Source organism: Bradyrhizobium sp. WSM2793, from assembly GCF_000379585.1.
GTDB lineage: Bacteria > Pseudomonadota > Alphaproteobacteria > Rhizobiales > Xanthobacteraceae > Bradyrhizobium.
Genome location: NZ_KB902780.1, coordinates 110,079 through 167,044 on the forward strand (window position 1 = coordinate 110,079; position 56,966 = coordinate 167,044).

The 56,966-nt window shown below is 65.1% G+C and carries 46 protein-coding genes (2 of these 46 cut by a window edge); 25 read left to right on the forward strand and 21 right to left on the reverse strand.

The window, feature by feature from the left end; all coding sequences use genetic code 11:
- Positions 1-701: the 5' end (the start) of a mannitol dehydrogenase family protein gene (locus A3AS_RS0115435; protein ID WP_018318476.1), read on the reverse strand. The gene continues 784 nt to the left of window position 1, outside the view; only the first 701 of its 1,485 coding nucleotides appear in the window; its start codon is at positions 699-701; its stop codon lies off the left edge, out of view.
- Positions 702-845: 144 nt separating this feature from the next.
- On the opposite strand from A3AS_RS0115435, the gene A3AS_RS0115440 reads away from it, so the two are divergent.
- From A3AS_RS0115440 to uxuA, 6 genes are all read left to right on the forward strand, one after another.
- A complete protein-coding gene (locus A3AS_RS0115440; RefSeq protein WP_018318477.1) occupies positions 846-1,658 on the forward strand; it encodes a FadR/GntR family transcriptional regulator in 813 nt (270 codons plus the stop codon).
- Between the two features lie 70 nt (positions 1,659-1,728).
- Complete coding sequence (locus A3AS_RS0115445) at positions 1,729-2,706, forward strand: sialic acid TRAP transporter substrate-binding protein SiaP (protein WP_026202026.1); 978 nt, start codon at positions 1,729-1,731, stop codon at positions 2,704-2,706.
- A gap of 116 nt (positions 2,707-2,822) precedes the next feature.
- The gene (locus A3AS_RS0115450; protein WP_018318479.1) at positions 2,823-3,401 is read left to right on the forward strand and encodes a TRAP transporter small permease; all 579 of its coding nucleotides are present in this window, start codon (positions 2,823-2,825) and stop codon (positions 3,399-3,401) included.
- 4 nt (positions 3,402-3,405) lie between these two features.
- Entirely contained in the window at positions 3,406-4,812 is a 1,407-nt protein-coding gene (locus A3AS_RS0115455) for a TRAP transporter large permease (protein WP_018318480.1), read from the forward strand.
- Positions 4,809-5,858, forward strand: a complete 1,050-nt coding sequence (locus A3AS_RS0115460; protein ID WP_018318481.1) for an L-idonate 5-dehydrogenase — start codon at positions 4,809-4,811, stop codon at positions 5,856-5,858. Before A3AS_RS0115455 ends, A3AS_RS0115460 begins: the two co-directional genes overlap by 4 nt.
- 72 nt (positions 5,859-5,930) lie before the next feature.
- A complete protein-coding gene (uxuA, locus tag A3AS_RS0115465) occupies positions 5,931-7,121 on the forward strand; it encodes a mannonate dehydratase (RefSeq protein WP_018318482.1) in 1,191 nt (396 codons plus the stop codon).
- A gap of 33 nt (positions 7,122-7,154) precedes the next feature.
- Here the strand turns inward: uxuA and A3AS_RS0115470 are convergent, their stop codons facing one another.
- The gene (locus A3AS_RS0115470; RefSeq protein ID WP_018318483.1) at positions 7,155-7,844 is read right to left on the reverse strand and encodes an aspartate/glutamate racemase family protein; all 690 of its coding nucleotides are present in this window, start codon (positions 7,842-7,844) and stop codon (positions 7,155-7,157) included.
- 1,142 nt (positions 7,845-8,986) lie between these two features.
- On the opposite strand from A3AS_RS0115470, the gene A3AS_RS0115475 reads away from it, so the two are divergent.
- The 4 genes from A3AS_RS0115475 to A3AS_RS0115490 are packed head-to-tail and all read left to right on the forward strand — an operon-like array spanning position 8,987 to position 13,489.
- Positions 8,987-10,648 (forward strand): thiamine pyrophosphate-binding protein, encoded by a 1,662-nt coding sequence (locus A3AS_RS0115475; RefSeq protein WP_018318484.1) that lies wholly within the window; start codon positions 8,987-8,989, stop codon positions 10,646-10,648.
- 3 nt (positions 10,649-10,651) lie between these two features.
- Entirely contained in the window at positions 10,652-11,917 is a 1,266-nt protein-coding gene (locus tag A3AS_RS0115480) for an FAD-binding oxidoreductase (RefSeq protein WP_018318485.1), read from the forward strand.
- 9 nt (positions 11,918-11,926) lie between these two features.
- Positions 11,927-12,670: an aspartate/glutamate racemase family protein gene (locus A3AS_RS0115485; RefSeq protein ID WP_018318486.1), complete on the forward strand. Its 744-nt coding sequence runs from the start codon at positions 11,927-11,929 to the stop codon at positions 12,668-12,670.
- Positions 12,671-12,709: 39 nt separating this feature from the next.
- Positions 12,710-13,489, forward strand: a complete 780-nt coding sequence (locus A3AS_RS0115490; RefSeq protein ID WP_018318487.1) for an SDR family NAD(P)-dependent oxidoreductase — start codon at positions 12,710-12,712, stop codon at positions 13,487-13,489.
- Positions 13,490-13,493: 4 nt separating this feature from the next.
- On the opposite strand, the gene A3AS_RS0115495 is transcribed toward A3AS_RS0115490, so the two are convergent.
- Genes A3AS_RS0115495 through A3AS_RS0115505 form a run of 3 tightly spaced genes read right to left on the reverse strand, consistent with a single transcriptional unit; the run spans position 13,494 to position 17,261 of the window.
- Entirely contained in the window at positions 13,494-14,288 is a 795-nt protein-coding gene (locus A3AS_RS0115495) for an IclR family transcriptional regulator (protein WP_018318488.1), read from the reverse strand.
- 17 nt (positions 14,289-14,305) lie between these two features.
- Positions 14,306-16,039, reverse strand: a complete 1,734-nt coding sequence (locus tag A3AS_RS0115500; RefSeq protein ID WP_018318489.1) for an FAD-dependent oxidoreductase — start codon at positions 16,037-16,039, stop codon at positions 14,306-14,308.
- A 7-nt stretch (positions 16,040-16,046) separates the two neighbouring features.
- The gene (locus A3AS_RS0115505) at positions 16,047-17,261 is read right to left on the reverse strand and encodes an ABC transporter substrate-binding protein (RefSeq protein ID WP_018318490.1); all 1,215 of its coding nucleotides are present in this window, start codon (positions 17,259-17,261) and stop codon (positions 16,047-16,049) included.
- A 390-nt stretch (positions 17,262-17,651) separates the two neighbouring features.
- On the opposite strand from A3AS_RS0115505, the gene A3AS_RS0115510 reads away from it, so the two are divergent.
- From A3AS_RS0115510 to A3AS_RS0115520, 3 genes are all read left to right on the forward strand, one after another.
- The gene (locus tag A3AS_RS0115510; protein ID WP_018318491.1) at positions 17,652-18,953 is read left to right on the forward strand and encodes an MFS transporter; all 1,302 of its coding nucleotides are present in this window, start codon (positions 17,652-17,654) and stop codon (positions 18,951-18,953) included.
- 110 nt (positions 18,954-19,063) lie between these two features.
- On the forward strand, positions 19,064-19,855 hold the full coding sequence (locus A3AS_RS0115515) for a fumarylacetoacetate hydrolase family protein (RefSeq protein ID WP_018318492.1): 792 nt from the start codon (positions 19,064-19,066) through the stop codon (positions 19,853-19,855).
- Between the two features lie 147 nt (positions 19,856-20,002).
- Positions 20,003-20,386: a hypothetical protein gene (locus tag A3AS_RS0115520; protein ID WP_049814890.1), complete on the forward strand. Its 384-nt coding sequence runs from the start codon at positions 20,003-20,005 to the stop codon at positions 20,384-20,386.
- Positions 20,387-20,433: 47 nt separating this feature from the next.
- Here A3AS_RS0115520 and A3AS_RS0115525 read toward each other — a convergent pair whose 3' ends face one another.
- On the reverse strand, positions 20,434-21,285 hold the full coding sequence (locus tag A3AS_RS0115525) for a CoA ester lyase (protein ID WP_026202028.1): 852 nt from the start codon (positions 21,283-21,285) through the stop codon (positions 20,434-20,436).
- Entirely contained in the window at positions 21,285-21,788 is a 504-nt protein-coding gene (locus A3AS_RS0115530; RefSeq protein ID WP_371260673.1) for a MaoC family dehydratase, read from the reverse strand. Before A3AS_RS0115530 ends, A3AS_RS0115525 begins: the two co-directional genes overlap by 1 nt.
- A gap of 181 nt (positions 21,789-21,969) precedes the next feature.
- On the opposite strand from A3AS_RS0115530, the gene A3AS_RS0115535 reads away from it, so the two are divergent.
- Positions 21,970-23,136, forward strand: coding sequence for an acyl-CoA dehydrogenase family protein (locus tag A3AS_RS0115535; RefSeq protein ID WP_026202029.1), 1,167 nt, complete (start codon positions 21,970-21,972; stop codon positions 23,134-23,136).
- A gap of 33 nt (positions 23,137-23,169) precedes the next feature.
- Here A3AS_RS0115535 and A3AS_RS0115540 read toward each other — a convergent pair whose 3' ends face one another.
- The 3 genes from A3AS_RS0115540 to A3AS_RS0115550 all read right to left on the reverse strand — a co-directional run bounded on the left by A3AS_RS0115540 (position 23,170) and on the right by A3AS_RS0115550 (position 26,217).
- Complete coding sequence (locus A3AS_RS0115540) at positions 23,170-24,744, reverse strand: AMP-binding protein (protein ID WP_018318497.1); 1,575 nt, start codon at positions 24,742-24,744, stop codon at positions 23,170-23,172.
- A 33-nt stretch (positions 24,745-24,777) separates the two neighbouring features.
- Positions 24,778-25,413 (reverse strand): uracil phosphoribosyltransferase, encoded by a 636-nt coding sequence (gene upp / locus A3AS_RS0115545; RefSeq protein WP_018318498.1) that lies wholly within the window; start codon positions 25,411-25,413, stop codon positions 24,778-24,780.
- 69 nt (positions 25,414-25,482) lie between these two features.
- Positions 25,483-26,217 (reverse strand): crotonase/enoyl-CoA hydratase family protein, encoded by a 735-nt coding sequence (locus A3AS_RS0115550; RefSeq protein WP_245283203.1) that lies wholly within the window; start codon positions 26,215-26,217, stop codon positions 25,483-25,485.
- A 92-nt stretch (positions 26,218-26,309) separates the two neighbouring features.
- Here A3AS_RS0115550 and A3AS_RS0115555 point away from each other — a divergent pair, with 92 nt between their 5' ends.
- A complete protein-coding gene (locus tag A3AS_RS0115555) occupies positions 26,310-26,891 on the forward strand; it encodes a TetR/AcrR family transcriptional regulator (protein ID WP_018318500.1) in 582 nt (193 codons plus the stop codon).
- Here the strand turns inward: A3AS_RS0115555 and A3AS_RS49790 are convergent.
- The 3 genes from A3AS_RS49790 to A3AS_RS0115570 are packed head-to-tail and all read right to left on the reverse strand — an operon-like array spanning position 26,888 to position 27,708.
- Entirely contained in the window at positions 26,888-27,016 is a 129-nt protein-coding gene (locus A3AS_RS49790) for a hypothetical protein (protein WP_256375091.1), read from the reverse strand. The genes A3AS_RS0115555 and A3AS_RS49790 overlap by 4 nt on opposite strands.
- Positions 27,017-27,021: 5 nt before the next feature.
- Positions 27,022-27,213 carry a hypothetical protein gene (locus tag A3AS_RS0115565; protein WP_018318502.1) on the reverse strand — a complete coding sequence of 64 codons (192 nt, stop codon included), beginning with the start codon at positions 27,211-27,213 and terminating at the stop codon, positions 27,022-27,024.
- Positions 27,214-27,240: 27 nt separating this feature from the next.
- The gene (locus A3AS_RS0115570; protein WP_018318503.1) at positions 27,241-27,708 is read right to left on the reverse strand and encodes a hypothetical protein; all 468 of its coding nucleotides are present in this window, start codon (positions 27,706-27,708) and stop codon (positions 27,241-27,243) included.
- A 328-nt stretch (positions 27,709-28,036) separates the two neighbouring features.
- Between A3AS_RS0115570 and A3AS_RS43470 the strand changes: the two genes are divergently transcribed.
- The 7 genes from A3AS_RS43470 to A3AS_RS0115610 all read left to right on the forward strand — a co-directional run bounded on the left by A3AS_RS43470 (position 28,037) and on the right by A3AS_RS0115610 (position 36,357).
- On the forward strand, positions 28,037-28,195 hold the full coding sequence (locus A3AS_RS43470) for a hypothetical protein (protein ID WP_157644280.1): 159 nt from the start codon (positions 28,037-28,039) through the stop codon (positions 28,193-28,195).
- 11 nt (positions 28,196-28,206) lie between these two features.
- Positions 28,207-28,296 (forward strand): K(+)-transporting ATPase subunit F, encoded by a 90-nt coding sequence (locus tag A3AS_RS43475; RefSeq protein WP_049814895.1) that lies wholly within the window; start codon positions 28,207-28,209, stop codon positions 28,294-28,296.
- Positions 28,297-28,408: 112 nt separating this feature from the next.
- Positions 28,409-30,112 carry a potassium-transporting ATPase subunit KdpA gene (gene kdpA, locus A3AS_RS0115590; protein ID WP_018318507.1) on the forward strand — a complete coding sequence of 568 codons (1,704 nt, stop codon included), beginning with the start codon at positions 28,409-28,411 and terminating at the stop codon, positions 30,110-30,112.
- 18 nt (positions 30,113-30,130) lie between these two features.
- The gene (gene kdpB, locus A3AS_RS0115595; protein ID WP_026202031.1) at positions 30,131-32,245 is read left to right on the forward strand and encodes a potassium-transporting ATPase subunit KdpB; all 2,115 of its coding nucleotides are present in this window, start codon (positions 30,131-30,133) and stop codon (positions 32,243-32,245) included.
- 56 nt (positions 32,246-32,301) lie between these two features.
- A complete protein-coding gene (locus A3AS_RS0115600; RefSeq protein ID WP_018318509.1) occupies positions 32,302-32,907 on the forward strand; it encodes a K(+)-transporting ATPase subunit C in 606 nt (201 codons plus the stop codon).
- A 40-nt stretch (positions 32,908-32,947) separates the two neighbouring features.
- Positions 32,948-35,671, forward strand: coding sequence for a sensor histidine kinase KdpD (locus A3AS_RS0115605; protein ID WP_018318510.1), 2,724 nt, complete (start codon positions 32,948-32,950; stop codon positions 35,669-35,671).
- A complete protein-coding gene (locus A3AS_RS0115610; protein WP_018318511.1) occupies positions 35,668-36,357 on the forward strand; it encodes a response regulator in 690 nt (229 codons plus the stop codon). Before A3AS_RS0115605 ends, A3AS_RS0115610 begins: the two co-directional genes overlap by 4 nt.
- A gap of 136 nt (positions 36,358-36,493) precedes the next feature.
- Here the strand turns inward: A3AS_RS0115610 and A3AS_RS0115615 are convergent, their stop codons facing one another.
- The gene (locus A3AS_RS0115615) at positions 36,494-37,378 is read right to left on the reverse strand and encodes a Ku protein (protein ID WP_018318512.1); all 885 of its coding nucleotides are present in this window, start codon (positions 37,376-37,378) and stop codon (positions 36,494-36,496) included.
- A gap of 118 nt (positions 37,379-37,496) precedes the next feature.
- Between A3AS_RS0115615 and ligD the strand changes: the two genes are divergently transcribed.
- On the forward strand, positions 37,497-40,184 hold the full coding sequence (gene ligD, locus A3AS_RS0115620) for a DNA ligase D (protein ID WP_018318513.1): 2,688 nt from the start codon (positions 37,497-37,499) through the stop codon (positions 40,182-40,184).
- Between the two features lie 140 nt (positions 40,185-40,324).
- Here ligD and A3AS_RS45060 read toward each other — a convergent pair whose 3' ends face one another.
- On the reverse strand, positions 40,325-40,489 hold the full coding sequence (locus A3AS_RS45060; protein ID WP_018318514.1) for a DUF3309 family protein: 165 nt from the start codon (positions 40,487-40,489) through the stop codon (positions 40,325-40,327).
- Positions 40,490-40,669: 180 nt separating this feature from the next.
- Between A3AS_RS45060 and A3AS_RS0115630 the strand changes: the two genes are divergently transcribed.
- Complete coding sequence (locus A3AS_RS0115630) at positions 40,670-40,987, forward strand: polyhydroxyalkanoic acid system family protein (protein WP_018318515.1); 318 nt, start codon at positions 40,670-40,672, stop codon at positions 40,985-40,987.
- Between the two features lie 2 nt (positions 40,988-40,989).
- On the opposite strand, the gene treY is transcribed toward A3AS_RS0115630, so the two are convergent.
- From treY to A3AS_RS0115660, 6 genes are read right to left on the reverse strand one after another with little or no spacing between them, the layout of a single operon-like run.
- Entirely contained in the window at positions 40,990-43,776 is a 2,787-nt protein-coding gene (gene treY, locus A3AS_RS0115635; protein ID WP_018318516.1) for a malto-oligosyltrehalose synthase, read from the reverse strand.
- Between the two features lies 1 nt (position 43,777).
- Entirely contained in the window at positions 43,778-45,529 is a 1,752-nt protein-coding gene (gene treZ / locus A3AS_RS0115640; RefSeq protein ID WP_018318517.1) for a malto-oligosyltrehalose trehalohydrolase, read from the reverse strand.
- Positions 45,526-47,604, reverse strand: coding sequence for a glycogen debranching protein GlgX (gene glgX, locus A3AS_RS0115645; protein ID WP_018318518.1), 2,079 nt, complete (start codon positions 47,602-47,604; stop codon positions 45,526-45,528). The genes treZ and glgX overlap by 4 nt, the downstream gene beginning before the upstream one ends.
- 3 nt (positions 47,605-47,607) lie before the next feature.
- Positions 47,608-49,755, reverse strand: coding sequence for a 1,4-alpha-glucan branching protein GlgB (gene glgB, locus A3AS_RS0115650; RefSeq protein WP_018318519.1), 2,148 nt, complete (start codon positions 49,753-49,755; stop codon positions 47,608-47,610).
- Positions 49,748-53,041, reverse strand: a complete 3,294-nt coding sequence (gene treS, locus A3AS_RS0115655; RefSeq protein ID WP_018318520.1) for a maltose alpha-D-glucosyltransferase — start codon at positions 53,039-53,041, stop codon at positions 49,748-49,750. Before treS ends, glgB begins: the two co-directional genes overlap by 8 nt.
- Positions 53,042-53,052: 11 nt before the next feature.
- Positions 53,053-54,999, reverse strand: coding sequence for a maltotransferase domain-containing protein (locus tag A3AS_RS0115660; protein ID WP_018318521.1), 1,947 nt, complete (start codon positions 54,997-54,999; stop codon positions 53,053-53,055).
- Positions 55,000-55,203: 204 nt separating this feature from the next.
- Between A3AS_RS0115660 and malQ the strand changes: the two genes are divergently transcribed.
- Positions 55,204-56,966, forward strand: the 5' portion of a protein-coding gene (gene malQ, locus A3AS_RS0115665) for a 4-alpha-glucanotransferase (RefSeq protein WP_018318522.1). 199 nt of this gene lie beyond the right edge of the window; 1,763 of the gene's 1,962 nt are visible here — the first part of the coding sequence; its start codon is at positions 55,204-55,206; its stop codon lies off the right edge, out of view.

Genomic DNA, 56,966 nt, shown 5'->3' on the forward strand with positions numbered 1-56,966 from the left:
ACGATACGGTCGACCATCGTCGAGGGGAAAGCGGCATTATCCACGATCCACTTGCCGAGTTCCCTGGAGCGGAGCGCAGCGAACTGCGTCACGATCCGCTGCACGGTGTGGCCGTTGGCGGCGAGATTGTCGCAGCACAGCACGGTGAACGGCGGGGCCCCCAGCGCGCGCCGCCGCGCCAGCGCAGCGACGATGAAGCCGGGCGCCGAGCGCGGCGCGTCGAAATTGTTGAGATCATGCACGATGTCAGGATGCCGCTCGTCGAGATCGCCGGTCTGCGGCGTGTGGCAATAGCCCTTCTCGGTGACCGTCAGCGAGACGATACGAATGGCGGGATCGACCATCCGCTCGACCAACGCCGCCGGGCTTTCGCGTGCGACGACGCTGTCGAGCAGCGCGCCGATGACGCGGTGCTCGGTGCCTTCGGCGGCGCGCACGGCAACGGTGTAGAGATGATCCTGCGGGGCGAGGGCGTCGCGCGTATCCGGGCTGCGCAGGCTGGCGCCGACGATGCCCCAGGACGCGGCTCCTGCGGCAAGACAATCGTCGATGACGACGGCCTGATGCGCGCGATGAAACGCGCCGAGGCCGAGATGCACGATTCCGGGCGTGATGCGCGACCGGTCGTAGGCCGGGCGGCGGACAGCTGGCGGCAGCCGGTCGAGATTGGCGCGGCCAAGGCGCATTGAACCTGGGCGCATGGACGTCTCCCCTTTGCTTTGCCGCTGCTTGACATGGCGCCCGTATCAGGTCAATGCTCCGGTCAATTGGTAAGACCAATTTTCCAAAATTGGCGGGCCGCGGGCATTTCGGGTGCCCCGCGCGACCCTTTCGGGAGGACCAGCGTGCCGCTGGAAGCTGTGGAGGCGAGACGGCTTTATCGCCAGGTCGCCGATCAATTGCGAAGCCTGATCGACAGCGGCGAGTACGCGGTCGGCAGCCGCTTGCCGACCGAGCGCGAGCTCGCCGAGCAGCTTAGGGTGTCCCGGCCGACCGTGCGCGAAGCCTTGATTGCGCTCGAGGTCGAGGGCCGCCTGCGCATCCGCGTCGGCTCCGGCATCTATGTGATCGAGCCCGCCGCAATCGCCGCGCCCGCAGCCGCGTCCGTCATCGAGGGGCCGTTCGAGCTGCTGCGCGCCCGCGAATTCCTCGAAAGCGCCATCGCCGAACAGGCTGCGCGCGTCGCGACCAGGGACGACATCGCCCGCATCGACGCCTCGCTCATCGCGATGGAGAACGTCGAGCATCCCGGCGAAGCCTCGATGGTGCATGACCGCGCGTTTCACGTCGCGATCGCCGGAAGCCTCGGCAATGCCGTTCTGGTGCGCGTGGTCGGCGAGCTGTTCGACCAGCGCCTCAATCCCTATTTCGCGCAGCTCGCGCATTATTTCGAAAGCCCGGGCACCTGGCGCACCGCGCTCGACGAGCATCGCGCCGTGCGCGAGGCGATCGCGGCGCATGATCCGCAAGCCGCGCGCGATGCGATGCGCGCGCATCTGGCGCGGTCGCAGGAGCGCTTCGCGCAGAATTTCGGCGCCGAGAAAGCGGCGGGATCATCTTCGGGGCGGAGCCGCGCCGTGCGATCCCCGGCGAAGCCGGCGGTGCCAAAGCGACCACCGAAGAAGCAGGCCAAGAGCGGCAGCGCGCGGCGGCGATGAGATTGTACAGCCCGCATCCGTGCCGGGGCGGGCGAACAAGAAGCAGACTTGAACGATGGAGGAAAAGTCGATGTTGAAGAAAATGACGATTGCAGCAGTGATGTCCGCCGCCGCGCTATTGGCTGCCACCCAGGCCAGTGTGGCGCAGACCAAGCTCAAATGGGCCCATGTCTACGAGACCTCGGAGCCGTTCCACACCGCCTCGGTCTGGGCCGCGCAGGAGATCGGCAAGCGCACCAACGGGCGTTATGCGATCGACGTCTATCCGGCCTCGCAGCTCGGCAAGGAAGCCGACATCAACCAGGGCCTCTCGCTCGGCTCGGTCGACATCATCATCTCCGGCTCGAGCTTCGCGGCCAAGAGCTTCCCGCCGATCGGCGTGACCTATTATCCCTACACCTTCCGCGATGCCGATCATCTGCTCGCCTACACCAAGAGCGACATCTTCAAGGAGCTCGCCAAGGGCTATGAGGACAAGAGCGGCCACCACATCGTCGCGGTGACCTATTACGGCGTGCGCCAGACCTCGTCGAACAAGCCGATCAAGACCTGCGCCGACATGAAGGGCCTGAAGATGCGCGTGCCGGACGTGCCGGCCTATCTCGCGATGCCGCGCGCCTGCGGCGCCAACACTGCGCCGATCGCCTTCGCCGAGGTCTACCTCGCGCTCCAGAACGGCACCGTCGAGGCGCAGGAAAACCCGCTGACCACGATCGAGGCCAAGAAGTTCTACGAGGTGCAGAAGCACATCGTGCTGACCGGCCATATCGTCGATCACCTCAACACGGTGGTTGCGGGCGCGCTGTGGAAGAAGCTCTCCGACGAGGACAAGAAGATCTTCACCGACGTCGCCCAGGAAGCCGCCGCCAAGGCCACCGCGGAGATCAAGCAGAACGAGGCCAAGCTGGTCGCCTTCTTCAAGGAGAAGGGCCTGAGCGTGACCGAGGTCGACAAGAACGAGTTCCGCGACACCGTGCTGAAGAACGTCGCGTTCGAGACCTTCGGCTATCGCAAAGCCGACTGGGAAAAGATCCAGGCGGTCAAGTAATCGATGCCAAGTCGTTCCGGAGTGACGCGTAAGCGTCGAATCCGGAACCTCGAGATTCCGGGTTCGGCTCTTCGAGCCGCCCCGGAATGACGATCGAGAGATTTGAGGAGTAACCCATGTCCACCGCCGAAATACACCGGCAGATCACCGCGGACGAGATCGCCCATACCTTCGAGGAGGAGGCGACGCCGAAGGTCGACCTCGGCATCTACGCGTTCGAGGACTGGGTGGCGCTCGCGATCTTCTGGGTGATGGCACTCGCCGTCTTCCTCCAGTTCTTCACCCGCTACGTGCTCAACGACAGCTACGCCTGGACCGAGGAGATTGCGACCTATTGCCTGATCGGCGTCGTCTTCATCGGCGCCTCGATGTGCGTGCGGCTGTCTCGGCACATCCAGGTCGATCTCGTCTATCGCTATCTGCCGCACCTCGTGGCGCGCGCCCTGTCGACGGTGATCGACCTGATCCGGATCGCCTTCTTCGGCTACGCCATCAAGTTGGTCTGGGTCTACATCCAGATCATCGGCGACGAGCAGATGACGACGATCAATTTTCCCAAGAACTACGTCTATTACGCCGTGCTGCTCGGCTTCGTGCTGATGTTCCTGCGCTCGGTGCAGGCGGCGCTGCAACACTGGCGGCAGGGCTACTCGGTCCTCGAACGACCCGGCGCCTACGACGGATCGGAGATTTGACATCATGCTGCTGCTGCTCGGAGGCTTTCTCATCCTGATGCTGCTCGGCGTTCCCGTGGCGATCGCCATGGCCGCGTCGTCGCTGCTCTACATCCTGGTCAGCGGCGTGACGCCCGACGTCACGCTGGCGCAGCGCATGATCGCCGGCGTCGAGAGCTTTCCGCTGCTCGCGGTGCCGTTCTTCATCCTGGCCGGCAACCTCATGAACATCGCCGGCGTCACCGGCCGCATCTACAAATTCGCCGTCGCCCTGGTCGGCTGGATGCGCGGCGGCCTCGGCCACGTCAACATCATCGGCTCGGTGATCTTCTCCGGCATGTCCGGCACCGCGATCGCGGACGCCGCCGGTCTCGGCACCATCGAGATCAAGGCGATGAAGGATCACGGCTATTCCACCGAGTTCTCGGTCGGCGTCACCGCGGCCTCGGCGACGCTCGGCCCGATCATCCCGCCGTCGCTGCCCTTCGTGATCTACGGCATGATGGCCAACGTCTCGATCGGCGCGCTGTTCTTGGGCGGCGTCATCCCGGGCGTCGTGCTGACGCTGTTCATGATGGCGACGGTCACCTATTTCGCGCACAAGAACAAATGGGGCAGCGACACGCCGTTCTCCTGGCCGCAGCTCGGCTCGGCCGGCCTCGAAATCCTCATCGTGCTGTCTTTCCCGATGGCAATCTGGCTGATGGTGCTGGCCGGCCTCTCGGTCAATGTCGCCGTGGTGATCGGCCTCGGCACGTTGCTGGCAATCGACTGGTACTTCGACTTCTCGGCGGTGATGGCGCTGATGGCGCCGGTGATCCTGATCGGCGGCATGACGCTCGGCTGGTTCACGCCGACGGAGGCCGCGGTCGCGGCCGTAATCTGGTCGCTGTTCCTCGGCCTCGTCCGCTACCGCACCATGACGCTGCAGACGGTGGCGAAGGCGACGTTCGACACCATCGAGACCACGGCCTCGGTGCTGTTCATCGTCACGGCAGCCTCGATCTTCGCCTGGCTGCTGACGGTGTCGCAGGCGGCGCAGACCTTGTCGGACTGGATGCTCAGCGTCACCCACAACAAATGGGTGTTTTTGGCGCTCGCCAACGTCTTGATCCTGTTCGTCGGCTGCTTCATCGACACCACGGCGGCGATCACCATCCTGGTGCCGATCCTGCTGCCGATCGTGCTCAAGCTCGGCATCGACCCGATCCATTTCGGCCTGATCATGACGCTGAACCTGATGATCGGCCTGCTGCATCCGCCGCTCGGCATGGTGCTGTTCGTGCTCGCGCGCGTGGCCAAGCTCTCGGTCGAGCGCACCACGGTCGCGATCCTGCCCTGGCTGGTGCCGCTCATGCTCGCGCTGATCGCGATCACCTACATTCCCGAACTGACCCTCTGGCTGCCAAAATACATGGGACTCTCCAAATGACCTCCGTTGCTCTCGCCGCTACCCTGTTCGGTCCCGAAGATCTGCGCATGGTCGAGCATCCGCTCGACAAGCTGGCAGACGGCATGGTGCGCATCCGCTTCGGCGCCGGCGGCATCTGCGGTTCGGACATGCACTATTTCCGCCATGCCCGGACCGGCGATTTCGTGGTGAAGTCGCCGCTGGTGCTCGGCCACGAGATCTCGGGCGAGGTCGTGGAGATCTCCGGCGCGGCTGCGAACCTGAAGGTCGGCGACCGCGTCGCCGTCAATCCCTCGCGCTGGTGCGGCCATTGCGTCGCCTGCCGCGAGGGCCGGCCGAACCTGTGTGAGAACATCTACTTCATGGGCTCGGCCTCGAAGACGCCGCACATGCAGGGCGGCTTTGCCAATTACTTCGACGCGATCCCCGCGCAGTGCGTGAAGATTCCCGACCACGTGTCCTACCAGGCCGCGGCGCTGGCCGAGCCGCTTTCGGTCTGCCTGCACGCGGTCGCGCGTGCCGGCAATATCGAGGGCAAGCGCGGCATCATCTTTGGTGCCGGCCCGATCGGGCTTCTGACCATGCTCGCCGCCCACCGCGCCGGCATGGCCGATATCACGGTGGCCGACATCGCGCCGGCCCCGCTGGCCTTCGCGACCAAGCTCGGTGCTTCGCATGTCGAGAACGTGTCGGCCGGGGAAGAGGGCCTGAAGGCGCAGGCCGCGTCGCGTCCCTACGACGTCGCGTTCGAGGTCTCGGGAACGGCCGCGGGCCTTGCGAGCGCCATCGGCATCGTCAGGCGCGGCCGCATCGTGGTGCAGATCGGCAATCTGCCGGGCGGCCAGATTCCGACGCCGTCGAATGCGGTGATGGCGAAGGAGATCGACCTGCGCGGCTCGTTCCGCTTCGGCTTCGAATTCTCAACCGCGGTGGAACTGATCTCCAATGGCAGCGTCGACGTGCTGTCGCTGGTCACCGCCGAGCGTCCGCTGTCGACCGCGCCGGATGCGCTCAGGCTGGCGCTCGACCGCTCGCAGAGCGTCAAGGTCGTGCTGACCGCGAATTGACCCTTGTTTTGACGCGTTTTCTTCACGCGAACCGATACCCACTTCGCTCGAAAACGCTTTAGGAGATTGCGCATGATGCTCGAAGGCTGGCGCTGGTACGGGCCCGACGATCCTGTCTCGCTCGACGATGTCAGGCAGGCCGGGGCGAGCGATATCGTCTCGGCGCTCCATCAGGTGCCGATTGGCGAAGCCTGGACACGCAAGGCGGTGGAGGAGCGCAAGAACTTCATCGAGCGCGGCCAGCCCGGCCGCTCGCAGCTGACCTGGTCGGTGGTGGAATCGATTCCGATCCCAGACGACGTCAAGCGGCTCGGCGGCAAGGCGACCAAGTCGATCGAGGCCTGGATCGCGAGCCTCGAAGCCGTCGCGGCTTCCGGCATCAAGATCATCTGCTACAATTTCATGCCGGTGGTCGATTGGTGCCGCACCGATCTGGAATGGGAGCTGCCGAACGGCGCCCGCGCCATGCGCTTCGACCAGGACCGCTTTGCCGCCTTCGAGCTGCATATCCTCAAGCGCCCTGCGGCCGTGCAGGATTATTCGCCCGAGCAGCAGGCGCGTGCGAAAGCGCTGTTCGAGCAGATGAGCCAGGCCGATATTGACTATCTCGTCATGGTGATCGCCAGCGCGCTGCCCGGCTCGACCACCGAGCCGATGACCATCCCGCAATTCCGCGATCGGCTGGAGACCTATCGCGACATCACGCCAAAGATCCTGCGGCAGCATCTCGCCGAATTCCTCGGGCGCGTGACGCCGGTGGCCGAGCAACTCGGGGTGTCCTTGACCCTGCATCCGGACGACCCGCCGCGGCCGCTGTTCGGCCTGCCGCGTATTGCCTCCAGCGCTGATGACTACCAGGCGCTGTTCGACGCCGTGCCGTCCAGGGCCAACGGCATCTGCCTGTGCACCGGCTCGCTCGGCGTGCGCGCCGAAAACAATCTGCCTGAAATGGCCGAACGCTTCGGCCCGCGTATTGCGTTCGCCCATCTCCGCGCCACCAAGCGCGAGGCCGACGGGCTGTCGTTCTACGAGTCCGATCATCTCGACGGCGACGTCGACATGGTCGCGGTGCTCAAGGCGCTGCTCAAGGAGAACGCGCGACGCGCGCCGGACAAGCAGATCGTATTCCGTCCCGATCACGGCCACCGCATGCTCGACGACCTCGCCGCGACCAAGCGCACCAATCCCGGCTACACCGCAATCGGCCGCCTGCGCGGTCTCGCCGAGCTCCGCGGCGCGATCCGCGCGATCGAGCATCGGTGATAGAGGCGGGGCTCGGCGACGGCCGACATCGCATCACCCGATGGCGAAATCCGCCGCCGTCTCTGCGTGAATGGCCGTGGTGTCGAACGTCTCGACCGATGTGTCGTCAGGGCCGACCAGCATCGTGATCTCGGTGCAGCCGAGGATGATGCACTCGGCGCCGGCGGCGACCAGCGCTGCCATCACCTCCTGATAGCGGCGGCGCGAGGGGTCGGCGACGATACCGAGGCACAGCTCGTCGTAGATGATGCGGTTCACGTCGGCGCGCGCCTCAGGGTGAGGGACCAGCACGTCGAGATCATGCGCGCGCAGCCGGTCGATGTAGAAGTCCTCCTCCATCGTGAACTTGGTGCCGAGCAGCCCGACCCGCCGATAACCTTTCGCCCGGATCCGCTGCGCCGTCGCGTCGCCAAGGTGGATGAACGGAACGGTCACGCTGGAGATGATGTCGGGCGCCAGCTTGTGCATCGTGTTCGTGCACAGCACGATCGCCCGCGCGCCGGCGCCTTCAAGACGCCGGGCGACCTCCGCCAAGCTGGCCGCTGCCTCGCGCCAGCGGCCGGCGTATTGCATCTGCTTGATTTCCTCGAAATCGTAGGAATACAGCAGGAGCGGCGCCGAATGCAGCTTGCCCATGCGGTCGCGGACCCGCTCATTGATGAGCTTGTAGTAGAGTGCCGTGCTCTCCCAGCTCATGCCCCCGATCAGGCCGATGGTTTGCATTCCGGTGTCCTCGACGATTTGGTTTCGTCCGGATCGTAAACGAAGACGTCGAAGCGCGGTAGCCATCGCTTGATTGCGGCTTGATGCAGCGTCAGGCCTAATTATTTCAGCGCTCGTAGCCCGGATGGAGCGTTAGCGTAATCCGGGGCCTTCGCCCGGCATCTCACACCGTCCCGGATTACGCTGGCGCTCCATCCGGGCTACGCCATCGTCCTGTGTCGCCCTCTGTCAATTGCCGCGCACAAAATATTCCACTTTACCGAAATTCGGTTTCGGCGTATGTGTCGGTCATCCTGATCCGGCGAAAGGGGCGGTCGTACGTCGTCACGAGCCGCGGATCGGGGAGCGGTGGACGCAGGCAGCGTCGTGCACGAGAGGCGGGAGCAGGGCGGGAGAACCCCGTGAGGTCCAGGCTTCGTGCGGACGAACGGCGCTTGAAGCGTACGGCCAAATCGCGTGGTCCTGGCTGTCGTTGCTACAGCCAAGCCTTGCGGAGGTGCGCCGAGCCCGACCGGGCGAAGCGCGCCGCCAATCCGCGGGGTGACGGAGGCAAGCAGGAACTCGTCTCCGGGGAGAGCGCGCCATAGGCCGTCAAACATCGCGCAGGGAAGGCCGGATGATCGGCTGCCCTGTGTCTCCCTCGTGCATTGCGTGTGCAATGTCTTCGCACGGGGGTCTTGCGGGTGCCAGCCGGCACCCGGCCTTCCCTGCGCCCTTTTTCTTCGGAGAGGGCGTGAAGCGGACAGCAAAACTCGGGCGGAAGCGCCGCGAGAAGGTGGAGGCATGTCTGCGAGTCACAACCGATATCGTAGGGTGGGCAAAGCGCAGCGTGCCCACGCTCTTGTTGCTTATGGAGGGAGATCGTGGGCACGGTGCAAGTGCGCCTTTACCCACCCTACGGCACTGGATTGCTTCGTCGCACCAGCGCAAAATTGCTACGCAATTCTGTCGCGGGCTCCTCGCAATGACGTGCCAACCGCAATCCCTGCACCAAGCCCGACGAACAGGCGTCGTGCAAACGGCACCGACGGGCATGACGTCTGCGCAGGCTGCGAGAAGCCTTTCGATCTTGCGCGCCCTCTCGGCCTGTCCTACGCAGTCTCCGAATAATAGCGCATCGCCAGAGCCTTGAGGGAGCCGTCATGACCATCCGCAACACCCGCACCGGGGGCCAGATCCTGATCGACCAGCTGGTCGCGCAAGGGGTCGAGCGCGTCACCTGTGTGCCGGGCGAGAGCTATCTCGCCGCGCTCGATGCGCTGCATGACAGCCCGATCGACGTCATGATCTGCCGTGCCGAAGGCGGCGCGGCGATGATGGCGGAGGCCTATGGCAAGCTCACGGGCCGGCCCGGCATCTGCTTCGTCACGCGCGGCCCCGGCGCCACCAATGCCAGCCACGGCGTCCACATTGCGATGCAGGATTCGACGCCGATGATCCTGTTCGTCGGCCAGGTCGACACCGGCATGCGCGAGCGCGAGGCGTTCCAGGAGCTGGACTACAAGGCGGTGTTCGGCACCATGGCGAAATGGGCTGTCGAGATCGATCGTCCCGATCGCATTCCGGAGCTGGTGGCGCGCGCCTTCCGCGTCGCCATGCAGGGCCGCCCCGGTCCCGTCGTCATCTCGCTTCCCGAGAACATGCTGACCGAGACCGCCGCCGTTGCCGATGCCATGCGCATCGAGCCTGCCGTGAGCTGGCCCGCGCCAGCGGATATCGAGAAGCTCGGCGCGATGCTCGCGAGCGCCAAGGCGCCGCTCGTCATCCTCGGCGGCTCGCGCTGGACGGATGAGGCGACCAAGAGCATCGCCCGCTTTGCCGAGCGCTTCGACCTGCCGGTCGCGACCTCGTTCCGCCGGGCCTCGCTGATCGATGCCGACCATTCGCATTATGCCGGCGATCTCGGCATCGGGCCGAGCCCGGGCCTGAAGGCGCGCATCGACAACGCCGATGTCGTGCTCCTCGTCGGCGGCCGCATGTCGGAGATGCCGTCCTCGTCCTACACGCTGCTCGATATTCCGACCCCGCAGCAGAAGCTGATCCATGTGCATCCCGGCTCCGAAGAGCTCGGCCGGGTCTATCAGCCGGCGCTCGCGATCCAGGCGACGCCCGCCGCGTTCGCCGCCGCGGTCGAGACGCTCAAGCCATCAGGCGCGGTGGCCTGGAAGGGCGAGGCCGCCAAGGCGCACGCCGATTATATCGCCTGGACCGAGAAGGCCCGCGAGCTGCCGGGCACGTTCCAGTACGGCCAGGTCATGACCTGGCTGCGCGACCGGCTGCCGAAGGACGCCATCGTCTGCAACGGCGCCGGCAATTATGCCGGCTGGATCCACCGCCATCACCGCTTCCACAGCTTTGCCGCGCAGCTGGCGCCGACCTCGGGCTCGATGGGCTACGGCGTCCCGGCGGCAGTTCTCGCCAAGCGGCAATATCCGGGTCGCACTGTCGTCGCCTTCGCCGGCGACGGATGCTTTCTGATGAACGGTCAGGAATTCGCGACCGCCGTGCAGTATGACGCGCCGCTGGTCGTGATCGTCGTCGACAATTCGCAATACGGCACCATCCGCATGCATCAGGAACGTGACTATCCCGGCCGCGTCGTCGGCACCCAGCTCAAGAACCCTGATTTCGCGATGTACGCGAAGGCATTCGGCGGCCATGGCGAGCGCGTTGAGCGCACCGAAGAGTTCGCGCCGGCGTTCGAGCGTGCGCTGGCCTCCGGCAAGCCGTCGATCCTCCACTGCATCATCGACCCGCGCGCGATCTCAGTCGGCAAGGACTTTGCGCCCGCGGTGAAGGCGTAAGCGATGACGACCGGTCGCCACGTTGCGATCGTCGGAGCCGGCGCGGTCGGTGTCATCAGCGCCATCGAGGCCTTGCGCGAGGGCCATCGCGTCACGCTGATCGATCCGGGCGAGCCCGGCGGCGAACAGGCGGCGAGCTATGGCAATGCCGGCTGGCTGTCGTCGCATTCGGTGATCCCGCCGGCGGAGCCGGGCATCTGGAAGAACGTGCCGGGCTATCTAATGGACCCGCTCGGGCCGCTCGCGATCCGCTGGTCGTATTTGCCGAAGGCGCTGCCCTGGCTGATCAAATATCTGCTCTCGGGCTGGACCGAGGCGCGGGTCGAGACAACGGCCTTTGCGCTGCGCGACCTGTTGAAGGACGCGCCGCTGCTGCACCGGAAGCTGGCGGAGGAGGCCGGCGTGCCCGAGCTGATCGAGCGCAATGGCGTGATGCATGTGTTTCCGTCGCGCGGCAATTTCGACAATGATCTCGGCTGGCGCCTGCGCAAGAAGGTCGGCGTCGAATGGCTGGAGCTCAACGCCGACGAGATGCGCCAGCGCGAGCCCGATCTGCATCCGCGCTACACCTTTGGCGTGGTGGTGGAGGAGGCCGGGCGCTGCCGCGATCCCGGTGCTTATGTCGCGGCGCTTGCCAACCACGCGCTGGCGAGCGGCGCCAAGCATGTGCGCGCCAAGGCGACTGGCTTGAGGCTGAACGGCGACAAGCTGGTCGCTGTCCTCACCGAGACCGGCGAGATCGCCTGCGATGCTGCCGTCGTTGCGGCCGGCGCCCGATCAAAACAGCTCACCGCATCGGTCGGCGATCCCTTGCCGCTCGAGACCGAGCGCGGCTACCATGTCATGATAGAGAACCCGGAGTCAGGTCCGCGCAGCTCGATGATGGCATCCGACGCCAAGATGGTGGTGAACTGGACCGACAAGGGCCTGCGCGCCGCCGGCACGGTCGAGATCGCCGGCCTTCAGGCCGCGCCGAACTGGAAGCGCGCCGAAATCCTGCGCAACCACCTTGTCAGCATGTTTCCAAAACTGCCGAAAGACATTCCGGCCTCGCGCATCAAAACCTGGTTCGGCCATCGGCCGAGCATGCCGGATGGACGTCCCTGCATCGGCTATGCGCGCGCCTCGCGTGACATCGTCTATGCCTTCGGCCACGGCCACGTCGGGCTGGTCGGCTCGGCCCGTACCGGACGGCTCGTCGCGCAGTTGCTCAGCGGCAAGCCGCCCGAGATTCCGCTGGCGCCGTTTGCGCCCGAACGTTTCCTCTGAGGTCGCAGCATGACCCATTCAACCAATTCGTTCTCCCGCATCGCCCGTGGCGGCAAGGCCATCTATGGCGCGCCGCTCGGCATCTTGATGCTGGAAGCGCGCTTTCCCCGCATTCCCGGCGACATGGGCAACGGCACGACCTGGCCATTCCCCGTGCTCTATCGCGTGGTGAGCGGGGCTTCGCCGGAGAAGGTGGTGCTGAAGGGCGCGGCCGGCCTGCTGCCCGACTTCATCGATGCCGCCAAGGATCTGGTGCGGCTCGGCGCTGAAGCCATCACCACCAATTGCGGCTTCCTCTCGCTGTTCCAGAAGGAGATCGCGGCCGCGGTCGGCGTTCCCGTTGCGACCTCGTCGCTGATGCAGGTGCCGTGGGTGCAGGCGACTTTGCCGCCGGGCAAGCGCGTCGGCCTCGTCACGGTGTCGGGCTCGACCTTGACGCCGGCTCATCTCGAGGGCGCCGGCGTGCCGCTCGACACGCCGCTGGTCGGCACCGAGAACGGCAAGGAATTCTTCCGCGTCCTGATCAAGGCCGAGAAGGACGATATGGACATCGCGCAGGCCGAGCGCGACGTGGTCGAGGCCGGCAAGGAGCTTTTCGCCAAAAATCCCGATGTCGGCGCGATCGTGCTCGAATGCACCAACATGCCGCCTTATGCGGCAGCGTTGCAGGCCGAGGTCGGGTTGCCGGTCTACGACATCTATTCCATGATCACCTGGTTTCACGCCGGACTGCGCCCGCGCGTCTTTGCGTGAACGCGTCCGTGAGATCGTCACAAGTCCTGGAGCGAGCCCATGAAGTTATCCGGCAAGGTCGCCGCCATCACCGGCGCCGCACGCGGCATCGGCAAGGCCTGCGCGAAGAGATTTTTGGATGACGGCGTCAAGGTCGTGATCTCGGACGTCGATGCCGAGGGCCTCGCCGCGACGGCGGCCGAGCTCGGACGTCCGGAGGCCTTGCGCACCGTCGTTGGCAATGTCGCCAGGCGCGCCGACGTCGACCAGCTCGTCGCCACCGCCGTGAAGGAATTCGGCCGGCTCGACATCATGGTCAACAATGCCGGCGTCGCCCGCAACCGGGACATCCTGGAGATATCCGAGGAGGAATTCGACGAGATCATCGGCATCAATTTGAAGGGCGCGTTCTTCGGCGTCCAGGCGGCGGCGAAGCAAATGATCGCGCAAGGCGGCGGCGGGGTCATCATCAACATGTCCTCGGTGAACGCGCTGCTGGCGATCCCGGCGCTGGCGACCTACGCTATGTCCAAGGGCGGCATGAAGCAGCTGACCTCGGTCGCCGCCGTCGCGCTCGCCCCGCACAACATCCGCGTCGTCGCGGTCGGACCGGGCACGATTTTGACCGACATGGTGGCGTCGTCGATCTACACCTCGGAGGACGCGCGCAAAACCGTGATGTCACGCACGCCGGCCGGCCGCGGCGGCGAGCCGAGCGAGGTGGCGTCCGTCGTCGCGTTCCTGGCGAGCGACGATGCGTCCTACATTACCGGGCAGACGATCTATCCGGATGGGGGGCGATTGATCCTGAACTACACGGTGCCGGTGAAGGAGAAGTAGGCCCTCACTCCGCCGCAACCGTCATCCCGTAGCCGAGCCGCTTCGAGATGCCGCCGGCACAATCCCGCAACGCATGCGCGATCGGGCTGTCCCAGCGCGCATCGAACGTGCCTTCGGGTCCCATCGCCGTGATGACCAGCGCGACATGGCCGGAATGATCGAACACGGGGGCCGAGAAGGCGTTGACGCCGGGCAGGGGATCGCCGAGCGCGCGGGCGAGGCCGTGCTTGCGGACCTCCGTCAGCATCTCGGCGACCTTGGCGCCCTTCACGGTGCGCTTCGGATTGTAACCGACGCCGTGACGATCGAGCCCGCTCTCCAGCGCGGCGTTGATGGTCTTCTCCGGCAGGAACGCCGCAAAGGCGCGGCCCGTGGCCGTCTCCAGCAGCGCCATCACCGAGCCCGCGCGCATCACGATGTGGACCGGCTGGGCCGGCTCTTCGAGCTGGACGACGGTCGGGCCGTACGTGCCCCAGACTGCCAGTGAGACCGCATGTCCGATCTGACTCGCGAGCGCGGCGATCTTCGGCCTTGCGATGCGCACGCCGGAGAGGCGGCGCAGGCTGATCAGGCCGAGCTCCAGCGCCAGCGCGCCGATCTCGTAGCGGCCGGTGGTCTCGTCCTGCTCGATCAGCCCGATGCGGGAGAAGCTGGCGAGATAAGGATGCGCCTTGGCCGGCGACATGCCGGCCTCGCGCGCGAGATCGCGCAGCATCATCGGCTCGCCGCACCTTGCGAGCGCGCGGAGCAGCTCTCCGCCGACTTCGATGGACTGGATGCCGCGGCTTTCCCTCTTCATGCGCCTCCTGGCGTGGCTTACGCCGCGTCGCGCTTGGCGGCGCTGTCGGCGAGATGACGGCCGGCAATGTAGCCGAAGGTCAGCGCCGGCCCAAGCGTGATGCCGGCCCCGGGGTAATTGCCGCCCATGATGCTCGCCATGTCGTTGCCGGCGGCATAGAGCCCGGGAATGACCCGGCCCTCGGCATCGAGCGCCCGGGCGTTCGCGTCGGTGACGATGCCGGCATAGGTGCCGAGGTCGCCGATCACCATCTTGATGGCGTAGAAAGGCCCCTTCTCGACCGGCGCGACGCAGGGGTTGGGACCGTGCATCGCGTCGCCCTGGTAGCGGTTATAGGCCTTCGAGCCCTTGCCGAACGCGGCGTCATGGCCTTGCGGCGCGGTGGCATTGAGCTGCTTGACGGTCTCGGCGAATGCCTTGGCATCGATGCCGGCCTTCGCCGCCAGCGCCTCCAACGTGTCGCCGCGCATGAGATAGCCGGTATTCAAGTGATGACCCAGCGGCATCGGGAACGGCGGCACGCAGCCGAGGCCGTATTTGCGCAGCGTTGGATGATCGCAGACCAGGAAGGCGGCGATCTCCTCGCCGGGCTTGGCGGCCTTGATCATGGCCTGGACGAAGTCGTGATAGGAATTGCCCTCATTGGCAAAGCGCTTGCCGTCGCGCATCACCGCGATCACGCCGGGCTTGGCGCGGTCGATGAAGTGCGGCATCACGCCCTTGGAACCGTCCTTGCGCGTGGTCAGCGACACCGGCACCCAGGCCGCCGCGTTCGGCAGCCGGTCCTCGATATGTCCACCGGCGCGCTCCGCAAGACGCAGTCCGTCGCCGGTGTTGCCGGTCGGCCCCGGCGAGAAATGCTCGTTGCCGGTCGGGGCGTGCGGAAACATCTTCTTGCGCCGCTCCACATCATGCGGGAAGCCGCCGCAGGCCAGCACCACGCCTTGCCTTGCGCGGACGCGCACCTCGCGCCCCTCGCGCGACACGATCGCGCCCGTCACGGCGCCGTTCTCGACCGTCAGCTCGCGCACGGGCGAGGACAGCCACATCGGAATGTTCAGATCCTGGGCGGATTTCGCCAGCCGCCCTGCGAGCGCATTGCCGTTGGTCAGCGTCATGCCGCGGCCGTAGCGCAGCACGTCCATCAGGTGACGCGACAAGCGCTTGGCGACGTAGACCGCGGAAGTCAGCGACTTGGTCACGCGCATGAAGTGGATGATCTCCTTGCCGCTTCCCAGCATCATGCCGAACACGGTGAGCTCGGGCAGCGGCATGCCCAGCGACTTGATGAGGTCGCCGAGCTCGCGGCCGTCGAACGGGCGCGTCACCATGGAGCGACCGCCTTGTGCGCCGCCGGGTGCTTCGGCGTGGTAGTCGGGAAACACCAGCGGCATGTCGAAGCGCAGCGCGGTCTTGGTGGTGAAGAAATCGACGGCCTCGGGACCGGCCGAGAGAAATGCATCGACGCGTGCCGCGTCGTAATTGTTGCCGGCCTCGTGCCGCAAATAGGTGCGGGCCTGCTCCGGCGTCTCGGCGATGCCGTAGGCCTTTGCCAGCGACGTGCCGGGAATCCAGAGCCAGCCGCCGGAGCGGGCGGTGGTGCCGCCAAAGCGCGGCTCCTTCTCGACGATCAGCACGTCGAGGCCGCGATGGCGCGCGGTGATCGCGGCCGACATGCCGGAGCAGCCTGATCCGGCCACGAGCACATCGCACTCGTAAGTCTCAATTGCGCCATGCTCGCTGCCGGTCATCTGGGCCTCACTTCTTCAGGAGCGGACATTTGGACTCGGAGACCGGGCGGAAGGCGTCCTCGCCCTTCACGGTCTTGACGATGTCCAGGTAATCCCACGGCTCCTTCGACTGCTCGGGCTTCTTCACCTTGGCGAGATACATGTCGCGGATGACGCGGCCGTCCTCGCGCAACTTGCCGCCATGGACGAATGTATCCTCGATCGGCAGCTCGCGCATCTTGGCCATCACCTTGGCGGAATCGTCGGTGCCCGCCGCCTTGATGGCCTTCAGATAATGCAGCACCGAGCCGTAGACGCCGGTCTGGATCATGGTCGGCATCACCTTGGTGCGCTCGTAGAACTTCTTCGACCAGGCGCGCGTTGCCTCGTCCATGGCCCAGTACGAGGCCGTGGTCATGTAGGTGCCCTGCGCGGCCTTGAGGCCGATCGCGTGCACGTCGGTGTCGAACATCAGGAGGCCGACGAGCTTCTGGCCACCCTGGACGAGGCCGAACTCGCCGGACTGCTTGATCGCGTTGTCGGTGTCCTGGCCGGCATTGGCGAAGGCGACGACGTCGGATTTCGAGCTTTGCGCCTGGAGCGCGAAGGAGGAGAAGTCCGCGGTGTTGGTCGGATGCTTGACGCCGCCCAGGACCTTTCCGCCCATCTCGTTGACGAAGCGCGTGGCGTCCTTCTCGAGCTGCTGGCCGAAGGCGTAGTCCGCGGTGATGAAGTACCAGGACTTACCACCCTCCTTGATCACGGCGGAGGCCGTCACCTTCGACAGCGCGTAGGTATCGTAGGTGAAGTGCACGGTGTTCGGGCTGCACAGCTCGTCGGTCAGCGAGCTTGCGCCGGGGCCGGAGAGCAGCGCGACCTTGCCCCGCTCGCGCACCATGTTGTGGACGGCGATCGCGATGCCGGAATTGGGGATGTCGACGACGGCGTCGACCTTGCCGTTGTCGAACCAGCCGCGCACGATCTGCACGCCGACGTCGGTCTTCATCTGGTGATCGGCGCTGATGATCTCGATCGGCTTGCCGAGCACGGTCGGCCCGAATTCCTCCACCGCCATCTTCGCGGCCTCGACCGAGCCCGGCCCTGAGTTGTCGCGGCCCCAGCTCGACAGATCCGTCAGCACGCCGATCCGCACCGCGTCGTCGGAGACTTGCGCGGTGGCGACTGTGGTCATGGCTGCCGAAGTCATGGCCGCGAGCATGGCGCAGGCCAGAAGCCCTCTCATCGTTGTTTCCTCTCTCTTATTGGCCGCATGGCGCGGCTGGCTGTTCTTGAGATAAATTAGATATATGCAAATAAGTTTGTCAATGATGAATTCGACGTCGAGATGAGTTCCTCTCGGCGGGGCGGACGACAGGGGGCACCGCTGCTTCAGCGCCCGTGATTGCGAGCGCAGCGACTTGTCCGCCGAAGCCTTGGCGAAGGCGGAAGCAATCCAGACTCTCTCCCGGAGGCAGCCTGGATTGCTTCGTCGCAATAGCTCCTCGCAATGACGGATGTTGCGAAAGCTGCGAACAAAATCCCGCGTTGTTATCCTGTGAGAGCCATCACCCCTGCAGGTTGCAACACTCGGCACGATTGGCCATGATGCTCGCGGGAATCTCTGGGGCAGGGCATGACGGCAGCAACGGGAGTCTCCGCGGCGGCGGAGAAATCGACGACGGCGCATGTGGTGTGGGCGAGCGCGCTCGGCACCGCCATCGAATGGTACGACTTCCTGATCTACGGCACGGCGGCGGCGCTGGTCTTCAACAAGCTGTTCTTCCCGAGCTTCGATCCCTTCGTCGGCACGCTGGCGGCGTTCTCGACCTATGCGGTCGGTTTCGTGGCGCGGCCCATCGGCGGCGCCATCATCGGCCACTACGGCGACCGGCTCGGCCGCAAGACCATGCTGGTCGCGACCATGATCGCGATGGGGCTCGGCACCTTCCTGATCGGCTGCCTGCCGACCTACAGCCAGATCGGCGTGTGGGCGCCGATCCTGCTCATCGTGCTGCGCTTCGTCCAAGGCATCGGCCTGGGCGGCGAATGGAGCGGCGCGGTCGTCATGGTGATCGAGCATGCCGGCAATCGCCGCGGCTTCTATGGCAGCCTGGTGCAGATCGGCTTTCCCGTCGGCGTTGCCGCATCGACCGGCATTTTCGGCCTGATGACCAAGCTGCCCGAAGCCGATTTCCTGAGCTGGGGCTGGCGCGTGCCGTTCCTGATCAGCATCCTGCTCGTCGGTGTCGGCTTCATCGTGCGGCTCAAGCTCGCGGAGACGCCGCACTTCAAGGAGGTGGTCGAGCGCAAGGAGGTGCTGGCGCAGCCGGTGCTGGAAGTGCTCCGCCGCGACTGGCGCAGCTTTCTGGTGGCGATCGGCATCACGGTGTCGGAGGTCGGGCTTGCTTATCTCCTCACCGTCTTCACCGTGGTCTATGCCACGACGAAGCTCGGGCTGCCGCGCCAGGTGATCCTGGATGCCGTGGTCTATGCCGCCCTCGTCGAGTTCGCGACGCTGCCGCTCGCCGGCTGGCTGTCCGACATCTTCGGCCGCAAGGCTCTATACCTTGCCGGCGGCGTGTTCTCGGTGGCGCTGGCGTTTCCGTTGTTCTGGTTCCTCGATACGAAGGAGCCGGCGCTGATCACGCTGGCGCTCGTCGTCACGATGACGCTGACCCATGCACTGCTGTTCGGGCCGAAGGCCGCGTTCATGCCGGAGTTGTTCCGCACCCAGGTGCGCTACAGCGGAGCCTCGCTGGGGGCCAATGTCGCGGCGGCGCTGAGCGGCGGCTTCTCGCCGCTGATTGCGACTGCGCTGCTGGCGTGGGCCGGCTCGTACTGGGCCGTGTCCGTCTACATCATCGCCCTCTCGATCATCACGATCGTCGCGACGCTGATGGCGCCGGAGACGGCGCGGAGTTCGCTGAAATCCTGATGTCGATCGTCTCGCGACTCAAGATGCAGCAGCCGGGCCATTGGCCTGCGGACCGTTTGGTTCTAAGAACGCCCCTGAGGAAACGAGTCCCCAAGCCAGGGAACAGAACCATGACGAAGACGTCTCGACGTGACTTGCTCACTGCCGCAGCCGCGATGACCGCGGCGGGGATAGCCGAAGCGGCGCCGGCCGCAGCGCAGGCCGGACCGAAGCCGGTCTTTCCGGTGCCGATGGTGACGATCCCGATCGTCGGCGAGAGCCAGGTGTTTCAGGTCCGCCGCATCTACTGCATCGGGCGCAATTACGCCGCGCACGCGATCGAGCGCGGTTCGGATCCGAACCGCGAGCCGCCGTTCTTCTTCCAGAAGCCGACCGACGCGATCCAGAACGTCGCGGTCGGCGAGGTCGCCGATCATCCCTATCCGTCACTGACCAAGAACTATCATCACGAGGTCGAGCTTGTCGCCGCCCTGAAATCAGGCGGCACCAATATCCCGGTCGATAAGGCGCTCGACCACGTCTATGGCTACGCGCTCGGCCTCGACATGACCCGGCGCGACCTCCAGAACGGCATGGCCTCGGAGAAGAAGCCCTGGGAGATCGGCAAGAGTTTCGACCACGCCGCAGTGATCGGCCCGATTCATCCGGCCAGCAAGACCGGCCATTTCGAGAAGGGCGCCATCTCGCTGGCGATCAACGGCACGGTGAAGCAGAACTCGGATCTCAGCAAGATGATCTGGAACGTGGCCGAGCAGATCGCAAAGCTGTCGGAAGCCTTCGAATTGAAAGCCGGCGATATCATCTATTCCGGCACGCCGGAGAATGTCGGTCCCGTCGTGAAGGGCGACGTGCTGCTGTGCAAGCTCGAGGGCTTACCTGATATGTCGATCAAGATCGTGTAGCTCCACGCCGCCGTCGCAACCGCCGGTTGGCGGCGGCAGCCCTGCGCCAGGGGAGTTCCACCCGACGATTGCCATTTGTTGGCCGGCAAGCGAACCTCCTGTGGCCATATTTGGGAACGAGTGATTTCCCGCGAGGGAGGCGCTCCGATGACCAAGGCTCTGATCACTGCTGTCGCAATGCTGGCGTGTGTGCCCGTGAGCGCGGTTGCGCAGGAGCGCGCCGGCGATGCAGCACTCGGTGCCGTCTCCGGCGCGGTCGTGCTGGGGCCAGTCGGTGCGGTTGCCGGAGCCTTGATCGGCTACACTGCCGGACCTTCGATCGCCCGTTCCTGGGGTATGAGAGGTTCGCACTCGGCAGGACATCGGCCGCCGCCGCGCCGCGCGGCCGCGACCAGGAGCCCGACGCGCACCCGCGAGGCGATGGCAGCCAACGGTCAGATGCGAGCTGCTGGCAATCCGGCTCCGCCGGTTCAGGCCGCTCCCGCCGCTCCGGCGCAAGCCTCGGCGCCGCCGGTTCAGGGGTTCGACTAAGGCCGCAGCTTCAAGCCGACGTCTTCGGCCGCAGCCCCCGGCCTGCCCTAGGGCTGGCCGAGGATCTTCTTGGCGGCGCGAAGGTGCGGCTTGTCGATCATCTGGCCGTCGAGCCGCAGCGTGCCGGAATTGGGATTGCTGGCAAACGCCGCGATCACTTTCTCCGCCCAGGTGCGTTCGGCTTCGGTCGGCGCGAAGGCGGCGTTGACGACGTCGACATGCTTGGGATGGATCAGCGCCTTGGCGGAAAACCCGTCGCGGCGCGCCGCGCGTGTTTCGGCTTCCAGGCCCGCGAGGTTATCGATGTCGGTATAGACGGTATCGATCGGCGCGACCTCGGCCGCGGCCGCCGCCATCAGGCAGAGATCGCGCGCGAGACGATAGGGGCTGTGGAACACGCCGCCGGACGCCTTTTCGGTGGCTCCGAGCGAAGCCGAGAGATCTTCCGCGCCCCACATCAGGCCGGCGAGGCGAGGGGAGCAGCCCTTGTAGCTGCCGAGGCCAAAGATCGAACCTGCGGTTTCGGTCGCCACGCAAACGATGCGGGTTGAGCCAACCTCCGTGCCGGCCGCGGCTTCCAAGGCTTCGAGCCAGGTTGCGACCTGCCTTACGTCATCACCGCCCTGCGATTTCGGCAGCACGATGCCGTCGGGCTTGCCCGGCATCACCGCGGCGAGATCGGCGAGCGTCATGCCGGTGTCGAGCGCGTTGACGCGAACATAGAGCTGGTGCGGGCCGGGGCGGCCCTTCAGCATCGTCAGCGTCAACCCGCGCGCCTCCGCCTTCTTCTCGGTGACGACGGAATCCTCGAGGTCGATGATCAGCGCGTCGGCCTTGCCTTCGCTCGCCTTCTCGAATTTGCGCGGGGAATCGCCCGGCACGAACAGCATCGAACGCATCAGACCGGCCTCTTGTGCATCATCGCCATGCGGCGGCATTTGCCGACGATCTCGTCGTTCTGGTTCAAGGCATGGTGCTCGAACTCGACGATGCCGGCCTTGGGCCGCGATTTGGATTCCCGCACCGAGAGCACCTTTGTCGTAGCCCGCAACGTGTCGCCATGGAAGACCGGTTTTGGAAAGGTCACGTCGGTCATGCCGAGATTGGCAACGGTGGTCCCCATGGTCGTATCATAGACCGTCATGCCGATCATGATGCCGAGGGTGTAAAGGCTGTTGAAAATGCGCTGGCCGAACTCGGTCTTTTCGGCGAAATGCGCGTCGATATGCAGCGGCTGCGGATTGAGGGTCAGCAGGCTGAACATGGTGTTGTCCATCTCCGTGACGGTCCGGGTCAGCGGATGCCTGAACTCCTGGCCTACGGAAAAGTCTTCGAAATAAAGTCCGGCCATCGCGGTTTCCTCCCTGCGAAATAACGGCGCGCCCATAGCTTCACGTCGCATGACCCTATGCATGGTAGACACAGTTGATAGACAAATTCACGTATCTGTACGCGGTTTTTCGAGCTAAGAACCCGGGCAAGGGCACGTCAGGGCGCGACGCAAGCGGCCACGGCCTTTGAGCGGGGAACGCGAAGAGACGGGAGATGGCGCGGTCGCGGCTCCCAAGACGGAGATCAAGATCATGGATTTCGCGCTCACCGATCAGCAGGAAGCCATTCGGGATGCCATCGCCAAGATCTGCGAAGGCTTTCCGGATGCCTACTGGCTGAAGAAGGACCACGACGGCGGCTTCCCGCACGATTTTCATAAAGCACTCGCCGACGCCGGCTGGCTCGGCATCTGCGTGCCGGAGGAATATGGCGGCTCGGGGCTCGGCATCACCGAAGCTGCGATCATGATGCGCACCATCGCCGAATCCGGCGCCGGGATGTCCGGCGCATCCGCCGTGCACATCAACGTGTTCGGACTCAATCCCGTCGTCGTGTTCGGCACCGAGGAGCAGCGCAAGCGCATGCTGCCGCCGATGGTCGAGGGTCGCGAGAAGGCGTGCTTTGCCGTCACCGAGCCCAACACCGGCCTCAACACCACGCAGCTGAAGACCCGCGCGGTCGCCAAGAACGACCGCTACATCGTCAACGGCCAGAAGGTGTGGATCTCAACCGCGCAGGTCGCGCACAAGATCCTGCTGCTGGCCCGCACCACGCCGCTCGAAGAGGTGCGCTCGCCGACCCACGGCCTCAGCCTGTTCTACACCGATTTCGACCGCAACAAGATCAAGGTCCACGAGATCGAGAAGATGGGCCGCAAGATCGTCGATTCCAACGAGCTGTTCTTCGAAGATTTCGAGATCCCGATGGAGGACCGCGTCGGCGAGGAAGGCAAAGGCTTCCAGTACATCCTCGAAGGCATGAACCCCGAGCGCATCCTGATCGCGGCGGAGGCGGTCGGCCTCGGCAAGCTGGCGCTGGCGCGGGCCACGGAATATGCCAAGACGCGCGTAGTGTTCAACCGTCCGATCGGCAAGAACCAGGGCATTCAGCATCCGCTCGCGGTGAACTGGGTCGAGCTCGAGGCGGCCTGGCTGATGGTGATGTCGGCGGCGTGGCAATACGACAAGGGAATGCCGTGCGGCGCTGCGGCCAATGCCGCAAAATACCTTGCGGGCGAAGCGGGCTTCTCGGCCTGCGAGCAGGCCGTTATGACCCACGGCGGCTTCGGCTACGCCAAGGAATTCCACGTCGAGCGCTACTTGCGAGAAGTGCTGATCCCGCGCATCGCGCCGGTCAGCCCGCAGCTCGCGCTCAGCTTCATCGCGGAGAAGGTGCTGGGGCTCGCGAAGTCGTACTGAACGAGCCTTGTGACGCAAACCAAATGGGCTCGCCTATTCGGCGGCGATCCGCTCCATCGCCATGGCGCGAAGCCTGGCGCGCTGGATCTTCACGCCGTTGGCGCTGTCGGTGACCGGGAAGGCCTCCACCACATAGATCCGGGCCGGGACCTTGTAGCCGGCGAGCCGTTCGCGCAGGCGCGCGACCAGCGTCTCCTGCATTGGCGGCTCCTTCGCCGGGATCACGAAGGCGACGCAGCGCGCCTGACCCTTGAGATCGACTGCAACCACCTGGGCGTCGGCAACGCCGTTGCATGATTTGAGCTCGTCCTCGATCTCGCCGGGCGCGACGAGGAAGCCGCCGAGCCGCATGGCATCGCCCGCGCGGGTCTCGTAGACGAAGGAGCCGTCGCCCCGCAGCCGGCCGATGTCGCCGGTGCGGAAGAACCCGTCCGCGGTGAGCGCATCGCGCGTCGCATCCGGATTGTTGAAATAGCCGAGGAAACTTGACGGCGCGTTGATCTCGATCTCGCCGGAAATGCCGCTAGCCGCAAGCTCGCCGGTCTCGGTGTCGCGCACGCGCACCTTTGCGTCAGACGACATCGGCCAGCCGCCGCCCTCGATGCGGTCGGCGAAGGCATCGACGGGGCGGGCGATCGAGAATAGGGCCTGAACCTCGCTCGACCCGTAGAGGCCGAACAGCGGCAGGCCGCGCGCCTCGGCCTCCGCGGCAAGCTCGCGCCAGCCAGGCTGGAACGCGGCGAAGCCGCAGACTTCCAGATGCGGAAATGGCCGGGGTGCATCGGTGAGGGCGAGGATGCGCCGGAACATCTCGTCCGATCCGAACGAGTGCGTGATCCTGTGCTCGCCGAGGATCTTCAGCGCCTGCGCCGCCTCGAAGGCATCGAGCACGTGGACGGTCGCACCCGCCGCGACAAAGCCGAGCAGGCTCGTCATGCCAAAGGTGCCACAGAACGGCAGCATGGCCAGCAGCGAATGACGCTGCGGATCGAGCCGAAGCGCCTTGGCCACGGAGATGGCATGGCCCGCCAGCGTCCGCTGCGAATGCGCCACGAGCTTCGGCCCCTTGGTGGTGCCTGACGTGGTGTAGAGCAGGACCGGCTGATCCACGTCGTCCTGCGCGGGTGGCGCCGGCGGATAGCGTCTGTCGAAAGCATCGAACCGCACGCAGGGCCAGTGCGCCGGGATCGCATCCGCACCGATCACCGCGAGCCGTTGCAGCGCCGGCACCTCGTCCTTGGCGATGTCGGCGAGGATCGCGGCAAAATCCACCGAGCGGAATGCGGCCTCGACCACCATCAGCCTGGCACCGGATAGCTTGAGCAGATGCGCGACCTCCGCGCTCCGGTAGCGTGTATTGACGGCCGCGACGATCGCGCCACATCTTGCGGCGGCGAACAGCAGCGCGACCCATTCGATCCGGTTGACCAGCCAGACTGCGACCACGTCGCCCTTGCCGATGCCTTGTGCCGCAAGCCAGGCCGCGGTCTGCTCGATCCTTTCGGAGAACTCAGCGCGCGAGACCCGCGTGCCGTCGCATACGAAGGCGGGATCGGCGGCGGCCTCGGTCCGGATCAGCGATTGCAGCGAAGACGCGTTGGCACTCATGGCAAGGGGAGTAACCCGATCGCGCCAACCTGTCTACTTGGTGCCGAACATCCGGTCGCCGGCATCGCCCAGGCCCGGCACGATGTAGCCGTGGTCGTTGAGCCGCTCGTCTATCGCGGCGGTCCAGATCGGCACGTCCGGGTGTTCGCTCTGGAACTGGGCGATGCCCTCGGGCGCGGCCAGAAGGCACACGAAGCGGATGTCGCGGGCGCCGCGGGCCTTGAGCAGAGAGGCACCGGCGCAGGCCGAGTTGCCGGTCGCCAGCATCGGATCCATCAGGATCACGGCGCGGTCGGACAGGTCCTGCGGCGCCTTGAAGTAATATTCCACGGCCTGCAACGTCTCGGGGTCGCGGTAGAGCCCGATATGGGCGATGCGCGCCGAGGGCATCAGCGCCAGCATGCCGTCGAGGAAGCCGACGCCGGCGCGCAGGATCGGCGCCAGCGTGAGCTTCTTGCCGGCAATCTTGGGCGCCTGCATCGGTGCGATCGGTGTTTCAATATCGACCAGCTCCAGCGGCAAATCACGCGTCACCTCGTAGCCGAGCAGCATCCCGATCTCGTTCAGGATCTCGCGAAAGCTCTTGGTCGAGCGATCCTTCTCCCGCATCAGCGAGAGCTTGTGCTGGACCAGGGGGTGGGCGACGACGTTGACGGTGCTGGTGCTCATGAAACCGCTCTACACGTTTCCCTGGAATTGCGCCAGATCGGCCGGGTCTTTTCCGTCGGACAGGCGGCGTCAACCGGGCATCGCCACCGCGCTGCGCGCCCGGCTGCTCGCCTCATAGGCAGCCATGGTCAGTTCACGGTCGATCGCCATCCGCATCGCATCCATCGCGGGCTGACGCAGGCGCTGCTTCGCGGTCGCATGCGACGGCTCGTGGATCGCGCGCAACGCCGTGACGGCCTCCTCAAGGGCTTTGTCGACGGCTTCGGGCGCAACCACCCGATCGAGGAAGCCGGCGGTCAACGCCTCCTCGGGCTCGTACATCTCGCCGAGCGTGACGGTGCGGCTGAGCCAGGCCGGATGCAGGCGGCTGCGCGCGAGCTCGATGGCAAAGCTCGGCGGCGCGATGCCGATCGCGACCTCGTTCAATCCCATGCGATGCGGTCCGCGCGCGCCCAGCCTGACGTCGCAGGCGAGCAGCAGGAACGTCCCCATCGGAAAGGCGTGACCTTCCATCACGCCGACGATCGGATGCGGAAACGACATCAGCCGCAGCGCAAGCTCGGCGCCGGCGCGGACCATCTCGAGGCTCTTGGCGGCATCGCCCGAGGCGAACACCTTGAGATCGAAGCCGGCCGAGAAGATGCCGGGCCTTGCCGAGCGCAGCACCACGATCTCGGCTTCCTTTTCGGCCCGGTCGAAGGCTGCGCCGATCTCGCCCAGCATCGTGGTCGACATCACATTGACCTTGCCGTCGTCGAGCCCGATCCGCGCGACGCCGTCGCTCACCTCAAGACTCACTCCCATTGGCATTTGCCTCTCCTGTCATGAACCAGGCTTGACTGTCGGAGGCTGATGTAGACCAATCAATATAATTTCGTGCGAGGGGGGAGAGCGCCATGCCGGCCGTGCCAAAACACCGCCAGCCCATCATCAATGCCGCGGTGACGCTGTTCCGCCGCCAGGGCTATGCCCGGACCGGGCTGAACGACATCGTCGACGTCAGCGGTGCGCCGAAGGGCTCGCTCTACCATTACTTTCCGGATGGAAAGTCCTCGATCGCGGTGGCGGCCGTGGAGGAGGCGGGCCGCCGCGTCGCGGCGACGGTCGCCAGGCTCGCGGAAGAGTGCGGCTCGACCGCCGACCTCTTGCGAGCGCATGCAAGATTGCTGGCGGGCTGGATGCAGGGCTCCGGCTTTCGCAACGGCTGCCCGATCACGACCGTGCTGCTCGAGCTTGCGCCGCGCGAGCGCGCCGTGTCCGATGCCGGCCGCAAGGCCTATGCGGCGCGATTGTCCATCCTGCGCGACAAGCTTGTCTCCGACGGCTTCGTCAGATCTCGCGCGGAAACGCTTGCGGTGCTCTGCACGTCGGCGCTCCAGGGCGCGTTGATCCAGGCCCGGGTCGAGCGCAGCGGCCGGCCGATCGAGGTCACCGCGGCGGAATTGGCGGGGCTGATCGAGCGGGAAGCGAGGAACTAGACGCCGAGCCCGCGCGCGACAAGCGTGATCACGAGCGTCAGGATCGCGCCCCAGATCAGGCTCAGCGTCATGGTCAGGATGGTGATTGTGACCACATGCTCGAGATTTCCCTTGAGGAGCGGCATGGTGGTCAATCCCCGAGATGCCAGAAATAGATGGCGGCTCTCAGCGCGATCAGGGCGGTGAGAACGCTGCCCATCGAGAGTACGGTCAGCGCATGCAGCGCGAGGCGCTCGAGCCGGGCCCTGCGCATCTTCGAGAGCCCTGACTGGCGTTGGGCCCAGTGCAGCGGTTGTTCAAAGCGATGTGTCAGCATCGGCATTTTGCGGGATCCTTCTGTCAGGCGGCTTCAGCTGAAATTGTCGCAGGCGGCTGGCTCGCACAGCGGATCCAGCAGGGGGCGAACCGAGGGAACGCTCGGCCGCGATGCTTCTGCGATGAGCGATCGGACCTCGATGAAGGCCGACAGCAGAGCCAGCGCGAGGTCGGAATGGCGCGCCTCGACCGCGGCATCCAGCCAGTCCGGCAGCTCCCGCTCGCGCGACAGCGCACAATGCCATTCGCCCTCGTCATAGGCGAGGCGGCGGACCTGCCACATCGGCAGCTCGAGCTCGATCAGCGCCAGCGCCACATCGGCCCAGGCTTCAACCTCGATCAGGCGCATGATGCGTGCGGCGCGTTCGCCTTGGCCGAGCGAGGGGACGCGCCGGCAGGCGTGCGCAATGATGTCCAGCATCAACGGCCGGGTCATCGCCGGTGCCGCGCGAAGCTGCTGGTCGAGGGAAGGTGGGGCGAGGCGTCGGAGGGGGGCGGTCATGTCAGGCCTCCTGGAATTGGTGTCGGTCAGTCGGCCGGCATTGCCAGGATGGGCCCCAAAGGCATTTGAAAACGAGATGGGGAAGAGGGGGGAGATATAGGGATTTCATAAGTGCGGGAGAGGCGGGGTGGGCGCGCCATTCTCCATCATCGTCCCGGATCTGCGCTTCGCTTGTCCTAGACGACAGTGAGGTTCGCCTCGCGAGCAGCGCCGCCGCTTTTATGAGATTCCTATATCTTCGCCATAGGCCTCATCTCGAAAACCTATGCCTGCGCTGGCATTTCAGCACGGTCAAAAGTCCCGGCTGTCATGCGTGGACGTGCCTTCCATGTTCTTCGCGAGCCAGCCGGGTCACCGAGAGAAGGTTGCGCCGGACTTAAGCGACGCAACGAGGAGCGATCCGATGATGGACATTCTGATGCTGGCGCTGGGCTTCGTCTTCTTCGCCCTCGCCATCGGCTACACCTACGCCTGCGAACGGCTGTGACGGAGCAAACCATGATCTTCGATTATGCGCTCGCTGGTGCCGTCTCGTTCGGTCTGCTGCTCTACCTCACTTACGCGCTGCTGCGGCCCGAGCGGTTCTGACCCGTGCTGCTGCTCGTCGAATTGCTGCTGGCGGACGCTGTGCTCGTCGCCTGCCTGCTGACGGTGCTCCTGCCGCTGTTGCGCCGGGTACCAAGCCTGAAGGGTTGATTCCATGACTGTGATCGGTTGGCTCCAGATCATTCTGTTCTGCGCCATTATTGTTGCGCTGACCAAGCCGCTCGGCTGGTACATGACGCGCGTATTCAACGGCGAGCGGACGTTCCTCTCGCCGGTGCTGCGCCCGATCGAGGCCGGCGTGTACTGGATTTCCGGCGTTGACGAGAAGCGCGAGCAGCATTGGCTGACCTACACGGTCGCCATGCTGCTGTTCCATGTTGGCGGCTTCCTCGTCATCTACGGTGTGATGCGGCTCCAGGCCGTATTGCCCTTCAATCCGGCCGGGCAGGGCGCGGTCGCCGAGGATCTTTCCTTCAACACCGCGGTCTCCTTCATCACCAACACCAACTGGCAGAACTACGGCGGCGAGAGCACGCTGTCCTATCTCGTCCAGATGCTTGGCCTGACGCACCAGAACTTCCTGTCGGCCGCAACCGGCATCGCGCTGGCGATGGCCCTGATCCGCGGCTTCTCGCGCGCCTCGATGCGCACGGTCGGCAATTTCTGGGTCGACGTCACCCGCTGTACGCTCTACGTGCTGCTGCCGATCTGCGTCGTCTACACGCTGTTCCTGGTCTGGCAGGGCATCCCGCAGACGCTCGGCCCGTATATCGAGGCGACCACGCTCGAAGGCGCCAAGCAGACCATTGCGGTCGGCCCGGTCGCTTCCCAGGTGGCGATCAAGATGCTCGGCACCAATGGCGGCGGCTTCTTCAACGCCAATGCGGCGCACCCGTTCGAAAATCCGACCGCGCTGTCGAATTTCGTGCAGATGCTATCGATCTTCGCGCTCGGCGCCGCAATGACCAACGTGTTCGGCCGTATGGTCGGCAACCAGCGCCAGGGCTGGGCGATCCTGTCCGTGATGGGCGTGCTGTTCGTCGCAGGCGTCGCCATCACCTATTGGGCGGAAGCGAACGGAACCTCGATGCTCCATGCGCTGGGCCTGACCGGCGGCAACATGGAAGGCAAGGAGGTTCGCTTCGGCATTGTCGCGTCCTCGCTGTTCGCGGTCGTCACCACCGCCGCGTCGTGCGGTGCCGTCAACGCCATGCATGACAGCTTCACCGCGCTCGGCGGCATGATCCCGCTGATCAATATCGAGCTCGGCGAAATCATCGTCGGCGGCGTCGGCGCCGGCATGTACGGCATGCTGCTGTTCGTCATCCTCGCGATCTTCGTCGCCGGACTGATGGTCGGCCGCACCCCGGAATATGTCGGCAAGAAGATCGAGGCGCGCGAGGTCAAGATGGCGATGCTGGCCATCCTGGTGCTGCCGCTGATGATCCTCGGCTGGACCGCCGTCGACGTGGTCTATCCGGCGGCCGTCGCCTCGATGGCGAATGCCGGGCCGCATGGCTTCACCGAAGTGCTCTATGCCTTCACCTCGGCGGCCGGAAACAACGGCTCGGCTTTCGCAGGCCTCACCGGCAACACCTTCTTCTACAACCTCACGCTCGCAAGCGCGATGTTCGTCGGCCGCTTCTTCATGATCGTCCCGGCCATGGCGATCGCGGGCTCGCTCGCGGAGAAGAAGTCGATCCCGCCGTCGACAGGCACGTTCCCGACCACCGGCGGCCTGTTCGTCGGCCTCGTCGTCGGCGTCATCCTGATCATGGGCGGCCTGACCTTCTTCCCGGCGCTCGCGCTCGGCCCGATCGTCGAACATCTGGCGATGAACGCCGGCAACCTCTTTTGATTGTCTGGAGTGACCTCCATGGATTCGATGAAACTGCAAAAACGTGCTGCCGTCTCGGCCATGCTCGACCCTGGGATCGTGATGCCTGCGATCCGCGCCTCCTTCACCAAGCTCAACCCGCGGCTGATGATGAAGAACCCTGTGATGTTCGTGGTCGAAATCGTGGCCGCGCTCACCACGGTGATCTTCCTGCGCGACGTCGTCACCGGCGGCTCAGGCCTCGGCTTCACCTTCCAGATCATCGTCTGGCTCTGGTTCACGGTGTTGTTCGCCAATTTCGCCGAAGCGGTGGCCGAAGGCCGCGGCAAGGCGCAGGCCGACTCGCTGCGCAAGACCCGCACCGAGAGCCAGGCCAAGCTCCTGACGGGTGTCGGCCAGGCCTTCGAGCTGGTACCGGGTACGAGCCTGAAGGTCGGCGACATCGTGCTGGTCGAGGCCGGCGACACCATTCCGTCCGATGGCGAGGTGATCGAGGGCGTCGCCTCCGTCAACGAGGCCGCCATCACCGGCGAGTCTGCGCCCGTCATCCGCGAATCCGGCGGCGACCGGTCGGCGGTAACAGGCGGCACGCAGGTGCTGTCCGACTGGATCCGAGTCCGCATCACCGCGGCCCAGGGCTCGACCTTCATCGACCGCATGATCAAGCTGGTCGAGGGCGCCGAGCGGCAGAAGACGCCGAACGAGATCGCGCTCAACATCCTGCTCGCCGGCCTCACCATCATCTTCGTGTTCGCCACCGTCACCATTCCGAGCTACGCGGCCTATGCCGGCGGCTCGATCTCGGTGATCGTGCTGGTCGCGCTGTTCGTGACGCTGATCCCGACCACGATCGGTGCGCTGTTGTCGGCGATCGGCATCGCCGGCATGGACCGTCTGGTGCGTTTCAACGTGCTGGCGATGTCCGGCCGGGCCGTCGAGGCCGCCGGCGACGTCGACACGCTGCTGCTCGACAAGACCGGAACCATCACGCTCGGCAACCGCCAGGCGACCGCCTTCCGCCCAGTGCGCGGCGTGACCGAGCAGGAGCTCGCCGACGCAGCTCAGCTCGCCTCGCTTGCCGACGAGACGCCGGAAGGCCGTTCCATCGTGGTGTTGGCAAAGGAGAAATACGGCATCCGCGGCCGCGACATGGCGGAGCTTGGCGCGACTTTCATCCCGTTCACGGCGCAGACCCGCATGAGCGGCGTCGATGCCGGCGGCTCGTCGGTGCGCAAGGGCGCGGTCGATGCCATGCTGAACTATGTCGGCGGCGGCGCACCGATGGCGGTCGCCTCCGGCAACACCGCGCGGGCGATCCAGCCGGCGGCATTGTCGGACCTCGGTCGCGAGATCCAGGCCATTGCCGATGAAGTATCGAAGTCCGGCGGCACGCCGCTGGCGGTCGCGAGGAACGGCAAGCTGCTCGGCGTCATCCAGCTCAAGGACATCGTCAAGGGCGGTATCCGCGAGCGTTTTGCCGAGCTGCGCCGCATGGGCATTCGCACCATCATGATCACCGGCGACAACCCGATGACGGCGGCTGCCATCGCAGCGGAGGCAGGGGTCGACGACTTCCTGGCGCAAGCCACCCCCGAAGACAAGCTCAAGCTGATCCGCGACGAGCAGGCCAAGGGCAAGCTGGTTGCGATGTGCGGCGACGGCACCAATGACGCGCCGGCGCTTGCGCAAGCCGACGTCGGTGTCGCCATGAACACCGGCACCCAGGCCGCCCGCGAGGCCGGCAACATGGTCGACCTCGATTCCAACCCGACCAAGCTGATCGAGGTCGTCGAGATCGGCAAGCAGCTTCTGATGACGCGCGGCGCGCTGACGACGTTCTCGATCGCCAATGACGTCGCAAAGTATTTTGCGATCATTCCGGCGATGTTTTTGGCGTTTTACCCCCAGCTCAACGTACTCAACGTCATGAACCTGTCGAGCCCGCAGAGCGCCATCCTGTCGGCGATCATCTTCAACGCATTGATCATCATCGCGCTGATTCCGCTGGCGCTGAAGGGCGTTGCCTACCGCGCGGTCGGTGCCGGCGCGCTGCTCCGGCGCAACCTCCTGATCTACGGCCTCGGCGGCATCGTCATTCCCTTCATCGGTATCAAGGCAATCGACCTCGTCGTCACCGCCTTGCACCTGGCTTAACCGTCCTGGCGCGGCGCAAGGCGCCGCGCGCCATGACGAAGACTTAGGAGACCAACATGCTCAGAGAAATCCGCCCCGCCATCGTCCTCTTGCTGGTGCTCACGGCCATCACCGGCCTTGCCTATCCGCTGGCGATGACGGCCATCGCCGGCGCGCTCTTCCCTGCGCAGGCCCAAGGCAGTCTGATCGAGAAGGACGGCAAGGTGATCGGCTCCGCCCTGATCGGGCAGGAGTTCAGGGACGACAAATACTTCCACGGCCGTCCCTCGGCGACGGTCGCGCCGGACCCCAATGATTCGACCATGACGGTGCCCGCGCCCTACAACGCCGCCAATTCGGGCGGCGCCAATCTCGGCCCGACCAGCAAGGCGCTGGCCGACCGGCTCAGGGAAGATGTAGACAAGCTCAAGGCCGAGAATCCGAGCACTACGGTACCGGTCGACTTGGTGACGACGTCGGCCAGCGGCCTCGATCCTGATATCTCGCCGGAAGCGGCGCAATTCCAGGTGCCGCGCGTGGCCAAGGCGCGGAATATGCCGGAGGATCAGGTCAAGCAGATCGTGACCGCCAATACCGAAGGCCGCTTGCTCGGTCTGATTGGCGAACCCAGGGTTAACGTTCTGGCACTGAATCTCTCGCTGGATCGCGCCGCCGCCAAGTAGCGGTCTAGGCTCGCCTCACGCAGATGATTATATTGGAAAAATGGTCCGAGAGCGCCGCGATCCCGAACAACGTCCGTCGCCCGAGGCGCTGCTGGAAGCGGCGCGGCGGGAAGGGAGCGCGAGCGGCAAGCTGAAGATCTTTGTCGGCGCCGCCCCCGGCGTCGGCAAGACGTACGAGATGCTGCAAAGCGCCCACGCCAAGCGCAAGTCCGGCATCGACGTCGTGGTCGGCTTCGTCGAGACCCACGGCCGCGCTGAGACCGAGGCGCTGGTGCGCGGTCTCGAGATGGTCCCACGCAAGCGGCTGGACTATCGCGGGCAGATCGTCGAGGAGATGGATCTCGATGCGGTGATCGCGCGCCGGCCGCAGATCGCTCTGGTCGACGAGCTCGCCCACACCAACGCGGCCGGCAGCCGCCATCCCAAGCGCTATCTCGACGTCGAGGAGTTGCTGTCCCACGGCATCGACGTCTACACCGCCGTCAACATCCAGCACATTGAGAGCCTGAACGACGTCGTCGCCCAGATCACCCATGTCAGGGTGCGCGAGACCGTGCCGGACTCGGTGTTCGATCGCGCCGACGCGATCGAGCTGATCGACCTCACGCCCGACGATTTGATCCAGCGCCTGAAGGAGGGCAAGGTCTATGTGCCCAAGCAGGCCGAGCGGGCACTGGAGCACTATTTCTCGCCGGGGAACCTGACGGCGTTGCGCGAACTCGCTTTGCGACGTACGGCCGAGCGGGTCGACGAGCAGCTCCTCAATCACATGCAGGCCAACGCGATTCCCGGGCCCTGGGCCGTCGGCGAGCGCATTCTCGTCTGCGTCAGCGAGGATCCGCGCGCGGCCGGTCTCGTGCGCTACACCAAGCGGCTGGCGGACCGGCTGCATGCGCCATTTACTGCGGTTTCGATCGAAACGCGGCGATCGCTGCAATTGTCCGATGAGCAGCGCGACCGGATTGCCGATACGCTTCGGCTCGCGGAATCGCTCGGCGGCGAGGCGTTGACGATTCCGGCGGTCGGCCGCCGTATTGCCGACGACGTCGTCAATTTCGCGCAAGGAAACAATGTCACCCAGATCGTGATCGGCAAGTCGACGCGCTCGCGCTGGTTCGAGATGACACGCGGCTCGGTGGTGCATGATCTGGTGCGCCGCGCCGGCAATATCAGCGTTCACGTCATTCCAGGCGACGAGCTGACCAGTGAGCCGGCGCCGAAGACGGCGGTGCAGACCGCGGCACGATCCGAGCCGTTCGATGCAATTCCTTATCTGAAGGCGCTCGGGATCACCGCGCTCGGCCTTGCCGCAGCGGTGGCCATTAAGCCGTATTTCGGCATCGAGAACGTTGATCTCATGTTCCTGACCGCGGTGGTTGCCGTGGCCGTCCGCTATGGGTTGTGGCCGTCGCTGCTGGCAAGCGTTGCTGCGTCACTGGCGTATAACTTCTTCTTCCTGCCGCCGGTCTACACCTTCACCATCACCGATCCGACCAACGTCGCGGCGTTCTTCTTCTTCATGCTGATCGCATTCGTGGTGTCGAATGTCGCAGCGCGCGTGCGCACCCAGGCCGATGCCGCCATCGGCCGGATCAGAATGAGCGAGCAGCTCTACGCCTTCAGCCGCAAGCTCGCCGGCACCGCGACGCTCGACGACGTGCTGTGGGCGACGGCCTACCAGATCGCATTGATGCTGAAAGTCCGGGTGGTGCTGCTGCTGCCGGACGAGGGCCTACTCACGGTGAAATCCGGCTATCCGCCCGAGGACGAGCTCGATCAGGCCGATCTTGCCGCCGCCAACTGGGCCTGGAGCAATGACCGCCCCGCCGGCCGGGGCTCGGACACGCTGCCGGGGGCAAAACGGCTGTTCCTGCCGATGCGCACCGGGCGCGGCCCGATCGGCGTCATCGGCATCGACGACGACCGTACCGGTCCGCTGCTGACACCGGACCAGCGCCGCCTGCTTGACGCGCTGGTCGATCAGGGCGCGCTGGCGGTCGAGCGCGTGCTGCTGGTCGAGGACATGGACCGCGTCAAGCGCACCGTCGAGTCCGAGCGGCTGCGCTCGGCGCTGTTGACCTCGATCTCCCATGATCTGAAGACGCCGCTCGCCTCGGTGCTGGGGGCGGCCTCCACCATGCGCGATCTTGCCGGCGCCCTCTCCGACACCGAGAAGCGCGACCTGCTCGCGACCGTGATCGACGAATCCGAGCGGCTCAACCGCTTCATCGCCAACCTGCTCGACATGACCAAGCTTGAATCGGGCGCCATCGTGCCCAACGCGGCGCTACATGATCTCAGCGAGATTGTGGGCAGCGCGCTGCGGCGTGCAGCCAAGATTCTCACCGCGCACGAGGTCGAGCTGGTGCTGGCCGCCGATCTGCCGATGCTGCAACTCGATGCGGTGCTGTTCGAGCAGGTGCTGTTTAACCTGCTCGACAACGCCGCGAAATATTCGCCACTCGAGACCACCATCTCGATCCGCAGCCGGCGCGACAGCGATCATGTCGTGCTCGAGATCGCGGACGAGGGGGCCGGCATCCCGATTGATGAGCTCGATAGCGTGTTCGACAAGTTCTATCGCGTGCAGAAAGGCGATCATGTCCGTCCCGGCACGGGGCTCGGGCTCGCCATCTCGCGCGGCTTCGTCGAGGCGATGCGGGGCACGATCTCGGCCGCCAACCGCAGCGACCGCAGTGGCGCCGTCCTCACCATCCGTCTTCCCGTTCCGGCAGACAGCCGCGCATTGGATACCGCCGCATGAGTGCTGCGCCGATCAAGGTCCTGGTTATCGACGACGAGCCGCCGATCCGCAAATTGCTGCGGATGGGGCTGACGACGCAAGGCTATGAGATCCTGGAAGCGTCGAACGGCAAGATCGCGCTGGAGAAGCTCGTTGAGGAGCCCGCGCTGATCATCCTCGATCTCGGCCTGCCCGACGTGCAGGGACACGAACTGCTGCGCACCATCCGTGCCCGCAACGAAGGCGTGCCGATCGTGGTGCTGTCGAGCCGCGGCGACGAAGCCGGCAAGGTGCAGGCACTCGATCTCGGCGCCGACGATTATCTGACCAAGCCGTTCGGCATGGACGAGCTTCTGGCCCGCCTGCGCGCCGCGCTGCGGCACCAGCTCCAGGTGCAGGGAGAGCGCCCGCTGTTTCGCAGCGGCGATCTCTCGGTCGATCTCGTCCGCCGCATCGTCAAAACCGGCGAGCGTGAGATAAAACTGTCGCCGAAGGAATACGACCTGCTGCGCGTGCTGGTGCAGCACGCCGGCAAGGTGCTCACCCACCGCTTTCTGCTGAAGGAGCTGTGGGACGAATTGACCGACGCGCAGTATTTGCGCGTCTATGTCCGCCAGCTCCGCCAGAAGATCGAAGCTGATCCCGAGCGGCCGCAATATGTGCTGACCGAGACGGGGATCGGGTACCGGTTGAAGGCGGGGGATTAGGCTCCGACTTCGACAGCCCGTAGGGTGGGCAAAGGCGCAAAGCGCCGTGCCCACCATTCTCGCGATTTTGATAAAGGTGGTGGGCACGCTTCGCTTTGCCCACCCTACGATATCGAGTGTTGGGCGAGCAGTTTCCTCAACCCGCCTTCCGATGTCGCGCCGTGGACCGATGCGCCTTCTTCGCGGTTCGCTGCCGTCCGGTCGCGCGGCGGGCATGCGACTTCGCCGCCGTCTTCTTGCCGCCACGCCCCTTCAGGCTCTGCTTCAGCGCATCCATCAGGCTGACAACGTTGCTGGGGCGTTCCTCGGGTTCCGGCAGCTCGATCTTCTTGCCGCTGGCCTTGCGTTTCACCAGCGCCTTCAGTGCGTTCTCGTACTCGTCCTTGAACTTGCCGGGGTCGAAATGGGCGGCCTTGGTCTGGAGGATGTGGCCGGCAAGCTCGACCATGTCCTTGGTGATCTTCGGGCTCTTGATGTCGTCGAAGAACTGGTCCTCGTCGCGCAGCTCGTAAGGAAAGCGCAGCGTGGTGCCGAGCAGGCCCTTGCCGAGCGGCTCGATCGCCATGATGTGTTCGCGGTTGGTGAGCACGATCTTGGCGAGCGCCACGCGCTCCTGGTCCTTCATGGCGTCGCGGATCACCGCAAAGGCATCGACGGCGGCCTTGCCGTCGGGTGCAAGATAATAGGGATGGTTGAGGTAACGCTGGTCGATCTCATCGCTCGGCACGAAGCTCTCGATGTCGATGGTATGGTTGCTCTCGATCTGGACCGCCTCGAGCTCCTCCGGCTCGATCTCGACATATTTGCCCTTGCGCAGCTCGTAGCCGCGGCCCTTCTGGTCGCTCTCGACGACATCGCCGGTCTCGGCATCGATCATCTGCTGCTTGAGCCGGTTGCCGGTCTCGCGGTTGATCAGGTGAAACCGCGTCTTCTCGGCCGCCGTGGTCGCCGGATAAAGCACGACCGGACAGCTGACCAGCGAGAGCTTCAACGTTCCCTTCCAATAGGCGCGCGGGGCCATTCCATTCTCCAGCGTTTTCAAGGCGTTTTGGAACCCCAACCGCCCCGCGGGGTTTTGGTTCCGGATGGGACTTTGGCCGTGATAGGCTTGAATCCCCGAAAGAGAAGCGGGACCGGTCGTGCTGCAAAAACTCTCCACCTATCGACAGAAACGTGATTTCGAGAAGACGCCGGAGCCGTCGGGCAAGACGGCGGTGACGCCGTCGAAGCAGCGGCGCTTCGTGATCCAGAAGCACGACGCGAGCCGGCTGCATTACGATCTCAGGCTCGAATTCGACGGCGTGTTCAAGTCCTGGGCGGTGACCAAGGGTCCCTCGCTCGATCCGCACGACAAGCGGCTGGCGGTCGAGGTCGAGGACCATCCGCTCGACTATGGCGATTTCGAAGGCACGATACCGGAAGGGCAGTACGGCGGCGGCACGGTGATGCTGTGGGATCGCGGCACCTGGGAGTCGGAAGATCCCGAACGCGGCTTCAAGAAGGGCGATTTGAAGTTCACCCTGCATGGAGACAAGTTGCACGGAAGCTGGGTCCTGGTCCGCATGCGCAACGACCGTACCGGCGGCAAGCGCACCAACTGGCTCTTGATCAAGCACCGCGACGAATTTGTCCGTGAAGGGGCCAAGAACGACATTCTCGATGAGGACAAGTCCGTCGCCTCCGGCCGTGCAATGGAGCAGATTGCCGAGGGCAAGGGGCGCGCGCCAAAGCCGTTCATGCTGGCCAAGGGTGCGAAGACCAAGGCCGACGCGGTCTGGCAATCCAACCGGGCCGAGGAAGCGAAAGGGCAAACGGTCAAGCCGGCGCCACGTACGGCATTGAAGGGCGGCAAGATCGTCAAGACCAGGACGGCGAAGAAGAAAGCCACAACTGCGACCAACGGCAAGAAGATCGCCGAGATACCGGACTTCGTGCCGCCGCAGCTCTGCACGTCGGTCGAGCGTCCGCCGGCCGGCGAAGGCTGGTGCCACGAGATCAAGTTCGACGGCTACCGCGTGCAGCTCCGCGTCGAGGACGGCAAGGCGACGCTGAAGACGCGCAAGGGCCTCGACTGGACCGACAAGTTCGCCTCGATCGCGAAGGAGGCGGCTGCGCTGCCGGACGTGATGATCGACGGAGAGATCGTGGCGCTCGATCACGACGGTGCGCCGAATTTCTCCTCGCTCCAGGCCGCGCTGTCGGACGGCAAGACCGAAGAGCTGATCTTCTTTGCCTTTGACCTCCTGTTCGCGGAGGATCTCGATTTTCGGCGTCTGCCGCTCGGCGAGCGCAAGGCGCGGCTGAAGCAGCTGCTGGGAGCGCGCAAGCGGAAATCGACTCAGATCCGCTATGTCGAGCATTTCGAAAGCGGCGGCGATGCGGTGCTGCAATCGGCCTGCAAGCTTGAGCTGGAAGGCGTGGTGTCGAAGAAGCTGGACGCGCCCTATCGCTCCGGCCGCACCGAGAGCTGGACCAAGGCAAAGTGCCGCGCCGGCCACGAGGTCGTGATCGGCGGCTACAAGACCACCAACGGCAAATTCCGCTCGCTGATGGCGGGCGTGCATCGCGGCGATCATCTCGTCTTTGTCGGCATGGTCGGCACCGGCTTTGGCGCCGACAAGGTCAAGCGCATCATGCCGTCCCTGAAGGCCATGGAGGCCAAGGAGAGCCCCTTCGGTGGCAAGAACGCGCCGAAGAAGAGCCGCGAGGTGCACTGGCTGAAGCCGGAGCTCGTCGCCGAGATCGAGTTCGCCGGCTTCACCGCCGACGGCAATATCCGCCAGGCCGCGTTCAAGGGCTTGCGGCAGGACAAGCCGGCCGAGGAGGTCGAGGCCGAGACGCCTGTCGACACCGAGCTCGCCGAGCCCACCCCCAGCAAGCGCGCGGCGAAGACGGCCAAGCGATCGAAGGACACCGGCACCGCCGAGGTGATGGGCGTCGTCATCTCCAAGCCGGACAAGGAGCTGTGGCCGGACGGCGGTGACGACGAGGGCGCGACGAAGCTCGATCTCGCGCGCTACTTCGAGGCGGTCGGCGACTGGATGATCGAACATCTGAAAGGGCGCCCGTGCTCGATCGTGCGTGCGCCCGACGGCATCGGCGGCGAGACGTTCTTCCAGCGTCACGCGATGCAGGGCACCTCGAATTTGCTCGAGCTGGCCAAGGTCTCAGGCGATCGCAAACCGTATCTGCAGATCGATCGCGTCGAAGGGCTGGCCGCCGTCGCGCAGATCGGCGGCGTCGAGCTGCATCCCTGGAATTGCGCACCTGATGCCTACGATACGCCGGGCCGGCTGGTGTTCGATCTCGATCCGGCGCCGGATGTGGAGTTCGCCGATGTCGTCGAGGCCGCCAAGGAGATGCGGCAGCGGCTGGCCGATGTCGGCATGGAGAGCTTCTGCAAGACCACGGGCGGCAAGGGCCTGCATGTGGTGGTACCGCTGCTTCACGGCGCGCGCGACAAGGTGAGCTGGAAGGAAGCCAAGGCCTTCGCGCAAGGCGTCTGCCAGTGGATGGCCGACGACGATCCAGAGCGCTATCTGCTCAACATGTCGAAGAAGCTGCGCAAGGGGAAGATCTTCCTCGACTATCTCCGCAACGACCGGATGTCGACGGCGGTGGCCCCGTTGTCGCCGCGGGCGCGCGCCGGGGCAACGGTCTCGATGCCCGTCACTTGGGCGCAGGTGAAGAGCGATCTCGATCCGAAGCGCTATACGCTGAGGACCGTGCCGGGCCTGCTGCCGCGGTCAAAGGCGTGGGAGGACTATGACGATGCGGCCGCCTCGATCAAGGCGGCGATCAAGAAGCTTGCGGGGAAAAAGAAGTAGGTCGCGCTCCGGGCACCGCGCCTGTAGGGTGGGCAAAGCGAAGCGTGCTCACGTTTTTTTCGTTGTAACGAATCTTTTTCATTACGACGAATAGGTGGGCACGGCGCAAGAGCGCCTTTGCCCACCTACGAGTTCTCGTCCTAGATCCGTCCCATCAGCAGCAGGATCAACAGGATGACGATGACCAACCCGAGGCCGCCGCCGCCGTAATAGCCGGTGCCGTAGAACGGGCCGCCGCCGATGCCGCTGAAGCCGCCGAGCAGGGCGATGACCAGAATGATCAGAATGATCGTACCGATTGACATGCGAATCTCCTCAGCCCTTTGTTGAAAGGGTCGTTTGCACCTGTCCCCTTGTGCGAGGGCAACTTGCCGCAGGTTTTTAAGTTCCGGGTTTGAAACAGGGCCACAGGTCCAAGTTGCATGGAACCTTTGCCGCTTCGTCCGGCATGACTATGTGAGGATTGATCGTCACGGGGCAGGGCCATGTCAGCACCGCTTGTCGTTTCTATTCCGCACCGTCTCGGCCGCGAGGAGGCGGTGCGCCGGCTCAAGGCCGGGCTCGGCCGGGCGGCAGCCAGCATTCCCGTGATGCAGGTCGAGGAGGAGCGCTGGACCGGCGACAGCATGGCGTTTCGTATTCGCGCGCTCGGACAGATCGCGACGGGTCAGGTCGACGTCGCTGAAGACCATGTCAAGGTCCAGGTGGTGCTGCCCTGGCTGTTGCAGCGCTTTGCCGAGATGGCGCAGGCCACGATCAGGAAGCGCGGGCAGTTGCTGCTGACCAAGGACGACGGAAAGTAGCTTCAGGCGCGCATGCGCGGCCGCGCGGGCCTGATGGCGCTTGCCGTGCGGGCCTCGATGACAGCGGCGGGAAAATCACCGAAAGCCTGGGTGACCGGCAGTTCGTGGCCCTCAAGGCCCGTCGCGGCATAGCCTGTGATATCGACGGTCGCGTCAAATCCCTCCAGCGCGGGCCATTCCCGGCCGGCTTGGGTGAACGGCGCGAACTGACGCCCGACCACGACGATCGCCGCAGCGCGGCCATGGCGGCGGGCGAAGGCAATGACATGGTCGGCATGTGCGCCGCGCACCGCCAGCGGCTGATAGTCGCCTTGAGCGAAGACGTCGGCGAGTTCATTGCGCAGCTTGAGAAGACGCCGTGTCCAGGCCAGCTTGAGCAGGCCGTCGGGCCAGCTCTTGATCAGGCCACGCCAATCCGGATCGTCCAACGAATCCAGCGCCGCGTGCCGCGCGCCAAAGTCGACCGGGCGACGGTTGTCGGGGTCGACCAGCGACAGGTCCCAGAACTCGGTGCCCTGGTAGAAGTCGGGCACGCCGGGCAGCGTCGCCTTGAGGGTGAGCTGGCTTAGAGAGTTCAAGGCGCCGAGCAGCGCCACGCGTCGGGCCAGCGTTTGCAGCGAATCCAGGAATTCCCCTGACAGTGCAGGATCGAGGATCTTGTCGATAAAGCTCTTGATGCCGTTCTCATAGGCTTCATGCGGGTTGAGCCAGCTCGTCTCTTCCTTGCCCTCGCGCGCGGCCTTCAGCGCATAGGCCTGGATGCGCTCGACGAAGCCGGCATCGACCGGCCCGTGCAGCGGCCAGGCTCCGAGCAGGGTCTGGTAGAGCATGTATTCGAACGTCGCCGACGGCGCGCGGTAATTGCCGTGGAGCGTGAGGTGCGGCGCGTTCAGCACCTTCCAGCGCGCCACCGCGCTGGTCCATTCGCCGGGAATCTCGCTGATCGACGCGATGCGCGCCCGGGCGTCCTCGCCGCGCTTGGTGTCGTGGGTGGCGGTCGCCGTCATTCCCAGCGGCCATTCCCTGGCGCGGGCCTGCATGGTCTCGTGGAAGGCGGAAATCGTGAGCCCGGTGCTGGCGGGATCGCCGCCGACCTCGTTCAGCGCGAGCAAGCGGTGGAATTGATAGAACGCGGTGTCTTCCAGCGACTTCGCCATCACCGGCCCGGTGAATTGCTGCACTTTCAGCGCAAAACGGCGCACGCGCGGGGCGCTGTGCGGGGGGCGGCCGGGCTTGAGCAGGTCCATGGTCAAGGCGTCGCGCAGGAAGTCGAAGATGCCTTCGTCCGCGGCGAACCATTCGGCGCGGGCGCGCGCGATGGTGTCGTCGATCAGCTTGCGGTCGGGCGCGGTCGGGCCGCTGTTGGTCAGATAGGTGCGGTACACCGGGAAATGCAGCACATAGAGCTCGAGCGCCTGCCGCAGGCTGTCGGCGGAGAAATCGCGCGTCGAGTAATGCCCGTTGGCGATGCGCGCGAGCAGGCGCGTCAGCACGGTGAATTCGCTGGTGAGCAGCGTCTCCAGCACGCGCCGCTTGGCGTCCTTGACGTAAGGCGCAAGCCGCGGCGGCCGGTTGCTGACCTGCCGCCAGGTCTCGTCCAGCGCCCCCAGTCCCCCGGCCTCGACCAGCGCATGGGTGATGACGTTCATCCATTCATAGCCGGTGGTGCCCTGAACCCCGGCGAAGTGCGGCAGGCGTTCGTGCTCGCACAGGATCTTCTCGATCACCGTGTAAAAGGGCTTTGTATTTCCTTGCGCGTCGCGCACCAGCCGGCGCAGCCGCTGGCAATATTGCGCGGGATCGCGCAGGCCGTCGATGTGATCGAGCCGGATGCCCTGCAGCTTGCCGCTGGCGATGAGCTGCTTCACCAGCCGGTGCGTGGCGGCGAAGGTGCTCGCGTCCTCGACGCGCAGACCCGCGAGCCCGTTGACGTCGAAGAAGCGGCGATAGTTGATATCGCTGGAGGCAAGCCGCCAGTGCCCGAGCTTGTAGTGCTGGCGCTCCAGCAGATGATGCAGCGCCAGCGTCGGCGCGGGACGATCCTTGGCGGCACGATAGGCGGCGAGGCCGCGTGCGATGACTTCGGCAGCACCAGGGATCTCCCTGAGCTCGGCCTTGAACGCGGGGGCTTCCTTGCGGTTGGGGCGGCGTAATCCGGTATAGCGCGCTGCGAGCGACAGCAGGCGCTTGCCGGCCTCCGTCTCGGCGGCATCCGCTTCCTTGACGATCATGCGCAGCATCTCGCCATAGCGCTCCGGCGCGACGGGCAGGCGATGTTCGAAATACCAGGCGGAAAAGCTTCCCTGGTCCGGATCGTAGCGCAGCTCGATGTCGCCGCGCTCGAGCGCCTCGCCATAGGACGCCCCCAGGATCGGCAGCAGCACGCCGCCGCGGGCGCGGTAGGCGAGCTGATCCCAGTCGATGTCGAAGGAGACCGCGTGGGGCGAAGCCTGGCCCCATTCCAGCACGTCGAGCCACCAGGGATTGTCGGCGAAATGCACGCCGACATGGTTGGGCACGAAGTCGATGATGAGGCCGAGGTCGTGCTTGGTCAGTGCCTCGCTCAGCCGGGCGAAGCCGGCCTCGCCGCCAAGCTCCGGATTGAACTGGCTGTGATCGACGGTGTCGTAGCCGTGGGTCGAGCCCTTGCGCGCCTTCATCACCGGCGAGGCATAGAGATGCGTGATCCCCAGCGCTTTCAGATAGGGCACCACCGCGGCGGCCTTGTCGAAATCGAAATCCGCGGTGAGCTGAAGCCGGTAGGTCGCGAGCGGAATGGCGGGAGGCATCCTAACCTCCGAGGCGCCAGACCACCGACCAGGGGGCAAGCCGGTCGCCGGTCTCGCCGCCCCAGATCGGCGTACCCGCGCTGACATTGGAGATGATTTCTTGGTCCGACAGGTTGGCGGACAGGCGAAGCACGGTGCCGTCGCCCATGCGCCAATGCGCGGTGAGCAGGCCGCTGTCGGCCGCCTCGGCCTCGCCGAAGCTCGCGCCCCTCAGCCGCGGCATGATCTCCTTGCGGCGAAGCGCGAGCAGCTCCCGGACCAGCGCGAGCCGCGCATCCTGCTGCGGCGTGCGGCCGGTCCAGTCGAGCACGGCCGATTGCAGCGTTGCCGGATCGAGCGGGTCGGGCACCTCGTCGCCGTACTTCTCGTAAGCCCAGGCATATTCCTGCTTGCGCCCCTTGCGGACGGCATCGGCCAGTTCGCCGTGGAAATCGCAGAAGAAGGGGAAAGGCGCCGTGGAGCCCCATTCTTCGCCCTGAAACAGCATCGGCACCATCGGCGCGAGCAGGGACACCGCGAGCGCCGCTTCGATCTGCTGCGATGATGCCAGGCTCTCGAGCCGGTCGCCGAGCGGACGGTTGCCGATCTGGTCGTGGTTTTGCAGGAAATTGACGAAGGTCGCCGGCGGCAGCTTGCCGCTCGGCTCGCCGCGCGGCTTCTTGCCCCAGAACTCCGAAACTTCGCCCTGGTAGACGAAGCCGGAGGCCAGCGCGCGGGCGAGATCGAGCCGCGGCGTTTGATAATCCGCGTAGTATCCGGCGAGCTCGCCGGTCAGCATCACGTGCCAGACGTGGTGATAGTCGTCGTTCCACTGTCCCCGATATTTCCCGTTCGGCGGCTCCTGCGCCGCGTCGAGCAGGCTGGCGCGATTGTCGCCGTTCTCCAGCACGAGATGGATGTGCCGCCCCGTGGCCTTGGCAAGCTCGCCTGCGGCGACGCTGAGGTCCTGCAGCATCGATTGCTCGCCGGGGATCGCCATGATGTGATTGGCGGCATCCAGCCTCAGGCCGTCGAAACGGTAGTCGCTGAGCCAGGACAGCGCATTCTCGACCGCGAATGCGCGCACCTGCGGCACGCGATAGTCGATCGCACTGCCCCAGGGCGTGTGGGCGTCGGTGAAGAAGGCCGGCGCATAGCGGCCGAGATAATTCCCCTCGGGCCCAAAATGATTGTAGACGACGTCGAGGAACACCATCAGGCCGCGCAGATGCGCTTCGTCGATCAGCGTCTTCAGGTCTTCGGGCCGGCCATAGGCGCTGTCGGGCGCATACCAAAGCACGCCGTCATAGCCCCAGCCGCGGCGCCCGGCGAAATCGGCCAGCGGCATCAATTCCAGCGCGGTGATGCCCGTTGCGACGAGATGATCGAGCTTGTCGATCATGGCGCGGTAAGTGCCTTCGGAGGTGAAGGTGCCGACATGGGTCTCGGTCAGCACCGTCTCTTCCCAGGGGCGGCCGCGCCAATCGCGCGCACGCCACGAAAAGGCGTCGTGATCGATCACCTCGCTCGGCCCGAACACATCCTCGGGCTGAAAGGCCGAGGCGGGATCGGGTACCTCGATCTCGTCGTCGATCCTGAACTTGTAGGGGCTGCCGGCGGTGAGGCCGGAAATCTCGGCCACGTACCAGCCATCCTGCCGGCGCTGCATCGCGTGTCTTCGGTCGAGCAGGAGGTCGACACGCCGCGCGCCAGGCGCCCACAGGCGAAACGACACGCCGTCCTTTGTCGGCCTGGCCCCGAAGGATGGCCTCATAGCGCCCCCGCGAAGGCGAGCACCGAGCGCGGCGGCGCCTTGCTGTCGCTCCCGGGCGGGAACTCGACCGTATTCAGCTTGGCATCGGTCGTGTTCAAGATCTGCTGCCAGCTCTTGTATTCGGTCATTTTGGGCAATTTGAATGCGATCTCTTCGGGGGCGGCGTTCAGTACGATAAAGATCGCGGCCCCACCCGGTTCCACCGGGCCCATCACATAGGAGAGGAATCTTCCCTCCGGGAATTTCCAGTCGTTCTCCGTCATTTCGTCGCCCGCAGGTGTCAGCCACAATGCGCCGTACGACACGCCGTCTGCGGGGCGGCCGTCGAGCCAGCGATGGCTGCGAAGCTGCGAGAACCGGCGGCGGATGTCGGCGAGATGGCCAACGAAATCGACCATGTCGTCGCCCTCTTTGCCGAGATTGTCCCAGCCGACCCAGCCGATCTCGTTGTCCTGGCAATAGGCGTTGTTGTTGCCGGATTGCGAGTTGCCGACCTCGTCGCCGGCGAGGATCAGCGGAACGCCCTGCGCCAGCATCAGGCAAGCCAGCACGTTCTTGCGAAGCTGACGGCGCAGGGCGAGGATCTGAGGATCGTCGGTCGGCCCCTCGACACCGCAATTGTTGCTGTGGTTGTCGTTGGAGCCGTCGCGATTGTCCTCGCCGTTGGCCTCGTTGTGCTTCTCGTTGTAGCTGAAGAGGTCGGCGAGCGTGAAGCCGTCATGGACGGTGATGTGATTGATGCTGGCGCGCGGCCGCCGTCCGTCATGGTTGAACAGGTCGGACGATGCCGTCATCCGGCTGGAGATGTCGCCGATCAGGCTGCCTTCGCCGCTCCAGTAGCGGCGCATGGCGCTGCGATAGCGATCATTCCATTCCGACCATTGCGAGGGGAATGCGCCGACCTGATAGCCGCCAAGGCCGAGGTCCCAGGGTTCGGCGACGAGCTTGACGGTCGCAAGCACCGGATCCTGCCGGATCGCGGTCAGGAACGAGATGCCGCGATCATAACCGTTCGGCCCGCGCGCGAGCGTGGTGGCAAGGTCGAAGCGGAAGCCGTCGACGTGGCAGACCTCGACCCAGTAGCGCAAGGAGTCCATCACCATCTGCAGCACGCGCGGATGGGTGAGATTCACCGACGAGCCGCAGCCGGTGAAGTCGTCGTAATAGCGCGGGTTCTCGCGGTTGAGCCAGTAATAGGAGGCGTTGTCGATGCCGCGGTAGCACAGCGTCGGGCCGAGATGGTTGCCCTCGGCGGTGTGGTTGTAGACGACGTCGAGCATCACCTCGATGCCGGCATCGTGCAGGCGCGCCACCGTGGTGCGGAAGGAGTCGAGCGCATTGTCCTGGGCGTAGCGCAGCTCAGGCGCGAAGAAGGAGAGCGAGTTGTAGCCCCAGTAATTGGCGAGCTTCTTCTCGACCAGGATGCGGTCGTCGACGAAGCTGTGCACCGGCAGCAGCTCCACCGTGGTGACGCCGAGCTTCTTCAGGTGCTCGATCATCGCCGGCGAAGACAGCCCGCCATAGGTGCCCCGCAGGTTCGGCGGCACGTCGTCGCGCTTCTGGGTCAAACCCTTGACGTGGGCCTCGTAGATGACGGTGTCTTCCCAGGGGATATTGGGACGGATCTCGCGGCGGCCCCAGTTGAAGGTCTCGTCGACCACGACGGCCTTGGGCATGCCGCGGGCATTGTCGCGCCGATCGAAGGACAGATCCTCGCGTGGGCTCCCGGTGCGGTAGGCGAAATGCGCATCGCTCCAGACCAGGCGTCCCGCGAGCCGCTTGGCATAGGGATCGAGCAGCAGCTTGTTCGCGTTGAAGCGGTGGCCGTGCTCGGGCTCGTAGGGGCCGTGCACGCGATAACCGTAGAGCTGGCCGGGCGAGACGTCGTTGAGATAGCCGTGCCAGACATCTTCGGTTCTTTCCGGCAGCTCGATGCGCTCGAGCTCGCGGCGGCCTTGCGTGTCGAACAGGCAGAGTTCGACCTTCTGTGCGTTCGCGGAGAACAGCGCGAAATTGGTGCCGCGTCCGTCCCAGCTTGCGCCGAGGCGTGCAGGCGATCCGGCAGTCAGGCGCATGTGTCAGCTTTCCGGAACGAGAAAGATCGCGGCGAGCGGCGGAATGGTGAGGCGGAGCTCGGGCGCCTTGCCTTCAACGGCATGAACCTCGCCGATGTTCCCGACATTGCTGCCGCCATAATGGGCGGAGTCCGAATTGAACACTTCCTTCCACTTGCCGGCAAAGGGCACACGAACGCGATAGTTGCGATAGACATTGGGTGAGAAGTTGATGATGACGAGACACCGCGCCTGCTCGTCAAATCCCTTGCGCAGCCAGGCGAACACGTTGCGGTTGGCGTCATCCGTGATCAGCCATTCGAAGCCGGCCTGGTCGCAGTCCATCTGGTGCAGCGCCGGCACCGCGCGATAGAGCCGGTTGAGGTCCCGGATCAGTGACTGAATGCCGGAATGATACTTGTATTCGAGCAGGTGCCAGTCGAGCGACTGGTCGTGATTCCATTCGCGGCTTTGGGCGATTTCCGCGCCCATGAACAACAGCTTCTTGCCGGGATGGCCGAACATGAAACTGTAATAGGCGCGCAAATTCGCAAAGCGCTGCCACTCGTCGCCGGGCATGCGGCCGAAGATCGAGCGCTTGCCGTGCACGACCTCGTCGTGGGACAGCGGCAGGATGAAGTTTTCCGAGAACGCGTAGTGCAGGCCGAACAGGATCTCGCCGTGATGGTGCTTGCGGTGAACAGGGTCCTTGCTGATGTAGTTCAGCGTGTCGTGCATCCAGCCCATGTTCCACTTGTAGCCGAAGCCGAGCCCGCCGAACTCGACGGGGCGCGAGACCTGAGGCCAGGCGGTGGACTCCTCGGCCGCCGTGGTCGCCTGCGGGAAGCGCGCGAAGACCTCGGTGTTGAAGCGGCGCAGGAAGTTGATCGCCTCGATGTTTTCGCGGCCGCCATACTGGTTCGGGATCCAGGCGCCGGGCGGCCGGCTGTAGTCGAGATAGAGCATGGACGCGACGGCATCGACGCGTAAGCCGTCGATCGCATAGCGCTCCATCCAGAACAGTGCGTTCGACACCAGGAAGTTCGTCACTTCGGTGCGGCCGTAATTGTAGATCAAGGTGCCCCAGTCGAGGTGGCGGCCCTGGAGCGGGTTGGCGTGCTCGTAGAGCGCGGTGCCGTCGAAACTGCCAAGCCCGTGCGGATCGTCGGGGAAGTGACCGGGCACCCAATCGAGCAGCACGCCGACACCCTCGCGGTGGCAGGCATCGACGAGGGCGGCAAAATCCTCCGGCGTGCCGAAGCGGCTGGTCGGCGCATAGAGGCCGGTCGGCTGATAGCCCCAGGAGCCGTCGAAGGGATGCTCGCTCACGGGCAGGAATTCGAGATGGGTGAAGCCCATGTCGCGGGCATAGGCCGGCAACTGTTCGGCCAGCTCGCGATAGGTCAGCCATTCATCGCCGTTCTTGCGACGCCACGAGCCGAGATGGACCTCATAGATCGACATCGGCGCCGACAGCGCGTTGATGCCGTCGGGCGCCGGGCGTGGCCGTGGCAAATGCGTTTCGTCGAACACGATGGAGGCCGTCTTCGGACGGACTTCGCTGGCAAAGGCCATCGGGTCTGATTTCAGCGGAAGCAGATGGCCGTGCGGCCCGATGATCTCGAACTTGTAGTGATCGCCGGCTTTGGCATGCGGAATGAACAATTCCCAATACCCGGCGCCGCGCACCCGCATCGGATGGCGCCGTCCGTCCCAGAAATTGAAATCGCCGACCACGGAAACGCGGCGTGCGTTCGGGGCCAGTACCACGAAGCCGATGCCGTCGATGCCCTCGAGCCGCATCGGATGCGCCCCGAGCTTGTCGTAGAGGCGCTGATCGGTGCCTTCGCCGAGCAAATAGAGGTCGAAATCGGTCAGGATCGGCGGAAAGCGGTAGGCGTCCTCGAACTCCACGACGTTGCCGCCAAATTTTGCGCGCAGCTGATAGTGCTTCGAGCCATTGGGTAGGGCGCCGATGAACAGGCCGGAATCATGCACGCGGTCGAGCGGAGCGACTTCGCCATGCTCGCCAACTGCCTCGACATTTGAGGCCTCGGGGAGAAAAGCGCGCACCACGCTTTTATCGCCTTCGGGGTGCAGCCCGAGATAGTGGAAGGGGTCGGAGTGGCGGCCCTCGATGATCGCATAGGCCTCGGCAGGCAGTTTAGGCATGGGCTTCGCTCCCGGGACTGGACAGAATGCGAAGCAGTCCGGTCAGCGGCGCATGGAGCCCCTCAGGCCGGTTGGACAGCTCGTACTCTACTTCATCGAAGGCTTGATCAAGCAGGAAAAACCTTAACAGGCCTTCCGCGGATTGCCGATCCTCCGGCCACAGCCGTCGATCGGTCATGGCTTCGCGATAGGCGGACAGGAAGGTTGCGGCGGCTCGCTCGCGCCATTCGTCGAGCGCGGCGGTGATCCGGCCCTGCTCGTCGGAAGCGCCCGTGAGCGCACGGCTCAGCGCCGCGTTAACCGAAAGATCGATCGAGCGGATCAGGCCGGCGACGTCGCGCGCGGCCGGCGCCTTGCGCCGCTTGTCGGCCAGCGGCAGACGCGGATCGCCGTCGAAGTCGATGATGAAGATATCGTCCTTCACGATCAAAGTTTGCCCGAGGCGGAAGTCGCCATGATGACGGATGCTCAGCCCGCCGATCCCGGAAGGCAATAGCGCATTCAGGTGGTCGGGCAGGGACGTGCGCACGGCGGCGAGCCGGTCGATCAACGGTCGGTCCGCCTCCCGCAGGCCGTCGCGGCTGTCGGCCAGCCGCTCGAAAACCCGCTCGGCCCGTGCCTTGAGGTCGGACACAAATCGTTTGGCGTGCGCAGAGCCGATCGGCTCTGGAGCAAGATCGTGCGGCTCTGCCGCCGCCAAGGCAACATGCAACTCGCCGAGCCGCCGGCCGATCTGCGCGATGAAGTGCAGATAAGGCGCTTGCTCCTGGGTCTCGCGCGGCGCTTCGCCTGCCGATAGCACGCGCTGCTCGTCGATATAGCGATCGAGATAGCCCGTGGTCACGGTCCAGCCGTCACCCTGGTTCTCGACATAAGCATGGAGCACGCCGAGCGTGCTGCGCTGATCGCCTTCGACCAGCTCGACGCTGCCGAGCAGCGCCGGCGTATTGGCAAAGCGCGCGACCTCGGTGAGATAATGGCCGATCTCGATCTCGGGGTTGATGCCGCCTTCGAGCTGGCGATAGAGCTTGGCGACGTACTGGTTGTCGACCAGCGCGGTGCTGTTCGATTGCTCGATCGCGCGGATGCGTTCGGGCTCCTTGATGGTGTAATCGGCGAAGCGGCTGGTCGCCTTGAACTCCAGCCGCAGATTGTTTTCTTCCACCACCAAATTCTGCGACAGGTTGCGCAGGAACAGGCCGATGAAGATCTGATCGGTCGCCACGTCGAGCAGCGTGCCCTCTCGCGCACCCTGGCGGACGGCGGCGAGCGCCTTCGGGTTGAAGCGCTCACGGTCGAAGCGCACCCACTCGATCTGCATCGGCAGCACGTAGCGCGACGCGGCGTCCTGGTCGGCCTTCTGGAAAAAAGCGATCCAGGGCCTGTTGTCGCCGATGTCGCAGAACGGCACGGCCGAGGTCAGCGTGGTTTTGATCTGCTTGGGATTGTGCTCGGGATACCACCGCGTCCGCGACAAGAATCCCGGTAGCACGTCGCGCTCGAACACGCCGCGCTCGCGGGCGAGCGACACCCAGTTCGAGTTCACCGGCACCACCAGCGTCTCGAACTCCGGCACCGCGCGCGGCGTCACCGGCTCGGACTTGTCGCGTTCCTGAAGCTGGAACCAGTAGAAGCCGTAAGGCCCCAGCGTGATCATGTAGGGCAGTTCGCCGATCGCAGGAAAGCGGGTGCGGCCGAGCATCTCCTGCGGGATGCGGTCCTTCCAGGGCGACAGGTCGAGCTCGGTCGCTTGCGCTGCGCGCGACAAATTGGCGACGCAGAGGATCACTTCGTCGCGATATTGCCGGACATAGGCCAGCACGGCGCGGTTGGCGGGGCGGATGAAGGTCATGGTGCCGCGGCCGAAAGCGAGCGTCGACTTGCGCACGGAGATCAGCCGCTTGGTGGCGCTGAGCAGCGACGACAGGCTGCGCGACTGGGCTTCGACGTTCACGGATTCGTAGCCGTAGACGGGGTCCATGATCAGCGGCGCATAGAGGCGGGCGGGGTCACAGCGCGAGAAGCCGCCGTTGCGGTCCGGGCTCCACTGCATCGGCGTGCGCACGCCGTTGCGGTCGCCGAGATAGATGTTGTCGCCCATCCCGATCTCGTCGCCGTAATAGATGATCGGCGTGCCGGGGAAGGACAGCAGCAGGGAATTCATCAGCTCGATCTTGCGCCGGTCGTTGTCCATCAGCGGCGCAAGGCGCCTACGGATGCCGACATTGATGCGGGCGCGGGGATCGTTTGCGTAGGTGGTCCAGAGATAGTCGCGCTCGACGTCGGTGACCATCTCAAGCGTGAGTTCGTCATGGTTGCGCAGGAACAGCGCCCATTGGCAGCTCGCCGGAATATCAGGTGTCTGGCGCAGAATGTCCGTGATCGGAAAGCGGTCCTCCTGCGCGATCGCCATGTAGATGCGCGGCATCAGCGGGAAGTGGTAGGCCATGTGGCACTCGTCGCCACGGCCGAAATATTCCTGCACGTCCTCCGGCCATTGATTGGCCTCGGCCAGCAGCAGCTTGCCCTTGGAGTAGGAATCCAGCTCGTGGCGCAGGCGCTTGATGATCGCATGCGTCTCGGGAAGGTTCTCGTTCGAGGTGCCCTCGCGCTCACACAGATAGGGAATGGCATCGAGCCGGAAGCCGTCGACGCCGGCGTCCAGCCAGCGCTTCATCACCTGGATCAGCGCGCTGACCACGCGCGGATTGTCGAAATTGAGATCCGGCTGGTGCGAGAAGAAGCGGTGCCAGTAGAACGCACCGGCCTCGTGATCCCAGGTCCAGTTCGACTTCTCGGTGTCGGTGAAGATGATCCGCGTGCCCTGGTATTTCTGGTCGGTGTCGCTCCAGACATACCAGTTGCGGGCGCTGGAGCCGGGATGGCTGCGGCGCGCGCGCTTGAACCATTTGTGCTGGTCCGAGGTGTGGTTGACGACCAGCTCGGTGATGACGCGCAGGCCGCGCTTCTGCGCTTCCTGGATGAAGCGCTTGAAATCCTTCATGGTCCCGAAATCGGGATTGACCGAGCCGTAGTCGGCGATGTCGTAGCCGTCGTCGCGCCCCGGCGAGGGATAGAACGGCAAAAGCCACAGCGCGGTGACGCCGAGCTCCTGCAGATAGGGCAACTTCTCGGTCAGACCGGCGAAATCGCCGATGCCGTCATTGTTGCTGTCGGCGAAGGCCTTGACGTGGAGCTGATAGATAATGGCGTCCTTGTACCAGAGCTCATCCACGATCTCGGCAGCCTCAAGCTTCTTGGTGTCGACGGAAGACAGAACATTCATGGCGTGACCCCTTACGCCAGGCAGCGGAACAAGAGCGCCGGATCGCGGTCGGGATCGATACGCAACCTGATCCCGCCCCATTCGATGCGGGACTGTTCGCCGGTGAGAAGGTTTTCGAGTTTCGTCACATGGTGCCGCTGCCCGCCGGCGTCAACGGTGACGTCGCCCAGCGGCAGCCAGCACTCGCGCAAATGGCCCGAAAGCGCGATCACGACGAGGACGGTATTGGCAGGCTCGGCCGCTTCCTTGACGAAGGCGATCGTCTCGCCGTCTTCAACGCCGAGAAACCGCAAGTTCGCCGTTTGCTGGAGCGCGGCATTGTCGTTGCGGATGCGGTTGAGCGCGGCAATGTAGGACTTGATGTTGCCGGGACGGTCCCAGTCGCGTTGCCGGATCTGGTATTTCTCGGAATCCAGATATTCCTCGCGGCCGGGCATCGCCTCGTGTTCGAGCAGCTCGAACCCGCTGTAGACGCCGTAACTGCCCGACAATGTTGCCGCCAGCGCAACGCGCGACTTGAACACCCAGGCTTCGCCGCTCTGGAGATGATAGGGCAGCAGGTCGGGCGTGTTGACGAACAGGTTCGGGCGATAGAAGTCGCGCTCGGGATAGCGCGTCAGCTCGCCGAGATATTGCTCCAGCTCCCACCTTGTCGTGCGCCAGGGGAAATAGGTGAAGGACTGCGCAAAGCCGAGCTTGGCGAGGCCCTTCATCAGCTTCGGCCGGGCAAACGTCTTGGAGAACAGGATCACCTCGGGATGCCGGCGGCGGATGTCGCGGATCAGCCAGTCCCAGAACGCAAGCGGCGCGGTGTCGTGGTTGTCGATGGCGAAGATGGTGACGCCTTGGTCGATCCAGAACAGCATGGCGTCGCGAAACCCATTCCATAGCCCGGCCCGGTCGACGGAATTGAAATCGGGGATCACGATGTCCGAATAGGGTCCATCGGCCGTCCGCACCGAGCGGTCCGGCCGCCATTTGAACCATTCCGGATGCTGCGTCAGCCAGGGATGGTCGGGCGAGCATTGCACGGCGAAATCAAGCGCGAGCTCGAGACCATATTCCAGGCAGGTCGCGACCAGTGCGCGGAAATCCTCGATGGTGCCGAGCTCGGGATGCAGCGCATCGTGGCCGCCCTCGGCGGCTCCGATCGCGTAGGGCGAGCCGGGCTCGCCTTCGGTTGCCACCGGCGCATTGTTGCGGCCCTTGCGGCGGCGACGGCCGATCGGGTGGATCGGCGTGAAATAGAGCACGTCAAAACCCATCGCGGCGATATCAGGCACGCGGGCGATGCAGTCTCGCAGCGTGCCGTGCTGGCCGGCGACCTGGCTCTGGCTGCGCGGCATCATCTGATACCAGGCGCCGAAGCGCGCCTTGTCGCGGTCGACGGTCAGCGGGAAGGGCTGCGAGCGGGTCAGGTCTGGCCTGGACTGGCTCTCTGCCATGGCATTGCCGAGTTCGGCGGCAAGCAGCGAGGCGACATCGCCGGTCTGAAGATAATCCTCGCACTGTCTGACGATGACGGCCGCCGCGTCCCGTCGTGCGCCATGCGCCTTGGTCAGGAGCCCGGCCCCCTCGATCGCATCGAGGCTGACATCGGCACCCATTCGCTGCTTGCGCGCGACCCCGTGCGACCAGGTGGCGAACTCGTCGGTCCAGGCTTCGACGGCATAGACGTATTGCCCGGGCTCAACAGGTGTGAATCCGCCGGACCAACGGTCGTTGCCCCGATGGTCCATCGGCTCGTGCTTCCAGTCGCGGTCCTGCTCGCGGCGCCAGATCAGCGCGGCCCCGACCACGGCATCGCCATCGCGGTAGACATCGGCCCACACCTCCATGCGCTCACCCGCGATCCGCTTCACGGCGAAGCGGCCGGCGTCGATTGCGGGATAGACGTCCTCGATCAGGAAAGCGCTGCCGGCTGCGGCACTTTCGACAGTTTGAATTGTCTTGTTCACGGTGATGCCATTGACAAGAAAGCAGGAGCCCGTTTCCCTTGTCGGGAACCTACGCTTGATACCTATATAGAAAGCCGGTTGTGTGTCATTAGTTCCCTCGGGAACGGGTAGCGCGGTCTGCGAGTTAGGGCTGACTAACGTCTTCCACCGTCTCGTTAAAATTGATGCCCCCGGCAAAAGGGTGGCCTGCAAGCTGCGTGCCGAATGGATCTTTTAGCTCAAGCCCGCATCAAGGGCGTTCAATCCGAATTCATCGACGCCCTCGGAAAGCTGCGGGTCACCGATCCCGTGGCCCTCAAATCCATCCTCGATGCCCTGCCGGAGAAGCGGGTTTACCGCTTCGTCAGCGGGCCGGTCGTGGTCCGCGCCTTAGGGCATCCGCGCACCGAATTGGCGACGATCGGCGCGCCGCCGCTGAAGTGGAAATTGACCGCAAAGGCGGAGGTGATCGCCGAGGGCAAGGCCCGCGAGCCCGTGATCGCCTGGCCTGCCGGCCTGCCGCTCGGCTATCACCGGTTGACACTGACTGATGCGGAAGGTGTGACGGAAGAGGTGCCGATGATCGTGGCGCCCGAGCGCGCCTTCGGCGGCGATTTCGACCGCGGCTGGCTGCTTGCCGTGCAGCTCTACAGCGTCCGTTCGGACCGCAATTGGGGCATCGGCGATTTCACTGATCTTGCCGACCTGGTCCGGCTCGCAAAGCAACTCGGAGCCGACGGCGTCGGGCTCAATCCGCTGCATGTCCTGTTCGACGACCACCCGGCCGATTGCAGCCCTTATTCGCCGAACAGCCGGCTGTTCCTCAATCCGCTCTATATCGACGTCGAAGCGATCCCGGAATTTTCCCCCGACCTCGTCCCCGACGCCGCCGCGACCGCCGCCCGTCTGCGCCAAGGCGATCGCGTTCCCTATGCCGATATGGCGGCTTTGAAATGGCTGGGCCTGCGCGCCGCCTTTGACAGCTTCGTGACGACGGCAAGCGCGGCGCGCCGCAAGGCGTTCGACGCCTTCCGCGCCGCCCGCGCGCCCCTATTGTCCCGCTTCGCCTGCTTCGAGGTGCTGCGCCATCGTTTCACCGCGCCATGGTGGGAATGGCCGGTTGAATGGCAGCAACCGGATGAGGCAAAATGCGCCAGCTTGCGCAATGGGCCTGACAAGCGCGAGGTCGAGTTCGTCGAATTCGTGCAATGGACCGCAGATAGCCAGCTGCATGCTGCCAAGGAGCTTGCCAGCCAGCTCGGCATGCGCGTCGGGCTCTATCTCGATGTCGCCGTCGGCGTGCAGTCCAACGGCTTCGATGCCTGGAACGAGCAGATGGCGATCTCCCGTCATCTCGCCGTCGGCGCGCCGCCCGACGTGCTCAACACCATCGGCCAAGACTGGGGCCTTGCCGGCTTCAACGCCGGCGGCCTGGAAGCGCAATCCTTCGTGCCGTTCGCCGACATGCTCGCCGCTTCAATGCGCCATGCCGGCGCTATCAGGCTCGATCACGTGCTCGGGCTGAAGCGGCTTTATCTGGTGCCGCGCGGCTTCAAGCCGGACAACGGTGCCTATGTGCAGATGCCGTTCGAGGCGCTGCTTGGCGCGGTGGCGCGCGAGAGCGCGGCCCACAAATGCATCGTGATCGGCGAGGACCTCGGCACCGTGCCGGAAGGTTTTCGCGAGATGATGCAGGATTTCGGTATCTGGTCCTATCTCGTCATGATGTTCGAGCGCGACGATGCCGGCCATTTCCGCAACGTCGACCATTACCGTCCCAACGCGCTGGTCACGCTGAACACGCATGATTTGTCGACCTATGCCGGCTGGCGCTCCTTCAGCGACCTCAAGATGAAGCGCTCGCTCGGGCTCGATCCCGGCGAGAACGACCAGGCGCGCTGGGATGCGCTCGGCAGGCTCGACGAGATCCTGCGCCAGAACGGCATTCGTGCCAACGACCTCTATTCCGTGCTGGCCTTCCTGTCGCG

Excerpts from the sequence above, each read along its gene's own strand:
- A3AS_RS0115445 (WP_026202026.1), top strand. The coding sequence starts at position 1,729 with ATGTTGAAGAAAATGACGATTGCAGCAGTGATGTCCGCCGCCGCGCTA.
- A3AS_RS0115450 (WP_018318479.1), top strand. The coding sequence starts at position 2,823 with ATGTCCACCGCCGAAATACACCGGCAGATCACCGCGGACGAGATCGCC.
- A3AS_RS0115455 (WP_018318480.1), top strand. The coding sequence starts at position 3,406 with ATGCTGCTGCTGCTCGGAGGCTTTCTCATCCTGATGCTGCTCGGCGTT.
- A3AS_RS0115460 (WP_018318481.1), top strand. The coding sequence starts at position 4,809 with ATGACCTCCGTTGCTCTCGCCGCTACCCTGTTCGGTCCCGAAGATCTG.
- uxuA (WP_018318482.1), top strand. The coding sequence starts at position 5,931 with ATGATGCTCGAAGGCTGGCGCTGGTACGGGCCCGACGATCCTGTCTCG.
- A3AS_RS0115470 (WP_018318483.1), bottom strand. The coding sequence starts at position 7,844 with ATGCAAACCATCGGCCTGATCGGGGGCATGAGCTGGGAGAGCACGGCA.
- A3AS_RS0115475 (WP_018318484.1), top strand. The coding sequence starts at position 8,987 with ATGACCATCCGCAACACCCGCACCGGGGGCCAGATCCTGATCGACCAG.
- A3AS_RS0115480 (WP_018318485.1), top strand. The coding sequence starts at position 10,652 with ATGACGACCGGTCGCCACGTTGCGATCGTCGGAGCCGGCGCGGTCGGT.
- A3AS_RS0115485 (WP_018318486.1), top strand. The coding sequence starts at position 11,927 with ATGACCCATTCAACCAATTCGTTCTCCCGCATCGCCCGTGGCGGCAAG.
- A3AS_RS0115490 (WP_018318487.1), top strand. The coding sequence starts at position 12,710 with ATGAAGTTATCCGGCAAGGTCGCCGCCATCACCGGCGCCGCACGCGGC.
- A3AS_RS0115495 (WP_018318488.1), bottom strand. The coding sequence starts at position 14,288 with ATGAAGAGGGAAAGCCGCGGCATCCAGTCCATCGAAGTCGGCGGAGAG.
- A3AS_RS0115500 (WP_018318489.1), bottom strand. The coding sequence starts at position 16,039 with ATGACCGGCAGCGAGCATGGCGCAATTGAGACTTACGAGTGCGATGTG.
- A3AS_RS0115505 (WP_018318490.1), bottom strand. The coding sequence starts at position 17,261 with ATGAGAGGGCTTCTGGCCTGCGCCATGCTCGCGGCCATGACTTCGGCA.
- A3AS_RS0115510 (WP_018318491.1), top strand. The coding sequence starts at position 17,652 with ATGACGGCAGCAACGGGAGTCTCCGCGGCGGCGGAGAAATCGACGACG.
- A3AS_RS0115515 (WP_018318492.1), top strand. The coding sequence starts at position 19,064 with ATGACGAAGACGTCTCGACGTGACTTGCTCACTGCCGCAGCCGCGATG.
- A3AS_RS0115520 (WP_049814890.1), top strand. The coding sequence starts at position 20,003 with ATGACCAAGGCTCTGATCACTGCTGTCGCAATGCTGGCGTGTGTGCCC.
- A3AS_RS0115525 (WP_026202028.1), bottom strand. The coding sequence starts at position 21,285 with ATGCGTTCGATGCTGTTCGTGCCGGGCGATTCCCCGCGCAAATTCGAG.
- A3AS_RS0115530 (WP_371260673.1), bottom strand. The coding sequence starts at position 21,788 with ATGCGACGTGAAGCTATGGGCGCGCCGTTATTTCGCAGGGAGGAAACC.
- A3AS_RS0115535 (WP_026202029.1), top strand. The coding sequence starts at position 21,970 with ATGGATTTCGCGCTCACCGATCAGCAGGAAGCCATTCGGGATGCCATC.
- A3AS_RS0115540 (WP_018318497.1), bottom strand. The coding sequence starts at position 24,744 with ATGAGTGCCAACGCGTCTTCGCTGCAATCGCTGATCCGGACCGAGGCC.
- upp (WP_018318498.1), bottom strand. The coding sequence starts at position 25,413 with ATGAGCACCAGCACCGTCAACGTCGTCGCCCACCCCCTGGTCCAGCAC.
- A3AS_RS0115550 (WP_245283203.1), bottom strand. The coding sequence starts at position 26,217 with ATGGGAGTGAGTCTTGAGGTGAGCGACGGCGTCGCGCGGATCGGGCTC.
- A3AS_RS0115555 (WP_018318500.1), top strand. The coding sequence starts at position 26,310 with ATGCCGGCCGTGCCAAAACACCGCCAGCCCATCATCAATGCCGCGGTG.
- A3AS_RS49790 (WP_256375091.1), bottom strand. The coding sequence starts at position 27,016 with ATGCCGCTCCTCAAGGGAAATCTCGAGCATGTGGTCACAATCACCATC.
- A3AS_RS0115565 (WP_018318502.1), bottom strand. The coding sequence starts at position 27,213 with ATGCCGATGCTGACACATCGCTTTGAACAACCGCTGCACTGGGCCCAA.
- A3AS_RS0115570 (WP_018318503.1), bottom strand. The coding sequence starts at position 27,708 with ATGACCGCCCCCCTCCGACGCCTCGCCCCACCTTCCCTCGACCAGCAG.
- A3AS_RS43470 (WP_157644280.1), top strand. The coding sequence starts at position 28,037 with ATGTTCTTCGCGAGCCAGCCGGGTCACCGAGAGAAGGTTGCGCCGGAC.
- A3AS_RS43475 (WP_049814895.1), top strand. The coding sequence starts at position 28,207 with ATGATCTTCGATTATGCGCTCGCTGGTGCCGTCTCGTTCGGTCTGCTG.
- kdpA (WP_018318507.1), top strand. The coding sequence starts at position 28,409 with ATGACTGTGATCGGTTGGCTCCAGATCATTCTGTTCTGCGCCATTATT.
- kdpB (WP_026202031.1), top strand. The coding sequence starts at position 30,131 with ATGGATTCGATGAAACTGCAAAAACGTGCTGCCGTCTCGGCCATGCTC.
- A3AS_RS0115600 (WP_018318509.1), top strand. The coding sequence starts at position 32,302 with ATGCTCAGAGAAATCCGCCCCGCCATCGTCCTCTTGCTGGTGCTCACG.
- A3AS_RS0115605 (WP_018318510.1), top strand. The coding sequence starts at position 32,948 with ATGGTCCGAGAGCGCCGCGATCCCGAACAACGTCCGTCGCCCGAGGCG.
- A3AS_RS0115610 (WP_018318511.1), top strand. The coding sequence starts at position 35,668 with ATGAGTGCTGCGCCGATCAAGGTCCTGGTTATCGACGACGAGCCGCCG.
- A3AS_RS0115615 (WP_018318512.1), bottom strand. The coding sequence starts at position 37,378 with ATGGCCCCGCGCGCCTATTGGAAGGGAACGTTGAAGCTCTCGCTGGTC.
- A3AS_RS45060 (WP_018318514.1), bottom strand. The coding sequence starts at position 40,489 with ATGTCAATCGGTACGATCATTCTGATCATTCTGGTCATCGCCCTGCTC.
- A3AS_RS0115630 (WP_018318515.1), top strand. The coding sequence starts at position 40,670 with ATGTCAGCACCGCTTGTCGTTTCTATTCCGCACCGTCTCGGCCGCGAG.
- treY (WP_018318516.1), bottom strand. The coding sequence starts at position 43,776 with ATGCCTCCCGCCATTCCGCTCGCGACCTACCGGCTTCAGCTCACCGCG.
- treZ (WP_018318517.1), bottom strand. The coding sequence starts at position 45,529 with ATGAGGCCATCCTTCGGGGCCAGGCCGACAAAGGACGGCGTGTCGTTT.
- glgX (WP_018318518.1), bottom strand. The coding sequence starts at position 47,604 with ATGCGCCTGACTGCCGGATCGCCTGCACGCCTCGGCGCAAGCTGGGAC.
- glgB (WP_018318519.1), bottom strand. The coding sequence starts at position 49,755 with ATGCCTAAACTGCCTGCCGAGGCCTATGCGATCATCGAGGGCCGCCAC.
- treS (WP_018318520.1), bottom strand. The coding sequence starts at position 53,041 with ATGAATGTTCTGTCTTCCGTCGACACCAAGAAGCTTGAGGCTGCCGAG.